Raw genomic sequence first — 57,671 nt, 5'->3', positions numbered from 1 at the left:
CCGGCCGGGGCGGTTGCCGCCACCGCATCCAGCGGGATCACCCGCGTTTCCGGTGGGTAGCAGAACCCCGCTTCCGCGCAGCCCTGGTAGGTAATGCTCAGGCTGGCGTGCTCGGCGGCCTGCTGCAACGGGATCGCCAGTTGCAGCTTCTGCTGGTAAATTTGCACCTCGCCGAAGAACTCATCTTTGTGCGGCTGCCCGGCGGGCAACGCAAACGGCCCCAGCACCGCTTGCTGCGGCACCCATTTAATCTGCTGGCGGTAGAGATAATAACCGGGGCGGATTTGCCAGTTCAGCATTAGCTGGCTGCCCTGTTGTTTAAAATCGAAGGCAAAGGCCTGATCGACAGGCACAAACTGGCTGCCGCTGGTTTGCCCAAACAGCGAAGCCTGAGCCGCCTGCGGCAAAAACAGCAGGCTGCAAAGCAGCAAAATCAATTTAATGAGGCGTTGATCCATAACAGGTAGTCTTTCTCTCCAGCCATCACCGGTACCACCAAGAGCTCCGGGGTTTGGTAGGGGTGATGTGTTTTCAGGCACTCAAGCAGAGCCTGCTGATGGTGACGATCGCTTTTCAGCAGCATCTGCACCTCTTGCGCCTGCTCCAATTGGCCTTCCCAGTAATACAGCGAACGCGCACCCGGCAACAGCGTGGCGCAGGCCGCCAGTTTCTCATTTATCACGCGCTCCGCCAACGCCTGGGCGCAGGCCTCGTCGGGTGCGGTACAAAGTATGATCACGGCATCGCAGTCAGGCATGGTCTCCCCCTTTTAAACCGCTTCCGATAAGGCACTATACCCCGAGGAAGGGCGGACCAGAAGGCGCGTATGCCGCCACAGGCGAGCGGGCGGGAAAAACTGCGGCGCCGGGCATAAGATCACAGCATGACGCTGCCCAATAAAAACCCGAACAACACCGCCAGCACCACACCGATGGTGCCGGGTATAAAAAACGGGTGGTTAAACACAAAACGGCCAATGCGTGTGGTGCCGGTATCGTCCATCTGCACCGCGGCCACCAACGTTGGGTAAGTGGGCAAAATAAACAGGCCGGAAACAGCAGCAAACGAGGCAATCGCCGTCAACGGGCTGACGTTCAGCGCCAACGCCATCGGCATCAGCGCCTTGGCCGTCGCCGCCTGGGAATATAACAGCGCCGAGCAGAAAAAGAAGATCACCGCCAGCAGCCATGGGTGCGCTTGCACCACGCTGCCCGCCGTCGCTTTAATCCAGCCGATATTGTCCTGCACAAAGGTGTCGCCCAACCAGGCTACCCCCAGAATACAGATACTGGCACTCATACCGGCCTTAAACGTGCTGGATGCCAAAATCGCGTCGGTATCCACCCGGCACAGCAGGGTAATGAAGGTCGCCACACTCAGCATGATAACCAATATCGCACTGGTGGTGCTCATCAACGGCGTCTCCACCAGGCCAACGCTCGGGCTGTTGACGATCGCATAGGCCACCACGCTCAGCACGCCAAGCAAAAACAGCAACACAGAAATTTTGGCGCCGGGCTTCACGCTCTTCAGGGCGTTGCCGCGCAAAGCGATCACCCCCTCTTCAAAACGTTTCTGGTAGACCGGATCGTTAGACAAACGCGCATCAAACAGCCAGCTCACCAGCAGCGCCATCAACAGAACGGCGCAGAAGGTAGAAGGAATAACCACCCCCAGCATGCTCAGATAGCTCACCCCGCGCCCTTCCATAACCGAAGTCATATAAACAACGGCGGCAGAAATCGGCGAAGCGGTAATGGCGATCTGGGCGGATACCACGGCGGTAGATAGCGGCCGCGAGGGTTTGATGCCCTGCTCTTTCGCCACCTCGGCGATCACCGGCAGCGCAGACAGGGAAATATTGCCCGTACCGGCAAACAGCGTCAGGATGTAAGTGACGACAGGCGCCAACACGGTAATATGCCTGGGGTTTTTACGCAGTAGCTTTTCCGTCTGCTGCACCAAAAAATCCATACCGCCGGCAACCTGCATGGTTGAAATGGCGGCGATCACCGCCATCACAATCGAGATCACATCAAAAGGAATACTGCCCGGCTTAACGCCCAGCAATGCCAGCACCAATACGCCCAGGCCGCCGGCAAAGCCGATGCCGATACCGCCCAGCCTGGCGCCCAGAAAGATCGCCAGCAGGACGATAATCAATTCCACCGCTAACATCATGTTTACTCCAGCTCATCACGCATCAGAAAGATAAAAAGTGAAAATTTTGCATAGAAAATAAAAAGGCACGCGATCGCGGGATGCACGTGCCTAACGCATTAGCAAAGGTGTGTGTTATTGGCCATTTTCATCGGTATAGCGCTTGGCTTTGTAGGCCGGGTGCATCAGGTTATCGACCGAGAAGATGTCATCCAGCTCCGCTTCCGTCAGCAGCCCGCGCTCCAGCACCACTTCACGCACGCTCTTGCCGGTTTCCGCGCAGATTTTGCCCACGATGTCGCCGTTGTGGTGGCCGATAAACGGGTTCAGATAGGTGACGATGCCGATGGAGTTGAACACATAGTGCTCGCACACCGCTTTGTTGGCGGTGATGCCGTTGACGCATTTTTCCAGCAGGTTGTAGCAGGCGTTGGTGAGGATATGAATGGATTCGAACATCGCCTGGCCGATCACCGGCTCCATCACGTTCAACTGTAGCTGGCCGGCTTCGGCCGCCATGGTCACGCAGCTGTCGTTGCCGATCACCTTAAAACACACCTGGTTCACCACTTCCGGCACCACCGGGTTGACCTTGGCTGGCATGATCGACGAGCCCGCCTGCAGCTGCGGCAGGTTGATTTCGTTCAGCCCGGCACGCGGGCCGGAAGACAGCAGCCGCAGATCGTTACAGATTTTCGATAGCTTCACCGCCAGCCGCTTGAGCGCGCTGTGCACCATCACGTAGGCCCCGCAGTCCGAANTTCCGCCAGCTTTTGCACCGCCAGGTGCTGGTAGCCTTCCGGGGTGTTCAGCGCCGTGCCGATCGCCGTCGCCCCCAGGTTCACTTCCAGCAGCAGTTCTGCGGTGCGCTGCAGGTTGCGCACCTCTTCATTCAGCAGCACGGCAAAGGCCTTGAACTCCTGGCCCAGCGTCATCGGCACCGCATCCTGCAACTGGGTGCGCCCCATCTTCAGAATGGTGGCGAATTCCTGCGCCTTGCGCGCAAAGCCTTCACGCAGTTCATTGATGGCGTCCATCAGTTTAAGGATCGAGGCGTAGACCGCGATACGAAAGCCGGTGGGGTACGCATCGTTGGTGGATTGGCTCTGGTTGATATGATCGTTGGGGTTCAGGTATTGGTACTCCCCCTTCTGGTGCCCCATCAGCTCCAGGCCGATATTCGCCAGCACTTCATTGGTGTTCATGTTGAGCGAAGTGCCCGCCCCGCCCTGGAACACATCCACCGGGAACTGATCCATGCATTTGCCGTTATCCAGCACTTCATCGCAGGCGCGGATGATGATATCGGCGATATTACGCGGGATGGCTTTTAGCTCTTTGTTCGCTAGGGCGGCGGCTTTTTTCACCATCACCATGCCGCGCACAAACTCCGGGACATCGCTGATTTTGCTGTTGCTGATATAAAAGTTTTCAATCGCACGCAGGGTATGAATGCCGTAATAGGCCTCTGCGGGGACTTCACGGGTGCCGAGCAGATCTTCTTCGATACGAATGTTGTTTGACATGAGGGCCTTCTCTATGTGGATGACGTGCATATTTGTATAACTAATTATATTGCCAGAGGCGATAAACACCGGAGTATTGTTTTAACAGCTTTCGACAATCAAGATCATATGCTGCTTTGGAACAAATTAGTGAATCCAGATCACTATCTGGCGCTCCAACCGGTGCCCTCTTTACATTCTGTGAGCTGTTTCACGCCCGGCAGACCCAATCTGTTGAAAAAAGGCGCCATAACCGGATATTGTCTATGGTTAATGGCGTGAGCTGCCGCAGCGGCGACATATCCCCCCACGCAGCAATAAAAACGGCCACTTGGTTGAAATGCCTGCACGGGATCCCCACTCTAATAAAATCGGCCTTTGCAACGGCCCCACTTTTTCGCGTATACGCCGCCGCGCGGGTGCGCAGATTCCATATAAATAGGAGAGCACTGTGCGCTGGTTACCCTTTTTGCTGATATTTCTGTTGGTTTACATAGAAATATCCTTATTTATCAAAGTCGCCACAGTCCTTGGCGTTGCAGTCACCCTGCTGCTGGTAATTTTCACCTCCTGCGTCGGCGTTTCGCTGGTGCGCAACCAGGGCGTCAAAACCTTTGTGCAGATGCAGCAGAAGCTGGCCGCGGGCGAAAGCCCGGCGGCAGAGATGGTGAAAAGCGTGTCGCTGGTGTTGGCCGGCTTCCTGCTGTTGGTGCCCGGTTTCTTTACCGATTTCCTCGGCCTGCTGTTGTTGCTACCGCCGGTTCAGAAATCCCTGACGCTGAAGCTGATGCCGCATCTGTCCGTTTACCGCCCCGGCGGCTGGGGCGGTGGCGCCGCCAACGGCAACACCTTCGACGGTGAATTTCAGCGCAAAGATCACGATGGCCACCTGCTTGAGCACCAACCGGACGAGCACGATAAACGTAACGACGATCGCTAATCCCCCACGGCCATCATCCCCGCGCCAGCGGGGATCCTCCCGCCCTGGCGGCCCCCACCGGCCCGCGAACCGTTTCTTTTATGGCCGTAGCGCCGAATGTCGCTCAAAAGCAAAATTTTTTTGATCTCCCCCCTTGAAGCCGGTTGGAATGCCCCCATTTCAAATCTCAACAACGCCGGTAACACACAATCGGCACATTAACCTAAAACCTGATACAGACCTTCTTACAGGAGAGCGTTCAATGAGTATTCGTCCATTGCATGACCGCGTTATCGTCAAGCGTAAAGAAGTTGAATCAAAATCTGCTGGCGGCATCGTACTAACGGGCTCTGCAGCGGGTAAATCTACTCGTGGTGAAGTGGTCGCCGTTGGCAAAGGGCGCGTTCTTGAAAACGGCAGCACCCAACCACTGGATGTTAAAGTCGGCGATATCGTGATTTTCAACGACGGTTACGGCGTTAAAGCAGAGAAGATCGACAATGAAGAAGTGTTGATCATGTCCGAAAGCGACATTCTGGCAATTGTTGAAGCGTAATCGCGCTTTTATCTTTGACTCTGAACGAATTTAAGGGAAATACCAATGGCAGCTAAAGACGTAAAATTCGGTAACGACGCCCGCGTAAAAATGCAGCGTGGCGTGAATGTTCTCGCTGATGCAGTAAAAGTCACCCTGGGCCCGAAAGGCCGTAACGTTGTTCTGGACAAATCTTTCGGCGCGCCAACCATCACCAAAGACGGCGTTTCCGTTGCACGTGAAATCGAACTGGAAGACAAGTTCGAAAACATGGGCGCACAGATGGTGAAAGAAGTTGCTTCCAAAGCGAACGACGCTGCGGGCGACGGTACCACCACGGCAACCGTACTGGCTCAGTCCATCATCAACGAAGGCCTGAAAGCCGTTGCTGCAGGCATGAACCCAATGGACCTGAAACGCGGTATCGATAAAGCCGTTATCGCCGCTGTGGAAGAGCTGAAAAAACTTTCCGTGCCTTGCTCCGATTCCAAAGCTATCGCTCAGGTAGGCACCATCTCTGCCAACTCCGACGAAACCGTGGGTAAACTGATCGCAGAAGCGATGGATAAAGTCGGTAAAGAAGGCGTTATCACCGTTGAAGAAGGTTCTGGCCTGCAAGACGAGCTGGACGTTGTAGAAGGTATGCAGTTCGATCGCGGCTACCTGTCCCCTTACTTCATCAACAAACCAGAAACCGGTGCCGTTGAGCTGGAAAGCCCGTTCATCCTGTTGGTTGACAAGAAAATCTCCAACATCCGCGAACTCCTGCCAGTTCTGGAAGCCGTTGCCAAAGCCGGTAAGCCACTGCTGATCATCGCAGAAGACGTTGAAGGTGAAGCGCTGGCTACCCTGGTAGTCAACACCATGCGCGGCATCGTGAAAGTGGCTGCGGTTAAAGCACCTGGCTTCGGCGATCGTCGTAAAGCCATGCTGCAAGATATCGCAACCCTGACCGCAGGTACCGTTATCTCTGAAGAGATCGGCCTGGAGCTGGAAAAAGCCACCCTGGAAGACCTTGGCCAGGCAAAACGCGTTGTGATCAACAAAGACACCACCATCATCATCGATGGCGTGGGCGAAGAAGCCGCAATTCAGGGCCGTGTCAGCCAGATCCGTAAGCAGATCGAAGAAGCAACCTCTGATTACGATCGTGAAAAACTGCAAGAACGCGTGGCTAAACTGGCCGGCGGCGTTGCCGTTATCAAAGTTGGCGCAGCAACCGAAGTTGAAATGAAAGAGAAGAAAGCACGCGTTGAAGATGCCCTGCACGCAACCCGTGCTGCGGTTGAAGAAGGCGTGGTTGCCGGCGGCGGCGTAGCGCTGATCCGCGTCGCAGGCAAAATTGTTAACCTGAAAGGCGACAACGAAGACCAGAACGTGGGGATCAAAGTTGCCCTGCGCGCGATGGAAGCTCCGCTGCGCCAGATCGTTATCAACGCCGGTGAAGAAGCTTCTGTTATCGCCAACAACGTGAAAGCGGGCGAAGGCAGCTACGGCTACAACGCATTCTCCGAAGAATACGGCGATATGATCGCAATGGGTATTCTGGATCCAACCAAAGTAACCCGTTCTGCTCTGCAGTATGCAGCTTCTGTTGCCGGCCTGATGATCACCACCGAATGTATGGTGACCGACCTGCCGAAAGAAGAAAAAGCCGATCTGGGCGCTGCCGGCGGTATGGGCGGCATGGGTGGCATGGGCGGCATGATGTAATCAGCCCCCACACCCTGGTGTGAGATCGAATGCCAGTCAGCAAATGCTGACTGGCATTTTTTTATGCGCCGCGCCTCCCCACCTTGCCGCTATACGCTTGCGGCGGCGCTGGGCAGTTTTTTCATGTTGCGTGCGCTACCACTCGGCATTTGATGATATTTTTACCGGCAGGGCGGATTTAGCGTGTAAACTGATACACCATCGGCCGTCACTCAAGACGTTTGGCCAAGTAATACGGCAACACATGCTTAAGGGATAGAACTTTGCTTAATTCTCAATGTGATATGGGGAAGAAGATGCGGATTAAAGCCTTACTGGGTCTTTCGGCAGCCATGCTGCTGGCAGGTTGCACCACCACCAATACGCTGACGGCAGCGGGTCAGCAGGTTAAATTTACCGATACCAAACCGGCGGCAGAGTGCCGGTTGGTTGGCGAAGTCACCGGTACACAGAGCAACTGGCTGTCTGGCAGCGATGCTGAAAGCACCGGCCTGCGCGGCGCGGCGAACGATCTGCGCAACAAAGCCGCAGAGCTGGGTGGTAACGTCATCTATGGCGCCAATAGCCCAAGCCAAAACCTGCTGTCGAGCTTTGCCCCGCTGGACAGCAAAATGGTCGGCCAGGTCTACAAGTGCCCATAGCCTGCCGTTAACCGCCACAAAAACGCCCCTTTGCTGATAACAGCAAAGGGGCGTTTGCTTTTGGCCTGGCGGCAGGTTAATGCGCGCTGCTTTGGGAGATCCCCAGCCCAGTTTGTGAACGCACAAACTGCGAGCGGAAGCGCACCCGTTCTTGCTGCCCCGCCAGCGAACCATCCGTCACCGAGAAGAACCAGGTGCCGATAAACGCCACCAGCATAGAAAACAGCGCCGGATACTCATACGGGTAGATCGGTTTTTCATGGCCCAGGATCTGCACCCAAATGGTCGGCCCCAGAATCATCAGGATCACCGCCGTCAGCAGCCCCAGCCAGCCGCCAATCATCGCACCCCGCGTCGTCAGCCGCGACCAATACATCGAAAGAATGATAATCGGGAAGTTACAGCTGGCGGCGATCGAAAACGCCAGGCCCACCATAAAGGCGATATTCTGCTTCTCGAACAAGATCCCCAGCGCGATCGCGACGATCCCCAACACCAGCACCGTGATCTTCGATACCTTCAGTTCATCACGTTCCGTCGCTTTACCATCTTTGATCACACTGGCGTACAGATCGTGAGAAACCGCCGACGCACCGGCCAGCGTCAAGCCGGCCACCACCGCCAGAATCGTGGCAAACGCCACCGCCGAGATAAAGCCCAGGAAGAAGTTACCGCCCACTGCGTTGGCCAGGTGCACCGCCGCCATATTGGTGCCGCCCAACAGCGCGCCGGTGGCATCCTGGAAGGCCGGGTTACCGCTCACCAGCAGAATGGCACCGAAGCCGATAATAAAGGTGAGAATATAGAAGTAGCCAATAAAACCGGTGGCATAGAACACACTTTTGCGCGCTTCCTTGGCATCGTTAACGGTGAAAAAGCGCATCAGGATATGCGGCAGCCCTGCCGTGCCGAACATCAATGCCAACCCCAGCGACAGCGCCGAGATCGGATCGGAAACCAAGCCGCCAGGGCTCATGATGGCACTGCCCTTCGGGTGCACCTTCACCGCTTCGGCGAACAGCGCATTGAAGTCAAAGTTCACCGACTTCATCACCATCAGCGCCATAAAACTGGCCCCAGCCAGCAGCAACACAGCCTTGATGATCTGCACCCAAGTGGTGGCCAGCATGCCGCCGAACAACACGTACAGCACCATCAGAATGCCCACCATGATCACCGCCACATGGTAATTCAAGCCAAACAATAATTCGATCAGCTTACCGGCACCCACCATCTGCGCGATCAAATACAGCGCCACCACCACCAGCGAGCCGCAGGCGGATAACGAGCGGATCGGTTTTTGTTGCAACCGGTAGGAAGCCACATCGGCAAAGGTATAGCGCCCCAGGTTGCGCAGGCGTTCAGCAATCAGAAACAGGATTATCGGCCAGCCGATCAAAAAGCCGATGGAATAGATCAGGCCGTCGTAGCCCGAGGTATAGACCAGGGCGGAAATCCCCAGGAACGATGCCGCCGACATAAAGTCGCCGGCAATCGCCAGGCCATTTTGAAAGCCGGTAATGCGGCCGCCAGCGGTGTAGTAATCCTGGCGCGACCGCGTGCGTTTGGAAGCCCAATAGGTGATGTACAGCGTGGCGCCGACAAACAACAGGAACATCACAATCGCCTGGATGTTCAGCGGCTGGCGCTGCACCGCACCGCTAATGGCATCCGCACAGGCAGCACCCGGCAGGCCCACCAATACGGCGGCAGGGAACAGGCGCTTCATGGCTTCACCTCACGCAAAATGTCGGCCGTCAGGCGATCGAATTCGCCGTTGGCGCGGAACACGTACACACCGGTGAGGACAAAGGAAATAACAATCAACCCAACGCCGATTGGAATGCCGCGGGTAATGGTGGAACCGGCGGCGATCGGCGTGCCAAGCCACTGCGGGTTGAAGGCGATCAACAAGATGAAGCCAACGTACAAGGCCAGCGTAATCAACGAAAGCAGCCAGGCAAAGCGGCCGCGTTTGCGCACCAGCGCCTGAAAGCGCGGGTTTGCCTCAATGCCTTGATAAATGCCGTCATTCATCAGAATTTCTCCAGTCGGTATTGATAAGCACAGCGCGCTTCACGCCCGCTCAACAACCACACCGGCTTGCTGAACGGCCATAGGCGGCAAAAGTTATGATGGAACTTTCATTGATTGTTTTTCTTCCAGCAGCTTGTCGACCACCGCAGGATCCGCCAGCGTAGAGGTATCCCCCAGGTTGCTGGTGTCGCCGGCAGCGATTTTGCGCAGGATGCGGCGCATGATCTTGCCAGAGCGGGTTTTGGGCAGTGAATCTGTCCAGTGGAGAACGTCCGGCGTGGCGATGGGGCCGATCTCTTCCCGCACCCAGTTGCGCACTTCGGCATACAGTTCCGGCGAGGGCTCCTCGCCGTGGTTGAGCGTAATGTAGGCGTAAATCGCCTGGCCCTTAATGCTATGTGGAATGCCCACCACCGCGGCCTCGGCGATTTTGGGGTGAGCAACCAGCGCGGATTCGATTTCCGCCGTGCCGAGCCGGTGGCCGGAGACGTTGAGCACGTCATCCACCCGCCCGGTGATCCAGTAATAACCGTCTTCATCACGGCGGGCGCCGTCACCGCTGAAGTACATGCCCTTGAAGGTAGAGAAATAGGTCTGTTCAAAGCGATCGTGGTCGCCAAACAGGCTGCGGGCCTGGCCGGGCCAGGAATCGGTGATCACCAGGTTGCCCTCGCACGCCCCTTCCTGCGGCGTGCCGCTATTATCGACCAGCGCCGGTTGCACGCCAAAGAACGGCCGCGTAGCTGAACCGGCTTTTAATTCCGTCGCCCCCGGTAGCGGAGTGATCATGAAGCCGCCGGTTTCCGTTTGCCACCAGGTATCGACAATCGGACATTTGCCGTTGCCGATCTTCTCGTAGTACCACTCCCAGGCTTCCGGGTTAATCGGCTCGCCCACCGAGCCTATGATGCGCAGCGAATCGCGCGTGGTGCCTTCAATGGCCTTGTCACCCTCCGCCATCAGAGCACGGATCGCCGTCGGCGCGGTATAGAGAATATTCACCCGGTGCTTGTCGACGATTTGCGCCAGGCGGTTAACGCCCGGATAATTTGGCACGCCTTCGAACATCAGCGAGATCGCGCCGCAGGCCAGGGGGCCATAGAGCAGGTAGCTATGGCCGGTCACCCAGCCCACGTCGGCGGTGCACCAGTAAATATCGCCGTCATGGTAATCAAACACATACTTGAAGGTCATGGCGGCATACACCAGATAGCCGCCGGTGGTGTGCAGCACCCCTTTTGGCTTGCCGGTCGAGCCGGAGGTATACAGGATGAACAACGGATCTTCCGCATTCATCTCTTCCGCCGGGCAATCGGTGGATACGCCCTGCACCAGCTCGTGCCACCACAGATCGCGCCCTTGTTGCCAGTAGCCCGGCTTCGCGGTGCGCTGGAATACCACCACATTACTGACGCTGGTCACACCCGGTTTTTTCAGGGCGTCGTCGACGTTCTTTTTCAGCGGCACCGCACGCCCGGCGCGCAGCCCTTCATCGGCGGTGATCACCAGCCTGGCGTTGGAATCGATAATACGGCCGGCCACCGCTTCAGGTGAAAAGCCGCCGAAGATCACGGAGTGCACCGCGCCGATACGTGCGCAGGCCAGCATCGCCACCGCCGCTTCCGGCACCATCGGCATATAAATGGCAACCACATCGCCCTTTTTCACCCCCAGCTTTTTCAGCACGTTGGCGAACTGGCAGACATCGTGGTGCAGCTGTCGATAAGTGACTTTTTTTGACTGCGCCGGATCGTCGCCTTCCCAGATAATCGCCGTTTGGTCACCGCGGGTTGCCAGATGGCGATCCAGACAGTTGGCCGCCAGGTTCAGCGTGCCGTCCTCAAACCAACGGATGCTGATATGCCCCGGATCAAACGACGTATTCTTTACCTTGGTATAAGGCTTAATCCAATCAAGGATCTTGCCGTGTTCGCGCCAAAAAGCCGCCGGATCTTGCACAGACTGTTGATAATACTGTTGATATTGCTCTGGGTTGAGCAAAGTGCGCGCCGCAATGGCTGAGGGGATAGCGTGTTTATGCAATTGGCTCATAGCTTTTCTCCTTGAAGTTGTTAATGATATGTCAACTTAAGGTTAATGGTAGTTTGCTATGTGCCTTTGTTTCTTTTTTGAGCGGTAGATCACGCAACGAATATGCTGATTTTCAACACGCTACCGTGCGCTGTGGCCGCTGGCAAGATAACCGTCTCAACGCCTTGCACCTTGCAGCGGCATACGCCAAGGCTATTCTGGCTACAGAATATACGGCTAAATAATCGCCGGTAGGATATTTAACCCGAAAGTGTGCCGAATATTAAAATGCACCGTGCCGGTTTTATGAACACGGCTATTTATTAATCCCCGCCCGCAAGCAGGTTATTAAAGCATCCCACCGGTAAGTTGGTTAAATAATAAACCAAGGTAATTTGACAAGGATAAAAAACAACCAGAACAGATCTTCGTGTAAGGAGAAAAAGGCTAACCGTGCGCTATAACAAAACAAAAAATTAACAATAAACAAACAACCCGCTGAGACTAAATATGCATTTTAACCGCCGAATAACGCAAATTTATTTCGCTCACAAAACAAACAAAACGGTCGCTTTGATATTCATTAATTATAAAGTTATGTTTTTAATAACAGATAGTTATGTAGAGCGCGGTTTTTCTGCGGTAAATTTACCACGTTGCCACGCCGTGGCCACGAATAAAACAAGTCTTGCAGAAACCGCCGTTCAGATGGTAAAGATTTATACTGCGCCACACGAAGGGCAGGTGAGCGCGGAGTTCGAATTAACATAAGCCTGTATCAAATGATTAAGTATTCCATCCGGAATGCGGCGCCCGCTGCATATTCTGGATGGGGTCATTGAGGACTTTTTTGGGTATGAAAAATGTAAAAATTAGCCTGGCTTGGCAAATTCTTATCGCACTGATATTAGGTGTTATCGTTGGAGCAGTGCTGCATAATCAGGCCGAATCCCGGGAGTGGCTGATCAGCAATGTCCTTAGCCCTGCTGGGGATATTTTTATTCGGCTGATTAAAATGATTGTTGTGCCAATCGTTATTTCCACGCTGATTGTGGGTATTGCCGGCGTTGGCGACACCAAGAAACTTGGCCGCATCGGGTTGAAAACCATTCTTTATTTCGAAGTGATCACCACCTTCGCCATTGTGGTGGGGCTGACACTGGCCAATGTTTTTCAACCCGGTCACGGTATCGATATGTCGACGTTGAGCACCGTCGATATCTCACAATATGAAAAGACCACCGAGCAGGTGCAAAGCGGCTCGCACAGCCTGGTGGTGACCATTCTTTCGCTGATCCCGTCGAACGTGTTCGCCTCCATTGCGAAAGGCGACATGCTGCCGATCATTTTCTTCTCGGTGCTGTTTGGCCTGGGGCTGTCATCCTTGCCAAAACAAACCAAAGAGCCGCTGCTGAACGTGTTCAAAGCGGTTTCTGAGAGCATGTTCAAAGTCACCCACATGATCATGCGCTATGCGCCGATCGGGGTGTTTGGCCTGATCTCGGTGACGGTAGCCAACTTCGGCTTTGCTTCGCTGCTGCCGCTGGCAAAACTGGTGTTGCTGGTTTATGTGGCCATCGCCTTCTTCGCCCTGGTGGTGTTGGGCATCGTGGCGCGGCTGTGCAAACTGCGCGTCTGGACGCTCATCCGCATTCTGAAAGACGAACTGATCCTGGCCTACTCCACCGCCAGCTCTGAAACGGTGCTGCCGCGCATCATCGAGAAGATGGAAGCCTACGGCGCCCCAAAAGCGATCACCAGCTTTGTGGTGCCGACCGGGTATTCATTCAACCTGGATGGTTCTACGCTATACCAAAGTATCGCAGCGATCTTCATCGCCCAGCTGTACGGCATCGAGCTGTCGCTGGGGCAAGAGATTGTCCTGGTGTTGACGTTAATGGTCACCTCGAAAGGGATTGCCGGCGTGCCGGGCGTGTCCTTCGTGGTGCTGCTCGCTACGCTGGGCAGCGTAGGCATTCCACTGGAAGGCCTGGCGTTCATCGCCGGCGTCGATCGTATTATGGATATGGCACGTACCGCCCTGAACGTGATCGGTAACGCGCTCGCCGTGCTGGTCATCGCCAAGTGGGAAGGCCAGTTCGACAGCGAAAAAGCGCTCGCTTACGAGAGATCGTTTTTATCCGGTGAAGCCAAACCGGTAAACCAAGCTTAACCGGCCCCGGAAGATAAAACCCGCCTCTCAGCACGGCGGGTTTTTTTATGCGCCGGCCCGGCCCCGGCTTCAGCGGAAAAGCGGTAGGTGCCCGGTCATACTGGTGATTTTCTTTTTTGGCCCAATCAGGCCAATGGCAACCAACGCGATATCTTTATAGCCGGCTGCCGAGAGCCGCTCGCCGTACTCGGTATAGGTTCTGCAAGATTGCGCCAGCGCGCTAAACGGCATGCTGTGGATATCCCCTTCCTCCTGAGCGCGGAGCTGTAATTGGCGCAGATAATCGCCTTCAGCCAACAGTACCGGCAAAGGCGCATAGATCACGCCGGGATACACCACGCCGTCCTGGCTGGCCTTATCCGGCCCCACCAGGTTCCCAACCGTTTTGCCAAAGCTAATGCCAATCACGCTGGCGGCGTTGATCGCAAGGCCGGTGCTGAGCGCGTTATCAATCACGATCGTGCATTTATGCTGGTTCACATCAAACTTCATCGTTGATCCTTGATTATCCAAATTAAAAAAACGCTGCGGCAAGAGAGCGTATTCATCGGGAATAGTATGTGGGATCTCGCTGGGTAAAAGTGACCTTTTAGCGTGTTCGTACCAGCCAATAAGGGTAGTATTTACCCTTAAATCGCGAATAACAGGAACGTTATGCCAAACAGAAAGCTAAATCAGACAGACATTAAAATTCTCTCCCTGCTGCAGCAGGATGCGCGCATCACCAATCAGGCACTGGCCGAAACCATTGGTATGTCAGCATCCCCCTGCTGGCGTAAGGTGCGGCAACTGGAAGACGATGAAGTGATCCAGAGCTACCGAGCCGTGCTCGAGCGCCGCAAAATCGGCCTGGGCGTCATGGTGTTTGTTCGGGTCAGCATTGACAGCCATAGCGAAGCGGAAGCCAAACGCTTTGAGCAAGATGTGACCGATCTGGACGATGTGGTGGCCTGTTACAGCATCGGCGGCGATGCCGACTTTCTGCTGCAGGTGGTGGCACGGGATTTGGATTCCTACGCCGAATTTGCCATGGCCGTGATCCGGCGCCTGCCCGGCATCAAAGAGATGCAAAGCATGTTCGTGCTCAAAGAGATCAAGCCCTTCGCCGAGTTCCCGATTAAAAAACCGTTGTAACGTGCTGCGCTGTCGGAAAGCGGCGCTGTGCTCTGGCCCACGCCAGAGCTGCACCAAGCCAGTGTAAGCAACGTATTTACTCTGCGGCTTGAATTAATTTGAGTATATAATAATCCGCCACATGTTTATTCTACTGCCCTCTACGCCACGCCCGGCGAAAAAATAAATGTTAAATGCCATATCATTAATTTAAATTAAGCATGCATCTTGTTTTCAACTTTATTACCAAAACAAAAACAACGGTAACCATTTTTCTTTTAAATAAAACAAAAAAAAGTGTAGTGACAAAAAAACGGCAAAATTCGCCAGCAAAAAAGCCACAAGACTGGATATTGAGGGAAATTACCTCTATAACTAGGGATAATTATATTTGGAGATAGTGGGTACCGTGTTCCAATACAACGCAACTGTTTTAGCCAAGAACAGACAGCCCAGCGCTTGCAACTAAAGCGGCGGTGTACTGGTGCGGGAAACTGCTTAAAAATACCTTATGACCAAAAATCTTTTAACCATCCGTTATATGAAACAATTCTCTTCACCGCGCACTATTCGCGCTCACAGTCATCATGTTGGGCGCATTAACTCACCGTGACTATTTATTCCGCAACCCCATCATCATGAAGCAATTAGCCGGTATTAAACCATCGCCTATTGCTTTACATGAAGACGGCATAGTGGAATTAAATAGTTAGCCAGAGAATAACTTCGGTAATTTATTATTGCCGAATAATGACGGCGTGCAGTGTGATGATGCAATACTCCTTGCGGAATACGCGGTGCCGTGATTAAACCAGAATCGACTGTTTAATTTTAGCAGCCGATAGCCGCGCTGTGGGCTCTATACCCTTCATACTTCAAGTTGCAGGTGTGTTGGCTTTCCTCGCTCACCCCAGTCACTTACTTATGTAAGCTCCTGGGGATTCGCTGCGTTGCCGCCTGCCTGCAACTCGAATTATTTTGGGTATTTTCCTGAATACGTTCAGGATCCTTCCTGTGCGCTCTTCTCCGGCTCTTAATTCCATTTAACCTGGCATGGCTCCAGGCTATGTTTCATTGCGCCGCAAGGCGGATATTCGCGTACCCGCTCCTGTGGAATAAGGCGTTATTTGGCGACAATGGCCGACTTATTTTTAATGCTGATTATTGGCTGCCACCAACAATATCCATCAGAAACGCGGCCAGCAATCCAGCGCGGTAATGCATTCAATAATCATTACCGAAAATATTTCGCGCCCGGCCACTGCCGCCAAAAAGGCCACCCATTTCGTCTCTGCCTGCTTTGCCAGGCAGGGAAATAAGAATTTTTAAGCTCATAAATACTTAGAGGCAACGATGAAAACACACGTAAATAAACTCAAGGCAGAAAGGCAACCTTCAGCGCAGGGCGAGACGCGGCATTCGCTGTCACGGCGCAAATTCCTGATGTATGGCGGTTGCGTGGCCGGTTCAATGGCGCTGGTCGGCGGGCAGAAAGCGCTGGCGAACGGCGCCGCCGGCAAAGCCGCCCCGGCCCAATGCCCACCGGGCGTGATTAGCGCCGCGTGCCCTGCGGCAAACAACCCAGGCGATCCTGCCGCCAACCCGGCGGCCCCCGCAACCGTGACCAAAACACCGGGCGCCGGGGAGAATATCGTCTCGGAATACCCGTTTAATGGGGAGCAGATTCATGGGGTGATGGTCAGCAACCTGCATGAATTCAACACCACCGGCCTGTTTGCCCATCAGGCCAACGCCGACGTGATCTTGACCAACCTGGGGCCACAGGCCGTTTTCGTGGCCGCCACCGAACAGGTGAATAATAACCTGCTGCACGATAGCCCACTGCGCCGTGCCATCCCGCCGCTTCAAAGCGTAATTATCCGGGCCGGCGCCGTTATCACCACGGCGGATGCCTCCGCCAACGGCCTGATCTCGCTGATCCAGGTTCGCAGCACCCGCAATGTGGAATCGGGGATCTTTGGCAATAAAACCCAATGGGCCAAATATGCCTATCCGGCCGGGATGCCCGATCTGCCGCTGTGGATCTCAAACCAGCTCCATCTGGCCCACAAAATCCAGGTGAACCCCTGGCAGTTGGTCGGCCTGCCTGCGCCGGCGGGCAGCAAGGCGCTGCCTTACGAACTGTATGTCAACCTGTGGTGGCTGCCGGCCGGATCGGACGCCGGGATCCATGCGGCGCATGGCAGCAATCTGCTGGAAGTCCATACCCAACTGATCGGCTTTGGCCGCATGCAGAAATTTACCGATATGGCCAAGGCGCGTGCTGCCGTCACCAATAACCGCGCCGTTCAGCCCGAAGGCGGCATGTTCTCGCCGTTTGATACCGGCAAAGCCTTCCCTGAAATGTACGAAGAATTCCGGCTGGCGCCCGGCAATACTCACCTGCCGATGCCGCTGGTGACCGACTATGACGCCTGGAAAGGGGAATCCGACATTGCTAAAAACGCCAGCATGGACGATCCCTGCTTCTTCTACCCGCCCCATCAGTACTATGCCGACACCGACAGCATTTGGGTCGCCTTTGAATTTCACCGTTCAACGGACAACAACTGATCGCCAACAAGGACAGCATAGTAATGAAAAATAGAGAACTTCCCGCATCATGGCGCCCCTATAACACCTATGATTATGTGCCGGTCGAAGACTGGTCCGTGGGTAACGATATTGAACTGTATACGGTTTATTGGGACGGCAAACCCCACTCGCCCAACGGCTTCAATAACGACTGGACGCTCTACATCAACGCCAGGGCCAAAGCCAAGAACGGTGCGGAAAATAGCGAGCGCGATGTGTGCCTGGTGCTACAGGTGACGTCCTGCCAGAAAGATGCGTTCAGAGTGCGCTTCAACCCTGGTGCCGCCTCGTTCGCCGATTACCCGAACAAGGTGTACGGCCCAGTGGAGGTAGAACGGCTCATGCACATCCGTCAGCATGAGCAAGCGGCGGGCTATCAACCGATCCTGCGCTGGAACCGGCATGGCGCCAGCATCCAGTTGCACACGATCCAGGTCCAGTTTGTCCGGGCCGACGACGGGCTGCTTTCGATACAGGTTAAACGCCTGGCCGACGGCGCCGTCACCGATATCTCTTCCGGCCCGCTGTGCCACGCCAGCCCGGAAGTCGGCACCGTGGTGAACATGAAACGCAAAGCGGAACATGCCACCCATTACTTCGGCTTGGGCGAGATCCTCAGCTACAACCTGACGGGCAGACACAACCCCGCCACCGGCAGCACCCAACAGGACTGCTATGGTTACAAGGGCTGTGCGCGGCTCGATCACAGCGGCTCGCAGGTCACCTGCTACAACTACGACAACCTGTGGTACAACCAGCCGGAAGTTTTCCCACAGAGCGTGCCTTATAAAGACGCGTTCAAGGCGACCTCCTGCGTGCCGATGTACCTCAACGCGCCGTTTTACATCGAAAAATCCACGCTCAACGGCAGCAAACAGTTTCTCGGCGTGTTCCTGGACAACACCGGGCAGAGCTATTTCTCGCTCAAAAGCGCGCTGCGCGACGCCGCGGCGGTGGAAGCCGGCGTGCAGCACGGTGAGTTCGATGGCCACTATATGTTCGCCGCCCAGGCGGCCAACGTGCTGGATGCCTTTACCTATCTGATGGGGCAAGGGGATCTGGCGGCAGGCAAACACCAACTGAACGATCGCTCCGTCATGCCGCCGAAGTACATCTTCGGTTACTTCCAGGCCAAATACGGCAGCCTTGGCCTGCTGCGCCCGCAGAACGAAAAAGATCCGAATAAAGTCTACATTGAGGATCTTGTGAAAGGCCACCGCGACGCAGAGATCCCGATCGAGGGTCTGGGTGTGGACATCGACGTGCAGGAAGACAAAAAAGTCTTCACCATCAAAGACAGCTTCTGGTCGAGCGGTAAGGTCGATCAGGGGATCTCGGTGTTTGACTGGATCACCCAATTTGATCTGCAGTGCCAGACCAATATCACGCCGTTTATCCGCGCCGATAAAGTGGCCTACGATCCGACCAACAGCGGTAAAAAACAGTACGGCACCGCCGAGGGCCTGATCCGCAACGGCTACTGCGTGCAGAACGAAGGTGAAGCCAACCTGCGCAAATTCCGCGGCCCCCGGCGTGAAAGCGACTATCCCGGCTTGAGCTACAGCCGGATCGGCGAAACCAACTACCCGGATCAAAACCTGCTGGTGCTGGATTACGGGATCAACGTGCAAACCGGCGAACGCGACATGATCGGCTCGGTCGTGACCGATTACGGTAACCCGGCGGCCGCCCGCTTCTGGGGCGATCAGTACGCCTATCTGTTTAAAAACGGGTTGGGCTTCGTCTGGCAGGATATGACGGTGCCGGATGCCATGCCGCACGTCGAAGACGGCAAAAACTTCGCCGACACCGAATCGCCGCGCAACCAGTTTGGCTGGTCGCTGACCGGGGAAGCGCCGAGCGACGACCGCCGCCGCACCAACACCTTCAACTGGCGCAGCTATCACGGCCAGCTGCACCTGACCGATCCGCGCTTTGGCGACGGCCGCAAAACCCCGTTTGTCGAGCTGCGCAACTTCCATGCCTACATGTTGGCGCGTGCGTCCTACGAGCACGGCCTGATAGCGCATGAAGAGACATTAAAGGGCTATAAACGCAGCTATATCATCTGCCGCAGCGGCTATCCCGGCCTGCAGCATTATGCCGGCCACTGGATCGGCGATAACGCCTCCACCTGGCACCACCTGCAGGCCACCGTCCCGCTGGTGCTTAACCTGGGTATGTCCGGCCTGCCGATCGCCGGGGCGGACGTCGGCGGCTTTGCGCCCGGCGAAGCGCCGGCCGATCCGGCCAGCACCTTCTACGGCGACAAAAACTACCGCAACCATAACCCGATGGTTTATGACCGCCTGGTATTAGGGCCGGAGGATGTGGATATCGGCGCCATTTGCGAGCCGGAGCTGATGACGCGTTGGGTGCAGGCCGCCTGTCTCCAGCCCTGGATGCGCAACCACTATGACGCGATGAAAGCCTATCAGGAGATTTATCATTACACGTCCGCAGCCACGGCGAACGGTGAAACCTTCAGCAGCATCATGACGGCCTTTATCCGCTTCCGCGTGCGCTGGCACCATCTGCTGTACGATGCGATGTATCAAAACACGCAGACCGGCGCTCCGCTAATCAAAGCCATGTGTCTGTGGCAGGGCGACGATGCGATCTTCAGCGATGCCCAACGCGATATTCTGGCGACCCAGTTCTTTATCGACAGCACGGTGCTGGTCGCGCCGATCATGACCAGCAGCCCGGCCGGCGAGGAAAAACACTATACGGCGGAAAAAGCGGTTTATTTCCCGCATGGCGAACAGGGGCAGGTAATCAACTGGTACCGCTACAACGTGATGGAAGACCGCGTGGATATCGCCCACCCGATCGCCAGCGGGCAACGGCTGAAAATCACCGCCGACATCACCAGCCTGCCGGTGTTTATCCGCGAAGGCGCCATCATTCCTGAACGGCATACGCAGGCAAATTTGCAGGCCGCCTTCAAGAATATTCAGGTGCTGGATAAGTATAAGCAGCCGTTGGTGCTCTCGGTATATCCGCTGGGCAATGCAACCGAAAGCCGCTACCAGCTCTATTGGGATGACGGTGGCGTAACCCGCAACGCAGAACGCGACGGGGCGTTCTCGGTGATTGATGTCCGTCAGGCCGCCACGGGGGAAGGCTCGCGCACCCTCACCATTGCGCCGCAGAAGTATGACTATCCGCTGTACGACTTTATCTATTTCCGCATTCGTGCAAATGATAGCGCCGTGCGTAACATCAGCGTGGGGAAATCCAGGATCGCCCTCCATATGGCTTCGGTTGAAGCGCTGTTCCAGCATCAGGGCGAAGCGATGCATATCGACGCAAGCGGCAGCATCTGGCTAAAAGCCCGTACCGCAAAACTGGCGTTGGATACGCCTTTGGTGGTGAAAATCAACGCCTAAGCGCCGGCCGTTAGCCCTATTACGGCAAGCAAAAAGCACAATGCCGGCCAGGTTTCCCTGGCCGGCATTTTTTATCAGCGTGAATGCTATGCGCGTACGGCGCAGGCGCTCGCTTAAGCGAGCGCCATACCGGCATCAAAACCTTCGCGCGCCGCAATCAGTGCATTACTGGTTTTCACCGCGCCGCCGATCACAATCGGCGCATCAACCACATCGCGCAGTTCTTCCGCCAACGTATTCACCGGCCGATAACCCAACGCAACCACCACGGTATCGGCAGCCAGCGTGAACTGCCCGTCGGCATTTTCCAACACCACCTGACCTTCTTCGATCTCGCAGAGCTTGGTATTGACGAACTGCTTCACATTATATTCGTTCAGCAGCGCCATCAGGTGCAGCTTACTGACGCCGTCCAGTTCCTGCAGCAGCCGATCGCGCATTTCCACCACGGCAACTTCTTTCTGTTGCATCGCCAGGTGCGCTGCGGTTTCGCCCCCCACTTCACCGCCGCCGGCAATCACGACACGTTTACCGGTGGTGACATTCCCCAACAACACGTCTTCGGCCAACACCACGTGAGATTGTTTGATGCCCTTAATCGGCGGCACCGAAGGCTCGCCGCCGGTCGCGACGATCACCGAATCCGGCTGGTTTTGCACCACGATCTCTTTAGTCAGTGGGGTGTTGAAGCGGATCTCAACATTCAGTTTTTCCAGTTCACGCGCCAACCAGGCGGTGTAGGTCGCCAATTCGCCCTTGCCCGGCGGGAATGCGGCGGAGCGGAACTGCCCGCCCAGATGGCCGGTTTTTTCAAACAGCGTCACCTTGTGGCCACGCATCGCGGCAACGCGTGCGGTTTCCAGCCCGGCAGGGCCGGCGCCGGCGATAAATACACGTTTCGGCTGCGCCACTTTGCTGTAATCCAGCGAGCCTTCGCGCGCCAGCGAAGGGTTCACCAGGCAGGTGAACGGCACGCCGAGCGGCAAACTGGCCAAGCAACCCTGCATGCAGCCAATGCAATAGCGGATCGACGCCAGATCGCCGGCTTTGGCTTTGTTCGGCAGGTGTGGATCGGCCAGTGAACCCCGCCCCATGGCGATGAAATCAGCTTTGCCCAACGCCAGCACGTTGTCGGCCATGCGCGGATCGTTAATGCGGTTGACGGTAATCACCGGCATCTTGATGGTTTTCTTCAGCTCTTCGGCAAACGAGACGGCCCAGGCGTGGCCGACATACATCGGCGGCACGGTGCAGGATTTGTTGTGCTCGCCGTACACCCCCATGGTGACGTGCAGCGCATCAACGCCCCAGTCATCAAAGATTTGCGCCAGCACGCGGGATTCCGAGATATCGCGCCCGCCGACAAAACCTTCATCCGCAGAAAGGCGAATGGTGACCGGATAATCGTCGCCTACTTCGCGGCGCACCGTTTGATAAATTTCCTGCAGGAAGCGAATGCGGCCATCCAGACTACCGCCATATTTATCGGTTCGTTTATTGGCGTAAGGGGATAAAAATTCCGCAATCAAATAACCATGCCCGGCGTGAATTTCCACCCCGTCAAAGCCGGCTTGTTTTACCCGGCGAGCGCAATCGCCAAACTCTTTGACGATTTGCTGAATTTCCTCAATGTTTAATTCTCGTGGCATTTCTTGCAATGCCGGGCAGGGAATAGCCGAAGGCGCCACCGGTTGAACACCGCCATTCAACTGGCTGGATGTTTGCCGACCGGCATGATAAATCTGCGCAAATATTTTACTGTCATATTTATGGATGGTGTCTGTTAATTTTTTATGGCTGGGAATTTGCTCATCGCGCCAAAGACCGCCAATATATTTACATCCCATCGCATTTTCATTAACAGCGTAGTTCTCTGTAATAATTAACCCCCAACCCCCTTTTGCTTTTTCTTCATGGTAAGCGATATAGCGGTCCGTAGCAGTACCATCACTGTTGCAGAGGTCGGTTACCATGGCCGGGACAACCAGTCTGTTAGGAATAACACATTGGTTAATTTTCTCGGGTTGAAACAATTTTTTAAACATATTTTTATATGTCCTGCTAATAAAAAACAAAAGAGATTATTCGAATAGCATAGGAATGGCGTTCGAATATATCACTCGCGGATTTAATTATAGTAATTAATATCATCATTGGCTAACTCCTGCATGTGAAATCGCAGAGTAAATAGTCGTAAGCAGGAAAGTTACACACTGGCAGCGTGATTATCACAGGAAATTAATAATATATCCCGTCGGGGATCTAAATAATACCCATTTATACCCTTCATACTTCAAGTCGCAGGTGCGTTGGCTTTCCTCGTTCACCCCAGTCACTTACTCAAGTAAGCTCCTGGGGATTCACTGCGTTGCCGCCTTCCTGCAACTCGAATTATTTTGGGTATACCTGATTTATTTGTTGGTGGTCACCCCACACGCCGCCGGTGATTTATGGAAATACGATATCTAGCCAAATGAAAATACGGGAACGTTTCCAGGCGGGAAATAATCGCCTTGCGGCGGTAAAAATAAGCGGCACTATTCGGGTTGAAATAAAACGCCGCGCGCGCCTTTATTTGGCAAGCGCGGCGGCGTTTTTATGGCGTTAAGCAGCACTCAGACCACTGCGCTCTCCACCACCCCCATAAACTGGCGAATACGCTGCAACGCCGGCTCGGCTTCGCCGCTGCGGATCGCCGCCGGGGAAGCATCCGCCTGGATGATACCCTGCTCCATCAGCACCACCCGATCGGAAATCGCCAGCGCGAAGTCCATTTCATGGGTAACGATCAGCATGGTCATGCCTTCACGGGCCAGATCGCCGATGACCTTCAGCACCTCGCCCACCAGCTCCGGATCCAGCGCCGAGGTTGGCTCATCGAACAACATGATATCCGGTGACAACGCTAACGCCCGGGCGATAGCCACCCGCTGCTGTTGGCCGCCGGAGAGCTGATGGGGATACTTTTCGGCGTGAGCCAGCAGCCCGACCTTATCCAGCAGGTACAGCGCCTGCGCACGCCGTTCCGCCTCATCCGCCGGCTGGCGATGATAGCGGGTGGCCAGCATCACATTCTGCAAAATAGTGCGGTGTGGGAACAGGTTAAAGCTCTGGAACACCATGCCAATACGGCGAATGCCGCTGCGCATCGCCGCGCTTTCCCGCTGGGCACCGGCGGCGATGTAGCTTTCGCCAAACAGGATGATCTCGCCCTGATCCAGTGTCTCCAGGCCGTTGACGGTGCGGATCAACGACGTTTTGCCGGATCCTGACGGGCCGATAATACTGATCACTTCACCCGGCGCCACGGCCAGTTGGATCCCTTTCAGCACATGGTGCGCACCATACGCTTTGTGGATATTTTTCATCAACAATGCCGACGGTTCGCCGGGGCGCTGAGCCGGCGGCCGCAGCGGCAACGGTTGGGCCGCCTCACGCAGCACCGCCAGCGCCGGCTCGGCCAGCGTCTGCGGCCGGCGCGCCTGCACATTGACATGGCGCTCAATCTGCTGGAACAGCACGCTAAACACCGACACGATCAGCACGTAATACACCGCGACAGCCGCCAGCGTTTCCATCACCAAGAAGTTCTGGGCATACAGGCGCTGGCCGGTCATCAACAGTTCCGGCAGGGAGATCACCGAGATCAACGAGGTTTGTTTAACGATGGTGATAAATTCATTCACCAGCGCCGGCAGCGCAATGCGCAGCGCCTGCGGGATGATCACCAGCCGCTGCACGCCGAGAAAACGTATCCCCAACGCATGGCCCGCCTCATGTTGGCCCTTGGCCACGGAAAGCAAGCCGCCGCGGTGAATCTCCGCCATGTAGGCCGTTTCCGCCAGCACGGTCGCCACCAGCCCGGCGATAAAGGCGTTGCCCAGCAAGCCGCCGGCGGCCGGGAACATCTGCGGCAGGTTATAGATAAACACCACCAGCACCAGTAACGGCACGCTGCGAAACAGCCAGATATACACCTGGCTGGCACCGCGCAGCCAGGCCGGCCTGGCCTGGCGGGCGCTGGCAACGATAAACCCCAGCACCAGGCTAATCAGCCAGCTCAGCACGCTCAGCTCCACCACAGTGGCGCTGGCCTGCCAGAAGGCGCTCAGAGAAAACAAAGAAACGAAATAGGCCCAGTCAAACATCATCACAATATCCACACTCACTTTCGCAGCCGAACACCATCTGGCGGCGCATTACCGCGTCGCGGTATCGGTAATCCCATAGGGCTGATATTTGGCTAGCAACGCAGCGTATTCGCCGTTGTCACGAATAGTCTGCAGCGCCGTTTTCAACCCGCCCAGCAGGGCCTGATTGCCCTTTTTGACGTAAATGCCCAGCGTCTGTGGATAGATAATCGCAGGCGAACTGATGGCTGCCCGCCCACGGCTACGCTCCACGAACATGCGCGCGGCGCCGGCCATATCCACCTGTGCCTGGATGTGGCCGGCCAACAGCGCCTGCAGCGTTTCCGGTGCGGTGGGGTACTCTTTCACGGCGATCGCCGCTTTGCCGTTGGCCAGGCAATAATCACTGGAAAGATCCTGCAGTTGCTTCACCCATGCCGTGCCCTGTTGCAAGCCAACGGTCAGGCCGCACAGCGCTTTTTCGTCTTTCGGCTTCGCGGCGCTATCGCTGCGCACCAGAATATAGGCGCCGGTATCAGCATACGGGATGGCATCGGCCTGGGCGGTGCGTTCCGCCGTCACGTACAGGGCAGAGATCACCGCGTCATGGCGGGCGGCATTCAGCCCCAAGATCAGGCCGGAAAACTGCGTATCGGCCAGCGCCAGGCGGGTGCCCAGATGCTTGCTCAACAACGCCGCCAGCTCGGCATCAAAGCCCACCACTTTGTCATCCTGCCAGGATTCAAACGGCGGATAGGCCACTTCAATGCCCACCTTCAGCACGCCCGGCGTCAGCGTCGGGACCGTTTCGGCGGCCAGCGCCGGCTGTGCGCTCAGGCTGCCCAGCAGCAAGGAAAGTAATGCGGTGCCACGCAGGCTGCGCCGTGCGGTAATGGGTAATTTCATGGTGTTACTCCTGCAAAACGGAAGAGGAAATACGCCGGTGGTAAGCGCCGGCAAGCTGGCAAAGCAGTTCGAACATCATGGTGGCGCCGGTCAGGCTGGTCAGGTTGCCCTGATCGAACGGCGGCGAAACCTCCACCACATCCGCGCCGATCAGGTTCAGGCCGGCCAGGTGGCGCAGGCATTGCTGCCCTTGCAGCGACGTCAGGCCGCCGATTTCCGGCGTGCCGGTACCGGGGGCAAAGGCCGGATCAAGCACGTCGATATCAAAACTGACGTAGGTCGGCGCACTACCGACGATCTGCCGCGCACGCGCCATCACCGCGTCAATCCCCTCATGAGCAACCTGCTCCATCGGGATCACGGTGATACCGCTTTCAGCCGCAAAAGCGCCGTCGTCCGCAGCGTACAGCGAACCACGAATGCCGATCTGCACCGTGCGTGCAGGATCCAAAACCCCTTCTTCGATCGCCCGGCGGAACGGCGTGCCATGGGTGAAACGCTGCCCGCCAAAGTAGCTATCGTTGGTATCGGAATGGGCATCGAAATGGATCATGCCCACGGGCTGGGCGCGCCCCAATGCGCGCAGGATCGGCAAGCTGGTGAGATGATCGCCACCGGCGGTGAGCGGTAGAGTTTGTTGTGCCACCAGCTCCTGATAAAAGGCGTCGATACGCGCCAGGCTATCCATCACGTCGATCGGGTTCACCGGCACATCGCCGATGTCGCCGATACGCGCCAGATCGTAGGGAGAAAGCAGGCTGACCGGGTGAACGCGGCGTATCAGGCTGGAAGCGTTACGCAGCTCGCGCGGCCCGTGGCGGGTGCCAGCACGGTTGGTGGTGCCGCCATCCCAGGGCACGCCCACCAGCGCGATATCCAAGGTATCCGCCTTGGCGCCTACCGGCAGGCGGAAAAATGTTGGCAGCCCGGCATAGCGCGGTATCTCATCCGCGCTTTGCGGCTGCGGATTCTCCTCGCCGCGCCGGGGGTGGTAATCACGTGTCGCCATTGCAAAACTCTCCCATCTGCGCCATCGCCAGGCGGGAATAGGCCCGGCGTACATAGGGAAATAGTGCAGTAGACGGCGCGTGGGGAAAAATAGCAGAATAGAAAAAATCAGTTCAGTTATTCCTGAAGTAAATTTTTCTTATACGAATAAAAAGGCACTGATGTTTATGGGAAAAATACCTAACCTAAGATTGCTGTATATTTTCGCCACCGTGGCCAAACATCAGGGTTACGCCCGCGCCCAGCAAGAGCTGAACCTGACGGCTTCCGCCATCAGTAATTACATGAGCGAGCTGGAGGAAAAGCTGGGCTTTGTGCTGTGCACGCGTGGCCGCGGCGGCTTCGCTCTCACCCCGAAAGGGGATGCCTTTTTGCAGCAAAGCCTGAACCTGCTGCACAACCTGGAAGACTTTGAACGCTATACGGATTCCCTCAAGGGGGAACAGGGCGGTATTCTGCGCTTGGGCGTGATCGATTCCACCGTCACCGATCCGATGTTGCCGATCGCCGGCGCCATCGCCAGCTTCAGCGATCGCTTCCCGCTGGTGCACATCAACCTGCAGATAAAAAGCCCGCACGCGCTGCTGCAAGGCATTTTAGACAATGAACTGGATGTGGCGGTGGGCACTTTCCCGCTGCAAAGCAACAGCGTGATTAACCACCCGCTGTACCGTGAACAGCATTGGCTGTACTGCAGCGATCAGCATGAACTGTTTGATATTCGCCACCCGAAAGTGGCGCATATTGCCCAGATGAAAATGGTGACGCGCAGCTACTGGAGCCCTTCCGATCTTGGCCGGCGCGGCTTCAAGCAAAGCACCGCAACAGTAGAGAGTATGGAAGCACAGCTGCTGCTGATCCTGTCCGGGAAATATATCGGCTACCTGCCGGAGCACTATGCGCTGCCCTGGGTGGAAAAGCGACGGCTGCGCGCCATGTTGCCCACCGATTACGGTTACCAGGCGCCGTTTTCGCTGATTTTCCGCCGCGGGCGCAGCAAAGAGATCCTAATCCGCACCATCCGCGATCTGTTGCGCACTGCGTCGAAAAACCGCAAGGCGTATAGGCTACCCACGCCAAAACGGCGCAAGGAGAAATCTTAAGCCACCTTCCCCGGCGGAATATCCATTTCGCCCGGCATTAGCAATTGCTCTTTGCAATAGTCGGCAAAAAGCTGCGCCGGTTTGGTCATCGGATTGTGGCGCAGCGCTGCCAGCACCAATTGCGAGCCAGTAATTTCTCCCTGCACTTCGACCATCGCCACTTGCTTGCCATCATAGGTGATGGGGGTAAAAGGCCGGGTGACCAGCAAAGAAAAACCAAAGCCCTGCCCGACCATACAGCGCACCATTTCAATCGACGGCGAGCTGTAGGCAATCTTCGGCATCAGCCCCTTCTCGCGGAAAATATTCACGAAATAGTCGCGGCTGGGCACCACGTCCAGCAGGATCATCGGTTCACGGCTCAGTTCATCAAGCGTGACCGAACTGCGTTGCGCCAATGGGTGGCCAATGGGCAGCAGCGCATAAGGCTTGGACGGTGCGTTCAGCATCTCGGTGGCGATGCCGTCGTCCAGATCGTGGCGGTAGAGGATCGCCAGATCAAAACGCCCGCTGTGCAACCCCTGAACCAGCTCATTTTGTTCACCATCATGGATCTGCACCTCGATGCCCGGATGGCGCCGCTGGAAACCGCGCATCATTTGCGGCAGAAATACCGGCGCCGCGGTTTCAAAGCAGCCAACGGAAATTTTACCCGCGACGACGTCGTTATCGGCCATTGCGTTTTGCTCAAACGCCCACGACTGGCGCAGCAGTTCGCGGGCTTTGTAATAGAAACGCTTGCCGCTGGACGTCAGGGAAACCCCCTGGGCATGGTGGCGGATAAACAGCTGAATACCGAAGCTGTCCTCCAGATTTTTAACCGCAGTGGAGATGGATGGCTGGGCGATGTGCAGCTGGCGCGAAGCCTCGGCGATACTTTTGGTTTCCACCACGGTCGTGAAATACTTTAATTGACGCAGAGTGAAATGAGCCATGTCTTACTACCTCGATAAAAAAACACGTCTTTTTATTGTTCTAAATACAAAAAAGCGATGGTGCAGAACTTAAGCAACTCCCATGCCAGCAAACCGAGGGCTGTCTGGGCATCTCCCGCCGCAACGGCCGGAATTGAAGGAATAACAATGGCATTTCATGCTGCAAAATAGTAAAGGGATTTAGCTTGTGGTTATTTATTTACGTTGATTGTTAAGAAATATCGCACCGATATGAGGCAAAACAACCTTTTCAATATAACCAATTGAAAATTAATCATTAATAAGGCCAGCATCGCGTTGGCTGCCGCCCAGAGAGAGGCCTATGCCCATCAGCTTTGGCGCGCCTTGGTGCCACCATCAGCGCTAATACCCTGTTATTTATCTGATTTATCCACCCAAGAAAAAAAAGATAAACCAGGCAGCAAAAAACTGGCCTTGCACCATTACCCCGCTGGCGATGGCCCGTGGTGCGTGCACTGCTTTTTATTATCCAGTGGCGATATTTTTCATTATTTCGCCCCAGAGAGCGCTGATGCATATTTTTTCCCACATTCTATCGATCGCTGTGGGAGTAAAAATGCCTGACGATACCACCAGCACCTGGTGCCAACGCGCCACCGATTTGGCTCTGCCCACCGGCGCTTTTATTAACGGTGAATTTTCTGCTGCGGCCGAAGGCAACACGCTGCCCTGTATCAACCCGGCCACCGGACAACTGCTGGCGCACGTTGCCGCCTGCGATGCGACGGACGTCGATCGGGCAGTGCACGTCGCCCGCCAGCGCGTGGCCGAAGGGGTATGGGCGCAGCGCTCCCCCAAGGCACGCAAGGCCGTATTGTTAAAACTCTCAGCGCTGATACTCCAGCACCAAAACGAATTGGCGCTGATGGAATCACTCAGCATGGGTAAACCGATCGGTGATGCGCTGCATGCTGATGTCCTTGGTGCAGCCAACGTCTTTGCCTGGTATGCCGAAACGTTGGACAAACATTATGACCAAATTGCCCCAACCGACAGTTGCGCACTGGCGACCATCACGCGCGAACCGCTGGGTGTGGTAGCCGCGGTAGTACCCTGGAATTTCCCCTTGGATATTGCCGCTTGGAAAACCGCACCCGCGCTGGCGATGGGCAACAGCGTGATCTTAAAACCGGCAGAGCAAACCCCGTTCAGCGCCCTGTTGTTAGCCAGGCTAGCCGTTGAAGCCGGGATCCCGCCGGGCGTATTCAACGTACTACCCGGGCGTGGCGAGATAACCGGTAAGGCTCTGGGGCTGCACCCTGACATTGACGCGCTGGCTTTTACCGGTTCGACAGAAGTGGGCAAATACTTCATGAGCTACTCCGCCCAGTCAAACCTGAAGCCGGTGTGGTTAGAATGCGGCGGCAAAAGCGCCAACCTGGTGTTCGCCGACTGCGCCAACCTGCCGTTAGCGGCGGAAAAAGCCGCCCAGGGCGTCTTCTACAACCAAGGGGAAGTTTGTTCCGCCAACTCGCGCCTGTTGGTGCAAAGCAGCATCTATGAAACCTTCCTCACCGAACTGCAGGCATGCGTCAGCCGCTGGCAGCCGGGCGATCCACTCGATCCCGCCAGTAGCAACGGCGCGATGGTCGATCGCCAGCACGGCGATCGGGTAATGGCGGCAATTGAAGCCGCACGCGCAGAGGGCGCGCATTGCCTGTTAGGCGGCGGCCGCGTCACCATTAACGGCTGCGACAACTTTATCCAACCCACCATTTTTACCCACGTCACCCCCGCCATGGCGATCGCCCGTGAAGAGATTTTCGGCCCAGTGCTGACGGTACAGGCCTTTGACGATGAGGCACAGGCGATAGCGCTGGCCAATGATTCGTGCTACGGGCTGGCCGCTTCGGTTTGGACCGGCGATTTCACTCGCGCCCGTCGCGTGGCGGCACAGCTTAATGCCGGAACGGTATCAGTTAATACCGTCGATGCCCTGGACGTAACGTTGCCCTTTGGCGGCAACAAGCAATCCGGCTTTGGCCGCGATCTGTCGCTCTATGCCTTGCAGCAGTACAGCAAATTAAAAACAACCTGGTACCAGTTCGACTAACCCGGTTATAACGGAGACAATTATGCAACCTGCACCTTCGCAAACGGCGACTACGGTGGAATTCAATACCATCCAGCCCATTAGCAGCAGTGAACGCCACGGCAAAGTCAGCGATCTGTTCACCATCTGGTTTGGCTCCAATATTATGTTACTGACGGTGATCACCGGTTCACTGGCCGTCACCATTTTCCAGCTTTCATTTTTGGGTGCCGCCGCTGCCATCGTCGTAGGCAACCTGATCGGGGCGGTGTTTATGGCCCTGCACTCCGCGCAGGGGCCGCAACTGGGCGTGCCACAAATGGTACAAACCCGCGGTCAGTTCGGTTCCTGGGGCGCGTTGCTGGTAGTCGCATTGGTGGTGGTGATGTATCTGGGGTTTTTCGCCTCCAACCTGGTACTCGGTGGGCAGGCGCTGCACACCGTTTGGCAACCGATCAGCACCAACCAAGGCATTTGGCTGGTCGGGGTGCTCAGCGTATTGGCAACCGCATTCGGCTACCGTTTGATCCACGCCTATGCGCGCGTTATGTCCTGGATTTCCGGCATAATGATGCTGTTGGCTTTTGGCTGGATCCTGTTCGTACACGGCCTGCCGGCAGATTTCCTGACGCGTAACCACAGTACGCTGCCCGGCTTCCTCGGCACTATGTCAATCGCCGCGCTATGGCAACTGGCCTATGCACCTTATGTCTCTGATTACTCGCGCTATATGCCGGTGGGCGTTAACCACCGCCAGGTGTTCTGGGCCAGCTACTGGGGCTGCACGCTGGGATCGATCTTCCCGATGCTCCTCGGTGTGATAGTGGCCCTTGCCGTTGGCCACAGCGATACAATCATTGGCATCGCCACCATGACCGGCAGTTCCAGCAGCGCAATCATCATCAGTTTCTCTCTGGGGATTGCCGCCACTAATGCCATGAATCTGTATTGCGGCACACTGTCCGTGTTGACCATCGGTCAAACGTTGCTGCCCAAGTGGTCGCCGCGCGCCAGCGCCCGGGTGATCACGGCATTGGTAATGTTCCTTATCTCGCTGTTGCTGGCGCTGTTTGGCCAGGAAAACTTCTTGACCAACTACACCAACTTCATCCTGCTGCTGCTCTATGTGCTTATCCCCTGGACCGCCATCAATCTGGTGGATTACTACCTGATAGCCCACGGCAGCTATGACATTCCTTCTTTCTTCCGGCGTGATGGCGGTATCTACGGTTACTTCAACCAACGGGCGATAACGTGCTACCTGCTGGGCATTGTGGTGCAGATCCCGTTTATTTCGACCGATCTGTACACCGGTTACTTCGCCAGCGCGATGGGGGGTGCCGATATCGCCTGGATTATCGGGTTGTTGGTCGTGTGCCCGGTCTATTACCTGATCAGTCCGAAAAAACCGGCACCGAGCCTGGCTTAAGCGATAAGGAAAATACAGCAATGTTTAGCGCAAACTATGACTACATCATTATCGGCGCAGGCTCTTCCGGTTCAGTGCTGGCCGCACGGCTAAGTGAAGACGGCGTCACTACCGTGTGCCTTATCGAAGCCGGCAGCCACGATAATTCACCACGAATCAAAACGCCGGCCGGCACGATCACTCTGTATAAAAGCCGCAAATACAGCTGGAATTACTACTCGGCCCCACAGGCCCGGTTGAGTAACCGTCGCCTGCATATTCCGCGCGGCAAGGCGCTTGGCGGCTCATCTTCCATGAACAGTATGATTTATATTCGCGGGGTGCCGAGTGATTACGATCGCTGGGCGCAAGCGGGTTGTGCCGGCTGGGGTTGGCAGGATGTACTGCCTTATTTTAAAAAGTCGGAGCGTAACCAACTCGGGTTGGATGCCGCATGGCACGGCTTTGATGGGGAATTATGCGTAAACCGCCCGCGCGATCCCAACCCGGTTTCCCAGCGTTTTGTCCAGGCCGCCAACGCCATCGGCCTGCCCGAAAATGAAGATTTCAACGGCCCGCATCAGGAAGGTGTAGGGATTTACCACGTGACACAGAAAGACGGCCGGCGGCTTTCCAGCTACCGCGCCTTTGTGCACCCCCAGCGCCAGCGACCCAACCTCACCGTGATTACCGATTGCGAAGTAGAGCGCCTGCTGCTGGAAGGAAAGCGCACCGTCGGCGTGCTGCTACAGCAAAACGGCGTAGAGCAACGGTTGGGTTGCCGCCAGGAAGTGATCCTCTGCGCCGGCGCGATCGGTTCGCCGCATATTCTGATGAAATCCGGTATTGGCCCACAGGATCAACTGGCCGCCGCCGGGATCCCGCTGATCCACGCATTGCCGGGGGTTGGCCAAAACTTGCAGGATCATTTGGATGGGTTGGTCACCGTTCGCTCCGCCAGCCCGCTGACGCTGGGGTTTTCCCTGGCGGCGTGGCGTTCACTGCTCAGCGCCCCGTTCAATTACCTGCTGCGCGGCAAAGGCTGGATGACCACCAACTATGTGGAAGCCGGCGGCTTTGCGCGCACCCCGCTCGCCGGCGAACAGCCCGATATACAGTTCCACTTTGTGCCCGGCTACCGTAGCCATCGCGGCAGGCTGTTCGAGTGGGGGCACGGCTACGCCATCCATACCTGCGTACTGCAACCGCGCAGCATTGGCTCGCTATCTATCGATCCACAAAAGCAACTGGTGGTCGATTACAACTTTCTGGCCGACGAGCGCGATTCAGCGGTGCTGGTAGAGGGAATTAAACTGGCGCGAAAAATTCTGGCGCAGGCGCCTTTCAACGCGCTTCGCGGTAAAGAAATGCTGCCCGGGGACACAGTACAAACCGACGCCCAGTTGCTCCAATATGTGCGTGATTACGGCGCTACCGTGTTCCATCCTGTCGGCACTTGCAAAATGGGGGTGGATTCGATGAGCGTGGTTTCCCCCTCGTCGTTGCAGGTTTATGGGATTGACGGGCTACGGGTGGCGGACGCTTCCATCATGCCGCGGTTAGTGAGCGGCAATACGAACGCGCCCTGCATCATGATTGGCGAAAAGGCCGCTGACCTAATCCGGCAGCACCATCAGCAAGCCAGCGCGGCGTAAATCTTAGAAGTGCCGCTTTATCCACTATGATGCGGCTGGTAGAGTGAATTTCAGGCAAATCCGACATCATGGGTAAAGGGGCATTAGATGGCTAAAACATGGCTGAGTGGCTTGTTCCTGGCGGGCGCACTCCTGGGCGCGGCGCCGGGGTTTGCCGCATCGTATGGCGAGCAGTTAGAAGGGTTCCAATATCCCTACCCGTTGCAGCGCTTCAACTTCACCTCGCAGCAACAAAGCCTCAGCATGGGGTATATGGATATTAAACCCACCGCGCAGGCCAATGGCAAGGTGGTGGTGCTGATGCATGGGAAAAATTTCTGCGGCGCCACGTGGGAACAAACTATCAAGGCGCTGGCCGCGCAGGGCTACCGCGTAGTTGCCCCCGATCAGATCGGCTTTTGCACTTCCAGCAAGCCCGAAAATTATCAATACACCTTCCAGCAATTGGCAACCAACACCCGGCAACTGTTGCAGAGCATCAACGTGGATAAAGCCATTATTATTGGCCATTCAACGGGGGGCATGCTGGCGACGCGCTATGCCCTGATGTACCCACAACAAACGGAAAAACTGGTGCTGGTGAACCCGATAGGCCTGGAAGACTGGAAGGCCAAGGGCGCGCCCTACCGCACTGTCGATCAGTGGTACCAGCGGGAGCTGAAGCTCTCGGCGCAAAGCGTTAAAAAGTACGAGTTAACAACCTATTATGTTGGCCGCTGGAAACCTGAATACGATAAATGGGTGGATATGCTGGCCGGCCTGAACAGCGGGCCAGGCCATGAGAAAGTGGCATGGAACTCGGCGCTGATCTACGACATGATCTTCACCCAGCCCGTCTATTATGAACTGCCGGATCTGCGCGTGCCCACCACCCTGATCATCGGCACCGCCGATACCACAGCGATAGGCAACGATATTGCGCCGCCAGAGGTTAAAGCGCGCTTGGGCCTCTATCAGGTATTGGGCAAAGAGGCGGCAAAACGCATCCCCGGCGCGAAGTTGATCGAATTCCCCGGCCTGGGCCATGCACCGCAGATGGAAGAACCAGACAGGTTCCATCAGGCGCTACTGGATAATCTGAAAGAGTGATGGCAGGCCGGGGATTCAGCCCCCGGTTTGCGCAGCGGGGCCACCGCCCAGCACCCCGAACTCAGCGGCGACCTTAACATAGAAAAGATTCACCTGCTCTTGCGCCAACACCTGCATAAAGCGCTGGGCCTCATCTTCGGAAACCACCAGCGTGACCTGCACGGGCTGATCGGACAGATCGAACAGGTTGACCGCATGCATGGCGCCGTCATGCCCTAACCCGCCGAGCGCGCCGCTTAGCGTCGCCCCGCGCAGGCCCTGGCGTTTGGCCTCTTCAATCAGCCACTGGGCAAGCGGCAGCCGCCCGTGCATGCGGTCTTGCTGGGTAAAGAAAGTCATTTGATAGCCGCGCATATTTCACCTTTGCAGAAAAGTAAGTTGACCGCCGCCGGCGGTTACGCTTCTTACATCATCACACAGATTTTGCGCCGGCGCCTGCGACATGCACGGTCGGTGTGACCGACATCCCCACCCGCAGTTGCTGCGCCGCTGGCTGCCCGCCTTCTAAGCGGATACGGATCGGCAGGCGCTGAACAATCTTGGTGAAATTGCCCGTGGCGTTATGCGGCGGCACCAGCGAAAAGCTCGCGCCGCTGGCTGGCCCCAGGCTTGCCACGTGCCCTTTCAGCCGCACGCCGGGCAGTGCATCCACCGTAATGTCCACCGGTTGGCCAACCTGCATGCGCGCGAGTTGGGTTTCGCGGAAGTTGGCTTCGATATAGATATTATCCAGCGGCACCAGCGTGAGCTGAGGTTCGCCGGAGTGCACATAGCTGCCCACGCGCACATGGCGTTGGGCTACGATGCCGGCGACCGGTGCGGCCACGCTGGCATAGGAGAGCTTCAAATCGGCATCGGCTTTCGCCGCCCGCGCCTTTTCCCATTCGGCCTGTAGCACCGCCACCTGCTGTTCGGCGGCGCGCAACCCGGCCTGATCGCGCTCATAGGCAGCGCGCTGCACGGCCCATTCCGCCTCGGCCTGCTGCTGCGCTTGCACCGTGCCGGAACCATCACGGGCCAGGTTGGCGAAACGCTGGCGGTTACGTTCAGCCAGTTTGAGATTGGCGCCCGATGCGCCGACCGCGGCACGCGCCTGGGCGATAACGCTTTGCTGGCGCTCCAACTGCGCCTGGAGGCTCGCGACGGCGGCCTGCGCATTGCTTACCGCAACCGCCAGCTCACGATCGTCAATGTGAAACAGCGGTGCGCCGGCCGGCACCTGCTGGTTGTCGTCAACGGCGACCGTGGTGATCACGCCCGAAACTTGCGGGGCGATCACCGTTAAATCGGCCTGCACATAGGCGTCGTCGGTGCTTTGCGCATCGGCGCTGGCCTCCGGACGGTTCAGCAGCCAAAACGCGGCGGCCACCACGGCGACGGCAACGATAGCGATGATGATTTGCAGATGATATTTCTTGGTCATTTTCTCTTTTCTTTAAGCTAATCAGGAAGCCGTACCGGCCTGGGTTTTCGGCGGCGCGGAGGGCGCCATTCGCGGCACCACGGGCGCGGGGATATATTGGAACTTCAGCACCAGCGGGATCATCAACAGCACCATCAGGCCGATAACCCGATAAACATCCGCCACCGCCAACACGCTGCTCTGCCGGGCGATCTGCTCGGCCAATGCGGCGGGCGAGGTAGCAAAACCGCCCCAATGGGCCATCAGATTGCCGGCCTGATCGCGCAGCGCCTCATAATGGAAGCGGGTGCGCAGCAGGTTCAATTGACCGATGAAGGCACCGGCCAGAATGGTGCTTATCACACGCACGATATTCACCAGGCCGGCAAGGAACGGCCCTTCCATCGGCTGCACCACGCTGACGATCAGAAACAGCATCGCCACCATTGCCAACGGCTGGCCAATGGTATGCAGCAGCGTGGCGCACAGCAGTTGGCGCACCATCCATTCATCGGTAATCCCTGAAGCCAACCAACAGGCCGCCGCCATGCAGGCCAGGCCGGCGGCAAAAACGTAGCGCGCATCCACCCAACGTTGATACAGCAGCACCGCCACGCACGACCCCAGCACCAGTTGCGGTAGCCCGACGATCAGCCCCAGCGGCGCGGTCTGTGCCAGGCGAAAACCGTGCAGACCGGCCAGCGCGTTGGCCGGTAGCCCGACGCCGGCAAACATCGCCACCAGCAAGCCGAGCAGCGCGATAAAACCCAGCCAGATATTGCGGCGCTTGAGCAGATCCAACCGGACGAACGGCGCCGGATGGGACCACTCGCACACCAGGAACAGCGCCGTGAAAACCGCGCCAACGCTGAGCGAGGCAACGATCACCGGCGAGTTAAACCAGTCCAGACGAATGCCCTGATCGATACCGACCACCAACAGCATCAGGCCCGGCAAGCCAAGCGCCATACCAAACCAGTCCGCCTGTTTCAGCCGCGGCAGCGCCGGCGGCATTTTGGGGATACCCCAGCCGACCATCGCCATGGCGATCAGCCCGAGCGGGATCACATGCCAATAGGCCCAACGCCAATTTTCCAGATGATCGACGCAAAAGGCGGCCAGCCAGAGCGCCACATTGGGCGACAGCGTGGCGGTCATGGCGAACAGCGCCAGGCCGTGCAGCCGGATCGGCGCGGGCAGGAAACGCAGGGCCGCCATCATCAAGATCGGCACCAGCGAGCCTGCGCACAGGCCATGCAGCACACGCAGCGCCAGCAGCAAGTGCAGATCGCGCACCCAGGGCAGTACGGCGGCGAGCACCATCGCCGCCGTCAGCATCGTTAAATGGAAGCGGCGCATTGAAAACGTAATCGCGAACCAGGCGGCAAACGGCATCGCCGCCAGTTCGCCGGCCGAATAGGCGGTGGAAAGCCAGGAGAAATCGTCTTTCGCGAAGCCCAGCCCGCCTTGCATATCCACCAGCACCAACGCAGGCACCCGGCTGCTCAGGCCCGCCACCATTGCGGCCAGCAGCACCCCCAACAACCCGACGGCCAGCCGGACGCCAAACACCGGCTGCGATGACGCGGCGGCAGGCGCAGACACAGCCGCACTCATGACGGCGCCCTGGCCGTTTCAGCCTGCAGCGCCGGCGACCAGCCGCCGCCCAGCGCGCGATACAGCGCGACTACCGCCAGCGCCGAAGTGGTGGCGCAGTCGCTCAGTTCTGCCTGGCTCGCCAGCAGCGTGCGGCGGGCAATCAACACAGTGGTGAAATCCGCAGTGCCTTCCTGATAAGAACGCTGCGCGACAGTCAGCGCTATCTGGTTATTTTCCAGCGCCGTTTGCAGTTGTTCGTGCCGTTTTAGTTCGCTGGCGTAGGCGCCCAGTGCATCGTCCACCTCATGCCAGGCGCGCAGTACCGTTTGCTGATAGGCGATACCCGCCAGCGTATGGCGCGTTTCACTCAGTTCCAGTTGGCGGCGCAGCCGCCCGCCTTCGAAGATCGGCAGATACAGAGTTGGCCCGAACGAATAGCGGCGGGAATCCCAACTGCCGAGATCCGTCAGATCAAACGCCTGCACGCCAAGCGAACCGGTCAGGCTGATACGCGGATAGAAATCGGCCTGGGCGGCGCCGATGTCTGCCACGGCGGCACGCAGTTTCGCTTCCGCCTGCAGGATATCCGGCCGCTGCCGGGCCAGCTCGGAAGGCACGCCAATCGGCAGTTGCGCCGGCATCGCCGGCAGCTTCGCCGCCGCCAGGCGTGTATCAAGCTCACGCGGCGGTTTGCCCAACAGCAGCGCTAAGGCATTCATCAAGCCATCGCGCTGGTGGTTCAACTGCGTTAAGCGCGCCGACAGTTCGGCGGCATCCGCACGCGCCGATGCCGCATCGAAGCGGTTGGCAATGCCGTTGCGCTCGCGGCTCTCCGCCATGCGCACCAGATCGTGGGCGATACGCTGGTTCGCTTCCACCAGTTCCGCCTGCGCCTGTATGCCACGCAACAGCAGATAGGTGCGGGCGATCTCCGCCGTAACGGAAACCTCCGCCGCCGCTTTGCCATAGGAAGCCGCTTCCAGGTTCGCCTGGGCGGATTCGCCGACATGGCGCAAATGGCCCCAAAAATCGAGCTCCCATGCGGCCTGTAGCCCCATCGACCAGGTGTCGTAACCACGTGTGGGGGCGCCGAGGCGGTGGGTTGGCGAGTTCTCGCTGATGGCCGAACGCGCATAGCCCGCATCGGCCGCCAGGGTGGGTTGGCGGGCTGCATCGGCGATCCCTAACTGTGCGCGGCTCTCTTCAATCCGCAGCGCTGCCGCCTGAAGATCCAGGTTGGCGCCCGCCTCCGATTCCAGCGACAGCAGCGTGGCATCATTGAACAGTGTCCACCAGCGCGCCGGTGCCGGCGCATCACTTAGCGCGGGTTGGTTGCTGACTGCCGCTTCACGCGCCTGCAACGCCGCCGTTGCCGGGCCAATCGATGGCGCCTGCACCGCGGGGGCGGTGCTACAGCCAGCCAATAACAGAAGAAGTACTAACGCAGGGGGGCCTTGATACAACAATCCGCATCGGGCAGAACGGTTCATTTATTTCCTCAAACCGAGAACAGTACTGGCTGGTCTCTTTACTTAACCATCAAAAACAAAGGGGCATGGCGAACTGGCTGCACCAATGGATACCGATCGGTATCCTATAGATCAATCCGTAACACGTCAATTACCAAACATTCACAATATGAATAGGTTTTCCGATTGGAAACCGATAGGTATACTGCCGGCAGTATTTGGCCTTCACTGCAACCCTGGAGCCCCCGTGAGCGAAACTGCTGATCCCCATGATGAAAAAACGGCCGTTGTCCTGAATGCCGCCGCGGCGGTGTTCCTGACGCACGGCTTTAGCGCAGCGACGACGGACATGATCCAACGGGAGGCCGGGGTTTCGAAAAAGACGCTGTACGCGTGCTTTCCCAGTAAAGAAGCTATGTTTACCGCAGTGATTGAGCGCCAGTGCGCGGTAATGGCCGCCACCGTTAAGGCGATCCAACCGGCGCCGGGCAACCTGGCCAAAACGCTGACGGACATCGGCAGGGCCTATCTGGATATTGTGCTGTCTGATACCGGCGTGGCGTTGTTCCGCGTGGTGGTCGCCGAGGCGCCGCGTTTTCCGCAGGCCGGTCGGCTCTTCTACCTGGCCGGCCCTAAAATGGTGACGGCGATGGTGGCCGAGCGGTTGAGCGATGCCTCGCGGGCGGGTGATATCGATATCCACACCATCGGCGCAGAGACTGCGGCTTCGCTTTTCATCAGCATGGTGCGCACCGAAGGCCAGTTGGAAGGGTTGTTGCACCCCGGCTCACGGCCCTCGGTCGAGCAGTTGGACCGCTGGGTGCGGCTGGCCGTGGAGACGTTTATCGGGCGGTTCGCGGTGCGGCACGCATGAGAGCGGCGTGGCGGGCAATCCAGACGGCATCGCAGAAATGGACGATGCCGCTGTATTATCAAGTTCGGTGATCGTCTGGCCGATCAGTTGTGAGAAAAAGCAGGTATACACATCGTCAGATGCGGCCTGTGCCAGCGCCGGAATATCTTCCTTATGTCCCCCAACATCGCGCAGGTGTAACGGAAAGTGTGCAAAATACGGGAATATTCTTTTAAAAAAAGGGTAACGCCTTAATCTCATGCTGGCGCCATGGCTATCACCATGAAAATACTGAACTATGGCATATGGCTCGCCGTGGTTTTTATATTATTTTTTGATGATTTTCTAATATACGCGGCCCATGCATGTGGGACGACCCCTGTCCCGAACCATGATGGGCCATAGCAGGCGAAGAAAACGGCGCTTACGCCAACGTCAGCGAGTACGTCCGAGATCTGATCCACCGGGACAAAGAGCGGATAGAGGCGGAAGCATTCGCACGACTTAAGGCCGAACTGACTAATGCCTTTGCTGCACCAGAGTCTCCATACGTCCCCCTTATTCCGCAGATATCATCGCACGCAACAAGGCCTGACCGTATGGCTAATGTTCGCATACAGGAAGCCACCTCTTATCGTCTTGACGAGATCTACCGATACACGCGCGAGCGATGGGGTACAGAGCAAGCAGATCGCTATACTATCATTATTTTTCAGTAAATTACCAAGATAGAACCCCATGAAGTCGTACCGCGGAAGATACCCGCTGAACTTGGGGTAGACGGTTTCTTCTTTCGCTACAGAGACATGTTATCTCCTGGCGCAGACTATCAAACGGCGACATCGGTATCGTGACGGTTCTGTACGAGCAGATGCATCAGATCGATCGGTTTCGAGAGGACTTTGGCATTTGATGGTGCTTAGGAGTGGTTATTAATAAATGAGTTAAGGTGCGTTGATTCGTACTTAATCTGACATATTACTACTCTGGTTCTATCAGAACTGACTGTCGGCTCAGTGCCAAGAACGGACATTTATAATATGTTCGTGGGTTATATCTTTGATTGTTTTAGATGATACTATATACAAAATAGCTAGACTTAAACTGGCATGCTGTTTATTTTTTATTACAGATAGTGCCACATAAATTTAAAACTAATTGAGAGATTATATGAATACTTTTCATAATATTTTATTTGAGCACATAGAGAGTCTTTTTAATGAGAAGCCTGATTTGGCTGGCGATGTTGACATCGAAAAGGTGATAAATAATCTAATTCCCGAAATGGCAGCCACCGTTAAAAAAACTCTTATTGGCTCGACTAATACAATGCTTAGAGAACATCGTTCTCTTTCAGATGAGTTTGTTGCGAGAAATATTTCAAGATGGGCAGAAGCTTTTGATTTGTTCGAAACACTCATAGTGATATGCACGGAGTCCGGTGAAGAATTCAATAGCTCTTATAGACCACAAGCTGCCTCTGGAGATGATTTAGTTTTTGATTTAGTCGTTCGACATCATGCCAGAGCTTGCCATATCGCCAACGAAATATTGTGTCTCCTAAAAAATGGATTCGCAGATGCTGCTCATGCGAGATGGCGAGCACTTCATGAGGTAGCGGCTACAGCTATGTTTATAGCAAAGCATGGAAAAGAGTGTGCTGAGCGCTTTTACCACCACGAAGTGGTTGACTCATACAATGGAATGGTGGAGTACAAAAAGTACGAGCACCGGTTACAAGCAAAAGGTCCAACTGTTGAAGAAGTAGCTGAGTGTAAGGTTCAATTTGATCTATTAATAAAAAAATATGGTAAAAAATATGCAGATAATTATGGATGGGCATCTTATCTTTTCCCTAACCATAATAAAGTAGGATTTGGAGCCATTGAGAAAGATGTTCAGTTAGAACATATGCGTCCTTATTATAAGTGGGCGAGTCAGAATATACACACTGGCTCTAAGGCAATGAGAAATAGGCTTGGTCTCTGTGAAACTGATGAGGATATATTACTGGTCGGTCAAAGTAATTCAGGAATGACTGATCCAGCCCACGCGACTGCTATTAGTTTGATGCAGATTACTACGGCACTTTTATTTTTAGAACCAACTCTTGACCACCTCGTAATTTCAAAAATAATACAAGATTATTCAGGTGAGATTGGAGGTACTTTTCTTAAAATTGATAAGAGTAATTAAAACAGGAAAATTGATTGTATGATCTTAACTTTTTCACCAATAATTAAATATTTTATAACTTTACTTATTCATTCGTATCTAACGTCCGTTTCTCGCTCTTAGCCGACTGTCAGATTTAGCCGCATCTTGCCACTGTTTATTCAATCTGCGTTGCATCAATTTCTTTCCATCCATCTGCCACAAAAGAGGTTTTATTGCGTTTTTCAGGCAATCCCCTCAGCCCAGCTTTCCAGCAGGAAACAAGGCGGATACCTCAATCTGAGGCAACAGACGCTCTGAGCGTCTGGCCCCTGCCCTTCGGGGATCTTGTCGCAGTGAATGCGGCGAGTTGGCAATTACACTAACCCGATATCCTCTCGGAACAAGTGAATTAACTGTAGCAAAAAGACCGACAAAGAGGAGGCTGATTTGGATGATCTGACATGGACGCTGAACCAGCTTTGCCGACGCAACCGGGACGTCAGCCATACCACGTAGGCTGATAGAAAACGGTCTCTGACGCTGATGGCCCGCCTGTTACGTGAGGGAGGTTTCCACCAGATGCGCGCTACTTCGCTTAAAGGTAAGCATATCAACACCCTGCTGACGCGCTGGCAACCAGAGGATTTGTCCGCCGGCACACTAAAGAACCGGCTGGCTGGCCCCCGCCGCCGGTGGCCCAGGCGATATGGCCAATTGAAGCCGGATCAACAAGCCATCGACCGTAAGGCGAGGCAAATCATTAGTCGGGAACTGGGACATGAAAGACGACAAATCGTGTTGCTCTATCTTGGACGATAAAAAGGGGTTTCTGGATCAAAAAGGCAGGAAATGGCCGAAGGGAATAGATATCAAGGGTCTGTGGCCTCCCAGAAAAAGGCTCTCTGCCCTATTTCACAGTATCCCAGATATGGTCGCCAGCAGATGACGCCACAAACAACCATCATGCCCCTTCAGGTTTTCAATCCTGCTCCCCTTCCCCACCCTGCCCACGCTCGCTCCCCTGATAGCGGGAAGGCCAGATCTCTTCCGGACGTTTGTTCAACGCTTCGGCAATTAAGCGCTCGCCCTTCGGCCAGTGCCGTGTCAGCGCATTTGCCAGCGTGGACGAGGCCAGCCCCGCCTCTCTGGAAACCGCAGCCAGCGTTGTTCCCTGTTTTCTCAAAGATGCAATGATATCAGCAGGATGCCAGTCTTTCTTATCCATTTTTTTACCCCTCTCCATAACAAACTTCGTTAATTATCCCGTTTTGGGATAATTAAATAAATGGCTGATATTCGATTTTGGGATATCAGTCAAGGTTAGCGAGATGGCATCAATTTATTCAGAAGAATATCAAAGCGTTATAAAAACGCTTCGGGCAGCCAGAATCAGGAAAGGCATCAGCCAGCAAAGTCTGGCCGAATCGTTAGGCCGACCACAGTCGTTTATCGCCAAAGTCGAAAATGGTGAACGCAGGCTGGATGTTGTAGAATTTGCCTGTATCGCGCATCTGCTATCCATCGATATCGCCACTGTCTTACAGAAAATAATTAATAAAAAACAGTTAAGTAGACATAAATCCTGATCAACCGCCAATGCTGTTAATCCTATTTTGGGATAAATCAATCCGTCATTGATAGTCAATCCGGTCTTTCTAACGGATTTGATAAGATGGCTTCCATTTACTCCGATGAATATCAACGCGTTATCAAGGCGCTGCGCGAGGCGCGCATAGCGAAAGGGGTCACGCAGGAAAGTCTAGCTCAGGCGCTGGATCGCCCTCAGTCGTTTATCGCCAAGGTCGAGAATGGAGAGCGCCGGTTAGACATCGTAGAATTTGTTCACCTTGCCCGTTTGCTCTCGATCGATCCCATCAGCATCATTGACAACATCCCGGCGAAACATAAGCCGCTTAGCACAAAATAAGATAGGTGCGCGCCAACACCACCAGCCAGTTACGCACTTCATCGTGCTGTCGGCTCGTTTGTTTAGGCAGAATCCAGGATAGAAACCGGAGGCAATGCGCCGTTGCTTACTCTGCAACGAACAACACAAAGGAAGCACCCAACCAACAATCCGTTCGAGTACTGATTGATGTACGACTTCGGCGTGGTTGACGGAGATTTTAAGAGGTGTGCTTTGGAAACAAAAAAAAGGACCCGAAGGTCCTTTTTTTGTTGGCCTGCGGAGTTATCCACAAGCCCGTAATTTGGAGCGGGAAACGAGGCTCGAACTCGCGACCTCAACCTTGGCAAGGTTGCGCTCTACCAACTGAGCTATTCCCGCAATACCAACGCAATGAAGTATTTAACTCTTTAATTAATAAAGGCTTTAATACTTGAAAGCGTTTGGAATGCGCGAATTATGGCCCTGAAGGCCGGGCATGGCAAGTGCTTTTTTCACGCCAGCGGTTCGATTGGTTACAACAACGCCAAAGCGGGCAACTTTCGGCCAACAACCGCGCCTGCTGCCCAAAAATCGCCACGCCATTGCCATAGTGGCGTGCTTAACAGCCGAGTTTGGCGCCACCAAAGCCCGCAGCCACCAGAATGCTCTGCGCCGCGGGCGAAAGCAGGAAATCGGCCAGCGGCTTTGCCTGCACCGTACATTGGGCCAGCGCGTAGCAGGCGGCAACGTTGTAATCATCAGGGATCGGCAATACCGCGAGGTCGAGCTGCCGGCGCAATTTTTCAGCGTAGCTGGCATAGCCAATGAACATTTCGGCCTGCCCGCTGCGGATCAGCCAGCTTGCCGCCAGCTCCCCAGATGGTACCGCTGGGCTATGTGGGCCACCGACCAACGGCAACGCCCGCTGGCGTAGCGTAGCGCCCAGACCGGGATGGCGCTGGTCCAGGGTATCGAACAGTTGCCAGGTATAATCGCCGGAGGGATCGCTCACCGGGGTGGAAGTCGCCAGGCGCAGCGCCGGGTTCATCAGCAGGCTCAACCAATTCTCCCCGGCAGTCAGGCAGTTGCTCGCCACGGTTAAACACAACCTGTTGGCGGCAAACGGCAACGTTGCCAATGCCAGCCCCTGTCGGCACAGCGCGGCCGGGTGAGCCTGGTTGGCAGAGGCGAACAGATCGCAGTCTTCGCCCTGTTCAATGCGTTGGCGCAGCAACCCCGCCGGGCCAAACTGGCTGCTGACGTTGATGCCGCTGCGCGCGCTAAAACACGCCATCAGCGGCTCCCACACGCTGCGCAGGCTGCCCGCCGCCAGCACACGCAGCATTATTCGGCGCCCTGGTAGTGGGTGCGGTAAAAACGCTGATACCAGCGGTCGGCCTGCTGTTGCATATCAATATCGCGGAATTTTTCCGGGTAGAGCTTTTTCGCCATCCAGAGTTCGCCAAGCGCCATTGCCTCTGGCATCGGGTAGCCCCACGCCTTGGCATACTCCGGCATCAGATAAACCCGGTGGTGCCGTACCGCATCGATCACCTGCCATTCGGCACCGGTATTGATCGCATCCACCACCTGCGGGTAACGGTCCTGAACAAAAATCACCTGTGGGTTCCAGGCGACAATCTGCTCCATAGAAACCTGCTTATAACCTTTGACGGTAGCGGCTGCCACGTTCAGTGCGCCGGCGTGCGCCATCATTAACCCGGTATATTTGCCAGAGCCATAGGTGGTCAGTTCGGGATTGGCCATATAAGCACGAACGCGCTCAGCCGTCGGCAGGTTTTTCAGGCGTTCGCTCACCAGCTTGCGGGTGGCAAACGTGGCATCGATCAGCGCTTTGGCCTCTTGCTGTTTATTCACCACCTCGCCGATCAGTTGGATCCCTTCGCGCACGCCCAGGTTATAAGCCTGTTCTTCATCCGCCATGCTGGGGTTAAGGCGCGCCTGCTGGCCCGGATCGTCATGGCGCAATGAAATGGCGATCACCGGTATACCCAGGCGGCTGATGCTTTCGATCATCTCTTGCGGCGCATAGTTGGTGACGAACACCACCTGCGGATGCAGCGCCACCAGCGATTCTGCGTTCACATGGGTGAGATCCCCCACCAGCGCCATGCTGGCCAAACGTGGGGCCAGGCGAAGATAGTGTTCGCCCAGTTGCTGTTTCCAATCGGCCTGTACGCCCACAATCTTGTCTGTCGCATTGAGCTGCACCAGCAGGTTAAGGGTCTGGTGCTGAAGCACCGCCACGCGATCAACCCGATCCGGTATCGTCACCTGCCGCCCTAATTGATCGGTCACCACGCGGTCTGCCCAGCTAAATAGCGGCAGCAGCAATAGACATACCGCTATAACGCCACGGCGCACACCATATCTCATTTTATGACTCCACATTATCGTTATATAACTGGCGATATAATGATAAAGGGGCGCACCTAACCGGTAAAGCAACAACGCCGGGTTAAGCCACACCCGATTAAAAGGCGATAGACGCCGGGGTTAAAAACAGGCTGCCGCCGCTGGCACTGACTAACCGCCGGAAAACGGCGTAAAAAAATCCGGGAATAGACACATTCCCGGATTTTTATCTGGCCACAGGCCGGTTCAGCCGCCCTTACTTATCAGGAAGCGCATAAGCAATCACGTAGTCACCGCGGTTTTTGTTGGTGCCTGTACGGGTCGCACCGCCATCAACAAAAACAATATACTGCTTACCGTCTTTGCCGATATACGTCATTGGCGCACCTTGCCCACCAACCGGCAGGCGTGCACGCCACAGCTCTTTGCCGGTATCGTTATCCAGCGCACGCGCATAGTAGTCCAGGGTGCCGTGGAAGAACGTCAGGCCGCTTTTCGTCACCAGCGGGCCGCCCATGGTCGGCATCCCCAGTGGGATCCGCACACCCGAGACGAAGCCGTGTATCGGCGCATCTTCAATGGTGCCCATCGGTACCTGCCATTTGGTTTTGCCCGTTGCCAGATCAATCGCCGACATGGTGCCAAAAGGTGGTTTGAAGCATGGGATCCCCAGCGGTGAAACAAACATGGAACGCTCCACGCCCCACGGGGTGCCTTTCTGTTCAGAGTATTCGCCTTCCGTGCTCGGTTTCAGGCCAATGCGTTTCGCCTCATCCTGTTTGATGAAGATCCCCCACTGCGCCATGCGAATATCATTGACGATTAGCGTACCCGTAGAGGCATCCAGCGCGCCGCCGCCCCAGTTCATGCCGCCGTAGTAGCCGGGGTAAATCAGGGTCCGTTGTTTGTCTGATAACGGCGTCCATTCCCCCTGCCAGCGCATCTGTTTAAACTGAATGCGGCAGTACAACTGATCGAAAATCGATCCGCCCCACATATCCGTTTCTTTCAGCGGCGCGGTGCCCACGGAAATTGCGGAGTATGGCTGGGTATCCGCCACTTTCATGCCAGGCATGGCGTCGGTGGGCACCTTACGATACTCAACGGGCACGACCGGTTTGCCATCACGGCGATCCAACACAAAGACTTGCCCGCGTTTCGTCAGTTGAACAACCACTGGGGTTGTCGTGCCGTCTTTATTTTTCAGATCGTATAGAATGGGTTGCGAAGAGACGTCGTAATCATACTGGTCGGTATTCGCGGTTCGGAAGTGCCAACGCAGTTTGCCGGTTTTTATCTCCACAGCGATGATTGAATCGTTAAATTCATCGGAGTAGGAGTGGCGGTTACCGGTCCAGAAATCCGGCGTCTGGTTGCCGGTTGGGAAATATGCCAGCCCCAGTTTAGGATCATAGGCGGCGGTTCCCCAGAAGTTCGGTGATTCCGGCGCATAATTCTGGCCGGCCGGCAGCGGTGTGCTGTCGTGAGGGCGCGCAGGATCAAAGGCCCAGATCACTTTCCCCGTGCGTGCATCATAACCACGCACCACACCGGAAGGCTCGCCCACTGACATGTTGTCATTGATCTTACCGCCGACCATAATCACGCCGTCGGCAACCAGCGGAGCTGAAGTCAGGTAATAAGAGCCATCTTCCGGGCTGGAACCGATGCCTTCTTTCAGATTCACAAAACCATTGGTGCCGAAATCTTCACACGGCTTGCCGGTTTCCGCATCCACTTCGAACAACCGCCCATCGTTGGTGGTGCTCACAATGCGTTTACGGCAAACCGCCGCGGCATCCGGCGCCGCCGCATTTGCCGTGGCCGTGGCCGGCTCAATCTCGGTATAACCTACACCGCGGCAGCGTTTCCATTCTTTGTTGCTGTCGGTGATCTGCATTTTAGGATCGAAGCGCCAGCGCTCTTTCCCCGTAGTGGCATCCAATGCAATCACTTTATTCAGCGGCGTACACAGGTAGACGGTGTCATCAATCTTGATCGGCGTAACCTGATACTCCGCGCCATCAATGGCCAGATCGCCCGTGCGGTAGGTCCAGGCAACCTTCAGATCCTTAACATTCTGTTTGTTCACCTGTTCAAACTGGGCAAAGCGCTCGCCAGACACACTGCGCCCCCAGGCCGGCCAGTCGTTGCCGCTTTCCTTTCCTGCATCCGGCGAGACCACGACTGCAGGCGTTGCGTTCTCTGCAACCACCGTAGGGTGAGGGAAAAACATCCCGGTGAAGAAGGCAACAATACCGATCCCAAGCAGCGCCGACAGGATTGCCGCAGATTTCCCCTTCAACGCAGAAGTCGTATCCGAGCGCAGCAACCATGGCGAAGCCACCGCCGCGATCAGCGCTACAACCAGGAAAGCGATAATACGTGGCACCGATTGCCAGAAATCAAACCCGACTTCCCATAAAGACCATAGAACACTCACCACCAACAGAATTAATGCAAGCCACAATGCCCATGCCCGGCGTTTTACCAGGCCAACACCGGTGGCGGCCATTGCCAGGCCGGCAAGCAAATAAAACCATGATCCACCTAGCGTAATAAGCCATAAGCCCCCAGCGGCAAGCCCTACACCCAAAACACACAATATCCCGCCAATCACCGCGAGAGGTATTCGATTTCTCATAATGGTGTCTCGTATTTTTCTTATTTCACCGGGAAAAACCGGTAAATATCCATTCCCAAACACGTAGCTGCCCTACGACAACTGCGCAGCCACAACCTTATTCATCCGGCTGTTCCACACCGCAAAAGCATGAAAACAGCAGGCAATCAGGCAATAAAGTTGTTGGTGAAATTATTAGCACCAATAGATTTAAACAACCATCTAAATTTAAACATTTTAATAACAAATATGAGACATCTATCACACAAAAAAAAGATATGCACTCACATCGCTATATATCTCTATTTTTGTGGGGTTTTATGCCTATAAAGTTGGTGTTATCGGCGTGCGAAGAGCAAGGCCGTCAGGGCCGATAGGGAGAGAAGAGGCAGGAAAATATAGCGCTCGTTTCGCTCGAATGTTAATAAACTTAACGGTGCCGGATTGCGGTAGTTTCTGCGACGCACGGAAGACGTGCGGAAACAAAAAAAGGGCCCGAAGGCCCTTTTTTCGCTAGCCTGCGGAGTAATCCACAGGCCTGTAATTTGGAGCGGGAAACGAGGCTCGAACTCGCGACCTCAACCTTGGCAAGGTTGCGCTCTACCAACTGAGCTATTCCCGCAGCGTATCAGCAACAAACTTTTTGCAAAATTCTTCACCGGTACGGGGTGCGCATTATACGAGAAATTCGCTTCGCCGCAAGCCCCTTATAGCAAAAAAATGCATTTTAGCGCCGATTGCTGATTAAATCGGCAATCGGGCGAGTTTTCCACCGCTGGCGCCCGGTATCATTCAAAGCTGAATAAAATGCTCACGGTAATACGCCAGTTCCGCCACCGATTCACGGATATCATCCAGCGCCTGGTGGGTACCCTGCTTTTTAAAACCGGCCAGAATTTCCGGCTTCCAACGGCGCGCCAGCTCTTTCAGCGTGCTGACGTCCAGGTAGCGATAGTGGAAGTAAGCTTCCAACTGCGGCATATAGCGGAAAAGGAAGCGACGATCCTGCCCCACGCTGTTGCCGCAGATAGGCGATTTCCCCGCTGGCACCCATTGTTCCAGAAAGGCGATGGTCGCCAACTCGGCGGCATGATCATCGTATTGGCTGGCTTTTACCCGCTCCACCAGGCCGCTGGCGGTATGGGTACGCACGTTCCAGTCATCCATCAGCGCCAACTGCTCGGCAGACTGGTGCACGGCAATCACCGGCCCTTCCGCCAGGATATTCAGATTGGCGTCGGTGACCAGGGTCGCGATCTCAATAACGCGATCTCGTTCAGGATCCAACCCGGTCATCTCCAGATCGATCCAAATCAGGTTGTTTTCATTTCCTGTCATGATATTTCCTGCATAAAAGCCGAAAGGTAAACCAAGCCTTGGGCAGCCGGGCGTGCTGTGCCGTTCGCCCACGGGGTTCAGTACGCGCCGCCTGGCGGTGAACAACGGTTATTTAATATAAAATAGTGTGTATCATAGTCTTTTTAGTCGCCACCGGCGACAAAGCCGAGCATGTGAGGTGCAGTGAGCAAGAACAAACTGTCCAAAGGTCAACAACGCCGCGTTCAGGCGAATGTCCAACGCCGTCTGAAACGCACAGACAATAAGCCTGAGCCGGATGATTCCCAACTGGGTGAACCGCAGGAGGGCATCGTCATCAGCCGTTTTGGCATGCACGCCGACGTTGAAGCAGCGGATGGTAGCCAGCACCGCTGTAACATTCGCCGTACGCTGCGATCGCTGGTGACCGGCGATCGCGTGGTTTGGCGGCCCGGCGTTGGCAGCCATGCCGGGGTGAAGGGCATCGTTGAAGCCGTGCACGAGCGCAAATCGGTCCTGACGCGCCCCGATTTCTATGACGGCGTTAAACCGATCGCCGCCAATATCGATCAGATCGTCATCGTTTCCGCCATTTTGCCGGAGCTTTCGCTGAATATTATCGATCGCTATCTGGTCGCGTGCGAAACGCTGGAAGTCGAACCGCTGATCGTACTGAACAAAATCGATTTGTTAGATGAGCAGGCCCGCACCAAGGTTGACGGGATGATGGCTATCTATCGCAATATCGGCTACCGCGTGCTGGAGGTTTCCAGCCGTACCCGCGAAGGTATGGAAGCCTTTGAACAGGCGTTAGCCGGGCGTATCAGTATTTTTGCCGGCCAATCCGGCGTGGGCAAATCCAGCCTGCTCAATGCCCTGCTGCCCCCTTCCGAAGAGCAAATTCTGGTAAATGACGTTTCCGATGTCTCTGGCCTGGGGCAACATACCACCACGGCCGCACGGCTTTATCACTTCCAGCATGGCGGCGATGTGATCGATTCGCCAGGCGTGCGTGAATTTGGCCTGTGGCACCTGGAGCCGGAACAAATTACCCAGGGTTTTGTCGAATTCCGTGATTATTTAGGCGGTTGTAAATTCCGTGATTGCAGCCATGACAACGATCCCGGCTGCGCGCTGCGTGCAGCGGTCGAACGCGGTGAAATCGCACAGGTGCGCTTTAGCAACTACCACAGCATCCTGGAAAGCATGGCGCAGGTGAAAGTCCGTAAAAACTTCCCGGAAGCCGAAGGCTAAACCCCAAACCGGGCGCGCGTTGACAGTGGCGGCCATGCCGCTACAATGCGCGCCCTTTACCCAAATTTAAGAGGTTTACGTGCTGGATAGCATCAAGATTAACTTACAGTATTGGTTGCCAAAGCAGGCGTTGACTCGCCTGGCCGGTTGGGGCGCAGAAAAAAAAGGCGGCTGGCTGACCCAGTTGGCGATTAAAGCTTTCGCCCGCGTTTACAAGGTCAAGATGCAAGAAGCGCAAAACCCGGCGTTGGCTTCCTACGCTACCTTCAACGACTTCTTCGTTCGCCCGCTGCGCGACGGCGTGCGCCCGATTGCCGGCACCGATAACGTGCTGGTGCTGCCCGCAGATGGCGCCATCAGCCAGTTGGGGCCGATTCAAGACGATCAGATCTTCCAGGCCAAGGGACACAATTACAGCCTGGAAGCGCTGCTGGCAGGCAATTACCTGCTGGCGGATAAGTTCCGCAATGGCCTGTTCGCCACCACCTATCTGGCCCCCAGTGATTACCACCGCGTGCATATGCCTTGCAACGGCGTACTGCGCGAGATGTTCTACGTGCCGGGCGATCTGTTCTCGGTCAATCCGTTAACCGCCGCCAACGTCCCCAACCTGTTTGCCCGCAACGAGCGTGTGATCTGCGTGTTTGATACCGCCGTGGGGCCAATGGTGCAAATTTTGGTGGGCGCTACCATCGTCGGCAGCATCGAAACCGTCTGGGCCGGTAGCGTAACCCCGCCGCGCGAGGGCATTATCAAACGCTGGACCTACCCGGCAGCAGGCGAGGAAGGGGCCATCCGCCTGGCCAAGGGGGAAGAAATGGGCCGCTTCAAGCTTGGCTCCACAGTGATCAACCTGTTTACCGCCGGCAGTGTGCATTTTGAGCCACGGCTGAATAACGGCACCGTCACCCGGATGGGTGAAGCCTTTGCTGAAATCGCCGCGGCGCCGGCCGCAGCTGACTCTACACACGTTTAAAAGGGGCCGATGCTGTGCGCCTGATTGTCATGTTATTACTCAGTTGGTCGCTGGCATTTCCAGCGCTGGCAGCATCCATTCCTACTGAAGCGCAGCTCCGGCAGGAGCTGAAACAAGCGGAAAGCAACAAAAGCGCGCCCGGCCAGGCCGAAGCGGTTGTGGCGCTGCAAAGCGCGATTAACTGGCTAGCGGAGCGTAAAGAATCCGTCACTAACGCCGAGCAGTACCAGCGAGTGATCGACGACTTTCCGAAAATGACGCAGGAACTGCGCCGCCAGCAGGCCATCGAAGAAGCCAAAACGCTTCCCGCCGGGGATAACCTGCCGGCCAGTGAGCTGGAACAGCAGATCCTGCAAACCAGCAGCCAACTGCTGGAACAAGCACGTTTGCTGCAACAAGAGCAGGATCGCACGCGGGAAATAAGCGATTCGCTCAGCCAACTGCCGCAGCAGCAAAGCGAGGCCCGGCGGGCGCTAACGGAAGTACAACGCCGCCTGCAAGCCCAGCCGGCCAACCCCACCACGCCGCTGGCCCAGGCACAGCTTTTTCTGCTGCAGGCCGAAGCCGCCGCGCGTAAAAGCAAGGTTGATGAGCTGGATCTGGCGCAGCTTTCCGCCAATAACCGGCAAGAATTGGCGCGTATGCGTGCCGATATCTTCAAAAAGCGCCATGAGAAAATCGACGCCCAATTACAGGCGCTGCGCAATAACCTGAATGCCCAGCGCCAGCGTGAAGCCGAACTGGCGCTGGAAAAAACCGAACAGTTGGCGGAGCAGAACGGTGATCTGCCGGCCAGCATCAATCAACAGTTGCAAATCAACCGCGAACTCTCCACCGCGCTTAACCAGCAGGCGCAGCGTATGGATCTGATCGCTTCCCAGCAGCGCCAGGCCGCGGCGCAAACGCTGCAGGTGCGCCAGGCGCTGAGCACCATCATTGAGCAATCCCAATGGCTGGGATCATCGCCGGTGCTGGGGGAAACCCTGCGGGCGCAGGTGGCAACGCTGCCGGATATGCCAAGGCCGCAACAACTTGATAGCGATATGGTGCAACTGCGCGTACAACGCCTGCAGTTCGAAAGCCAGTTAGAAAAGCTGCCGCAGCGCGCACGGGCGCTGAAACAGGACGACGGCACCGCGCTGACCGAAGCGCAACAGCGCATTGTCGATGCGCAGATCCGCACCCAACGGGAACTGCTGAATTCGCTGCTTTCCGGCTGCGACACCCAGATCCTGGAATTGACCAAGCTGAAGGTCGCCAATACCCAGTTGGCCGACGCATTAAATGAAATCCGCGATGCGGCGCACCGCTATCTGTTCTGGGTGCCGGATGTCAGCCCGATCACCCTCTCCTACCCGCTTAACGTCGCGCACGATCTAACGCGCCTGTTGTCGCTGGATACGCTGGCGCAGCTTAGCGGCGCCTTTATGATGATGGTGACCAGCAGGGCCACGGTGATCCCGCTGTTAGGCGCGGTGTTGCTGGTGATTTTCAGCATCAACTCCCGCAAGCACTATCACGCCTTCCTTGCCCGCGCCAGCAGCCGGGTGGGCAAAGTCACTCAGGATGAATTCTTCCTGACGATGCGCACGGTATTTTGGTCAATACTGGTAGCGATCCCGCTGCCGGTGCTATGGGCAGCGTTAGGGTATGGCCTGCAAAACGCCTGGCCATACCCGGTGGCGGTGGCGATTGGCGATGGCGTGACGGCCACGCTGCCGATCCTGTGGCTGTGCATGATCAGCGCCGCCTTCGCCCATCCGCAGGGGCTGTTCATTGTTCACTTCCGTTGGCCGGTGCGGCAAGTCTCGCGCGCCATGCGCTATTACAAGATGTCCATCTGGCTGATTGTGCCGCTGATTATGGCGCTGATCACCTTCGATAATCTTAACGACCGTGAGTTTTCCAATACGCTGGGGCGGCTGTGCTTCATTCTTTTGTGCCTGGCGTTGAGCCTGGTCACCAACAGCCTGAAACGCGCCGGGATCCCGCTGTATCTGGATAAGAAAGGCTCCGGCGAGAACATGTTCAACAGCGCGCTCTGGGGGCTGTTGCAATCGGCGCCGCTAGTTGCGGCGCTTGCCGCCGCCATCGGCTACCTGACAACGGCGCAGGCGCTACTGGCGCGCCTGGAAACCTCGGTGGCCATCTGGTTCCTGCTGTTGGTGATTTACCATATCATCCGCCGCTGGATGCTGATCCAACGGCGCCGTATCGCCTTCGATCGCGCCAAACAGCGGCGCGCCGATATTTTGGCTCAGCGCGCCCGCGGCGAGGAAGAAACATCGCACCCGCAAAACAGCACCGAAGGCGCTATCGACGTGGATGACGCCGAGATCGATCTGGATACCATCAGCGCTCAGTCGCTGCGCCTGGTGCGCTCTCTGCTGACCCTGACCGCACTGGTGTCAATGATCGTGCTGTGGTCGGAACTCCATTCCGCCTTCAGTTTCCTGGAGAACATCACGCTGTGGGACGTCACCTCGACAGTCAACGGGGTGGAGAGTATCCAACCTATCACCGTGGGCGCGGTGATGATTGCCATCGTGGTGTTGATCATTACCATGCTGCTGGTGCGCAACCTGCCGGCGCTGCTGGAACTGGCGGTGCTGCAGCATTTGGATCTGACGCCGGGCACCGGCTATGCCATCACCACCATTACCAAATACCTGCTGCTGCTGTTTGGCGCGATCTCCAGCTTTGCCTGGATTGGTATCGAATGGTCGAAGCTGCAGTGGGTGGTCACCGCGCTCAGCGTGGGGCTGGGCTTTGGCATGCAGGAGATCTTCTCGAACTTTATTTCCGGCCTGATTATTCTGTTCGAGAAGCCGATCCGCATTGGCGATACGGTGACGATCCGCAACCTGACGGGCACCATCACCAAGATCAATACCCGCGCCACGACGATTTCAGACTGGGACCGCAAAGAGATTATCGTGCCGAACAAGGCGTTTATCACAGAGCAGTTTGTTAACTGGTCGCTGTCAGACGCCATTACCCGTGTGGTGTTGACGGTGCCGGCGCCAGCAGAAGCCAACAGCGAAGAGGTCACCCGCATTCTGCATAACGCGGCCGAGCGCTGCTCGCTGGTGCTGGATAACCCGCCGCCGGAGGTGTATCTGGTCGATTTGCAGCAGGGTATTCAAATCTTCGAACTGCGAATGTATGCCGCCGAGATGGGCCACCGTATGCCGCTGCGCCACGAAATACATCAGTTGATCCTGGCCGGCTATCAGCAGCACGGTATTGCGTTGCCTTATCCGCCGTTCCAGGTGCGTACGGAAACGCTATCGCGGATGACCAACAACGGCCGCACGGCACCTTCAACCCCAACGCCCAGCACTAAACGCGAGTCTGGCGGGCTGTAGGCGATAACACGCCGGGTAATCCGGGGCAGAAAAGCCGGTAGCGCATTGCGTTGCCGGCTTTTTTTATATCCGCGTGCCAGCCAGCTCTCGCTGATGCTGGTAACCTGTAGCCACGGGATGTTTGATAGAGTGATAGCAATAACTGCGCTACGGAGGCGGCATATGCGCCAGAGGATTATCGTCTGCCCACTGATTGAAAATAACGGGGCATACCTATTGTGTAAAATGGCGGCCGATCGGGGCGTCTTCCCCGACCAGTGGGCGCTACCCGGTGGCGGGATGGAACCGGGGGAAACCATGGAAACGGCGCTAAGAAGGGAGATCAGGGAAGAACTGGGTGATGCGCTGCAAATAAGCCAGATCACGCCATGGACGTTCAGAGATGATATTCGGGTGAAGACCTATCCGGGGGGAAAACAAGAAGAAATCTATATGGTGTATCTTATCTTTGACTGCGTCAGCACCAACCGCCAGGTCACGTTCAATGAGGAGTTTCAGGAAGTTGCCTGGGTGAGCCCGCATCAACTAGGGCAGTTGGATCTGAACGAGGCCACGCGCATCACCCTGGCGCACAAAGGGCTGCTGTAGAGCCATCCGCAGGGGGGAATGTGGTGCCGGTGTACACCCGCGTTCCCGGCCAGGCATAAGGATAAACACCGCTGCCGTAGATTAACGAATGGCACAAAGCAAAAAGCCCCGCGCTGATGCACGGGGCTTTCTACTTTAATTGATTCCTGGCAGTTCCCTACTCTCGCATGGGGAGACCCCACACTACCATCGGCGCTACGGCGTTTCACTTCTGAGTTCGGCATGGGGTCAGGTGGGACCACCGCGCTATCGCCGCCAGGAAAATTCTTTTGTGCCGAACTACTAACCCACTCACTATAAGTGGTGCTGATACCCAGAGTCGAACTGGGGACCTCACCCTTACCAAGGGTGCGCTCTACCAACTGAGCCATATCAGCACGCAAATTTGATGCCTGGCAGTGTCCTACTCTCGCATGGGGAGACCCCACACTACCATCGGCGCTACGGCGTTTCACTTCTGAGTTCGGCATGGGGTCAGGTGGGACCACCGCGCTATTGCCGCCAGGCAAATTCTGGTTCATTCCGGCCGTTGTGTGCTTCACACAACCACCAAAACCAATCTGCAAACAAGCCAAAAATCTCTATCAAGTCTCTAAAACACCTTCGGTGTTGTAAGGTTAAGCCTCACGGTTCATTAGTACTGGTTAGCTCAATGCATCGCTGCACTTACACACCCAGCCTATCAACGTCTTCGTCTTAA

The 57,671-nt window shown here is 56.0% G+C and carries 42 protein-coding genes, 3 tRNA genes, 3 rRNA genes and 3 pseudogenes (1 of these 51 running past the window's edge); 22 read left to right on the top strand and 29 right to left on the bottom strand.

Annotated elements, in window-relative coordinates; translation table 11 throughout:
• The 4 genes and pseudogenes from AC559G_RS10150 to aspA all read right to left on the bottom strand — a co-directional run.
• Positions 1–458, bottom strand: the beginning of a protein-coding gene (locus AC559G_RS10150) for a protein-disulfide reductase DsbD (protein ID WP_498912467.1). It extends 1,249 nt beyond the left edge of the window; 458 of the gene's 1,707 nt are visible here — the first part of the coding sequence; it begins with the start codon at positions 456–458; its stop codon lies beyond the left edge, outside the window.
• Complete coding sequence (gene cutA / locus AC559G_RS10145; protein ID WP_498912466.1) at positions 434–757, bottom strand: divalent cation tolerance protein CutA; 324 nt, start codon at positions 755–757, stop codon at positions 434–436. The genes AC559G_RS10150 and cutA overlap by 25 nt, the downstream gene beginning before the upstream one ends.
• A 119-nt stretch (positions 758–876) precedes the next feature.
• Positions 877–2,178, bottom strand: coding sequence for an anaerobic C4-dicarboxylate transporter (locus AC559G_RS10140; protein WP_498912505.1), 1,302 nt, complete (start codon positions 2,176–2,178; stop codon positions 877–879).
• A gap of 117 nt (positions 2,179–2,295) precedes the next feature.
• Positions 2,296–3,686: pseudogene (gene aspA, locus AC559G_RS10135) on the bottom strand (aspartate ammonia-lyase).
• Positions 3,687–4,116: 430 nt separating this feature from the next.
• On the opposite strand from aspA, the gene AC559G_RS10130 reads away from it, so the two are divergent.
• The 4 genes from AC559G_RS10130 (at position 4,117) to AC559G_RS10115 (ending at position 7,473) form a co-directional block, all read left to right on the top strand.
• Positions 4,117–4,605, top strand: a complete 489-nt coding sequence (locus AC559G_RS10130) for an FxsA family protein (protein ID WP_498912465.1) — start codon at positions 4,117–4,119, stop codon at positions 4,603–4,605.
• A gap of 241 nt (positions 4,606–4,846) precedes the next feature.
• Positions 4,847–5,140: a co-chaperone GroES gene (locus AC559G_RS10125; RefSeq protein ID WP_095846202.1), complete on the top strand. Its 294-nt coding sequence runs from the start codon at positions 4,847–4,849 to the stop codon at positions 5,138–5,140.
• A gap of 45 nt (positions 5,141–5,185) precedes the next feature.
• Positions 5,186–6,832 (top strand): chaperonin GroEL, encoded by a 1,647-nt coding sequence (gene groL, locus AC559G_RS10120; protein WP_498912464.1) that lies wholly within the window; start codon positions 5,186–5,188, stop codon positions 6,830–6,832.
• 296 nt (positions 6,833–7,128) lie between these two features.
• A complete protein-coding gene (locus AC559G_RS10115) occupies positions 7,129–7,473 on the top strand; it encodes a DUF4156 domain-containing protein (protein WP_438598584.1) in 345 nt (114 codons plus the stop codon).
• Between the two features lie 76 nt (positions 7,474–7,549).
• On the opposite strand, the gene actP is transcribed toward AC559G_RS10115, so the two are convergent.
• The 3 genes from actP to acs all read right to left on the bottom strand — a co-directional run bounded on the left by actP (position 7,550) and on the right by acs (position 11,562).
• A complete protein-coding gene (gene actP / locus AC559G_RS10110; RefSeq protein WP_498912463.1) occupies positions 7,550–9,202 on the bottom strand; it encodes a cation acetate symporter in 1,653 nt (550 codons plus the stop codon).
• Positions 9,199–9,510 carry a DUF485 domain-containing protein gene (locus tag AC559G_RS10105; RefSeq protein ID WP_498912462.1) on the bottom strand — a complete coding sequence of 104 codons (312 nt, stop codon included), beginning with the start codon at positions 9,508–9,510 and terminating at the stop codon, positions 9,199–9,201. Before AC559G_RS10105 ends, actP begins: the two co-directional genes overlap by 4 nt.
• A 93-nt stretch (positions 9,511–9,603) precedes the next feature.
• A complete protein-coding gene (acs, locus tag AC559G_RS10100; protein WP_498912461.1) occupies positions 9,604–11,562 on the bottom strand; it encodes an acetate--CoA ligase in 1,959 nt (652 codons plus the stop codon).
• A gap of 835 nt (positions 11,563–12,397) precedes the next feature.
• Between acs and gltP the strand changes: the two genes are divergently transcribed.
• Entirely contained in the window at positions 12,398–13,714 is a 1,317-nt protein-coding gene (gene gltP, locus AC559G_RS10095) for a proton/glutamate symporter (RefSeq protein WP_498912460.1), read from the top strand.
• Between the two features lie 69 nt (positions 13,715–13,783).
• Here the strand turns inward: gltP and AC559G_RS10090 are convergent, their stop codons facing one another.
• Positions 13,784–14,206 carry a DUF2000 domain-containing protein gene (locus AC559G_RS10090; protein WP_498912459.1) on the bottom strand — a complete coding sequence of 141 codons (423 nt, stop codon included), beginning with the start codon at positions 14,204–14,206 and terminating at the stop codon, positions 13,784–13,786.
• 162 nt (positions 14,207–14,368) lie between these two features.
• Here AC559G_RS10090 and AC559G_RS10085 point away from each other — a divergent pair, with 162 nt between their 5' ends.
• The 3 genes from AC559G_RS10085 to AC559G_RS10075 all read left to right on the top strand — a co-directional run bounded on the left by AC559G_RS10085 (position 14,369) and on the right by AC559G_RS10075 (position 20,814).
• Positions 14,369–14,848, top strand: a complete 480-nt coding sequence (locus AC559G_RS10085) for an Lrp/AsnC family transcriptional regulator (protein ID WP_498912458.1) — start codon at positions 14,369–14,371, stop codon at positions 14,846–14,848.
• A gap of 1,332 nt (positions 14,849–16,180) precedes the next feature.
• Positions 16,181–17,401 (top strand): hypothetical protein, encoded by a 1,221-nt coding sequence (locus AC559G_RS10080; protein WP_498912457.1) that lies wholly within the window; start codon positions 16,181–16,183, stop codon positions 17,399–17,401.
• A gap of 23 nt (positions 17,402–17,424) precedes the next feature.
• On the top strand, positions 17,425–20,814 hold the full coding sequence (locus tag AC559G_RS10075; RefSeq protein WP_498912456.1) for a TIM-barrel domain-containing protein: 3,390 nt from the start codon (positions 17,425–17,427) through the stop codon (positions 20,812–20,814).
• A gap of 113 nt (positions 20,815–20,927) precedes the next feature.
• On the opposite strand, the gene AC559G_RS10070 is transcribed toward AC559G_RS10075, so the two are convergent.
• From AC559G_RS10070 to speB, 4 genes are all read right to left on the bottom strand, one after another.
• The gene (locus tag AC559G_RS10070; protein WP_498912455.1) at positions 20,928–22,859 is read right to left on the bottom strand and encodes an oxidoreductase; all 1,932 of its coding nucleotides are present in this window, start codon (positions 22,857–22,859) and stop codon (positions 20,928–20,930) included.
• Between the two features lie 570 nt (positions 22,860–23,429).
• Positions 23,430–24,965 (bottom strand): amino acid ABC transporter permease/ATP-binding protein, encoded by a 1,536-nt coding sequence (locus AC559G_RS10065; protein ID WP_498912454.1) that lies wholly within the window; start codon positions 24,963–24,965, stop codon positions 23,430–23,432.
• Between the two features lie 48 nt (positions 24,966–25,013).
• Positions 25,014–25,850, bottom strand: a complete 837-nt coding sequence (locus tag AC559G_RS10060) for a type 2 periplasmic-binding domain-containing protein (protein WP_498912453.1) — start codon at positions 25,848–25,850, stop codon at positions 25,014–25,016.
• A 4-nt stretch (positions 25,851–25,854) separates the two neighbouring features.
• Positions 25,855–26,859, bottom strand: coding sequence for an agmatinase (gene speB / locus AC559G_RS10055; protein ID WP_498912452.1), 1,005 nt, complete (start codon positions 26,857–26,859; stop codon positions 25,855–25,857).
• A gap of 160 nt (positions 26,860–27,019) precedes the next feature.
• On the opposite strand from speB, the gene AC559G_RS10050 reads away from it, so the two are divergent.
• Positions 27,020–27,961 (top strand): LysR family transcriptional regulator, encoded by a 942-nt coding sequence (locus AC559G_RS10050; RefSeq protein WP_462614970.1) that lies wholly within the window; start codon positions 27,020–27,022, stop codon positions 27,959–27,961.
• On the opposite strand, the gene AC559G_RS10045 is transcribed toward AC559G_RS10050, so the two are convergent.
• On the bottom strand, positions 27,958–28,896 hold the full coding sequence (locus tag AC559G_RS10045; protein WP_462614969.1) for a LysR family transcriptional regulator: 939 nt from the start codon (positions 28,894–28,896) through the stop codon (positions 27,958–27,960). The genes AC559G_RS10050 and AC559G_RS10045 overlap by 4 nt on opposite strands.
• 577 nt (positions 28,897–29,473) lie before the next feature.
• Between AC559G_RS10045 and AC559G_RS10040 the strand changes: the two genes are divergently transcribed.
• The 4 genes from AC559G_RS10040 to AC559G_RS10025 all read left to right on the top strand — a co-directional run bounded on the left by AC559G_RS10040 (position 29,474) and on the right by AC559G_RS10025 (position 35,101).
• Positions 29,474–30,970 carry an aldehyde dehydrogenase gene (locus AC559G_RS10040; RefSeq protein ID WP_498912451.1) on the top strand — a complete coding sequence of 499 codons (1,497 nt, stop codon included), beginning with the start codon at positions 29,474–29,476 and terminating at the stop codon, positions 30,968–30,970.
• Between the two features lie 22 nt (positions 30,971–30,992).
• Complete coding sequence (locus AC559G_RS10035; RefSeq protein ID WP_498912450.1) at positions 30,993–32,378, top strand: purine-cytosine permease family protein; 1,386 nt, start codon at positions 30,993–30,995, stop codon at positions 32,376–32,378.
• A 20-nt stretch (positions 32,379–32,398) separates the two neighbouring features.
• A complete protein-coding gene (locus AC559G_RS10030) occupies positions 32,399–34,012 on the top strand; it encodes a GMC family oxidoreductase (RefSeq protein WP_498912449.1) in 1,614 nt (537 codons plus the stop codon).
• Between the two features lie 87 nt (positions 34,013–34,099).
• Positions 34,100–35,101 (top strand): alpha/beta fold hydrolase, encoded by a 1,002-nt coding sequence (locus AC559G_RS10025; RefSeq protein ID WP_498912448.1) that lies wholly within the window; start codon positions 34,100–34,102, stop codon positions 35,099–35,101.
• A gap of 15 nt (positions 35,102–35,116) precedes the next feature.
• On the opposite strand, the gene AC559G_RS10020 is transcribed toward AC559G_RS10025, so the two are convergent.
• From AC559G_RS10020 to AC559G_RS10005, 4 genes are read right to left on the bottom strand one after another with little or no spacing between them, the layout of a single operon-like run.
• On the bottom strand, positions 35,117–35,455 hold the full coding sequence (locus AC559G_RS10020; protein WP_498912447.1) for a DUF190 domain-containing protein: 339 nt from the start codon (positions 35,453–35,455) through the stop codon (positions 35,117–35,119).
• Positions 35,456–35,513: 58 nt separating this feature from the next.
• Complete coding sequence (locus AC559G_RS10015) at positions 35,514–36,524, bottom strand: HlyD family secretion protein (RefSeq protein ID WP_498912446.1); 1,011 nt, start codon at positions 36,522–36,524, stop codon at positions 35,514–35,516.
• Between the two features lie 21 nt (positions 36,525–36,545).
• Positions 36,546–38,120, bottom strand: a complete 1,575-nt coding sequence (locus AC559G_RS10010) for an MFS transporter (protein WP_498912445.1) — start codon at positions 38,118–38,120, stop codon at positions 36,546–36,548.
• The gene (locus tag AC559G_RS10005) at positions 38,117–39,592 is read right to left on the bottom strand and encodes an efflux transporter outer membrane subunit (RefSeq protein ID WP_498912443.1); all 1,476 of its coding nucleotides are present in this window, start codon (positions 39,590–39,592) and stop codon (positions 38,117–38,119) included. Before AC559G_RS10005 ends, AC559G_RS10010 begins: the two co-directional genes overlap by 4 nt.
• A gap of 226 nt (positions 39,593–39,818) precedes the next feature.
• Between AC559G_RS10005 and AC559G_RS10000 the strand changes: the two genes are divergently transcribed.
• The gene (locus AC559G_RS10000) at positions 39,819–40,445 is read left to right on the top strand and encodes a TetR/AcrR family transcriptional regulator (protein ID WP_498912442.1); all 627 of its coding nucleotides are present in this window, start codon (positions 39,819–39,821) and stop codon (positions 40,443–40,445) included.
• 102 nt (positions 40,446–40,547) lie between these two features.
• On the opposite strand, the pseudogene AC559G_RS09995 reads toward AC559G_RS10000, so the two are convergent.
• Positions 40,548–40,628 (bottom strand): annotated as a pseudogene (locus tag AC559G_RS09995) (hypothetical protein); the annotation flags it as partial.
• 966 nt (positions 40,629–41,594) lie between these two features.
• Here AC559G_RS09995 and AC559G_RS09990 point away from each other — a divergent pair.
• Positions 41,595–42,620: a DUF5677 domain-containing protein gene (locus AC559G_RS09990; protein ID WP_498912441.1), complete on the top strand. Its 1,026-nt coding sequence runs from the start codon at positions 41,595–41,597 to the stop codon at positions 42,618–42,620.
• 492 nt (positions 42,621–43,112) lie between these two features.
• Positions 43,113–43,400 (top strand): annotated as a pseudogene (locus AC559G_RS09985) (phage integrase N-terminal domain-containing protein); the annotation flags it as partial.
• Positions 43,401–43,560: 160 nt separating this feature from the next.
• Here AC559G_RS09985 and AC559G_RS09980 read toward each other — a convergent pair.
• Positions 43,561–43,806, bottom strand: coding sequence for a helix-turn-helix domain-containing protein (locus tag AC559G_RS09980; protein ID WP_498912440.1), 246 nt, complete (start codon positions 43,804–43,806; stop codon positions 43,561–43,563).
• A gap of 103 nt (positions 43,807–43,909) precedes the next feature.
• Between AC559G_RS09980 and AC559G_RS09975 the strand changes: the two genes are divergently transcribed.
• Together AC559G_RS09975 and AC559G_RS09970 are read left to right on the top strand one after the other, a co-directional pair.
• The gene (locus AC559G_RS09975) at positions 43,910–44,167 is read left to right on the top strand and encodes a helix-turn-helix domain-containing protein (RefSeq protein WP_498912439.1); all 258 of its coding nucleotides are present in this window, start codon (positions 43,910–43,912) and stop codon (positions 44,165–44,167) included.
• A gap of 86 nt (positions 44,168–44,253) precedes the next feature.
• The gene (locus AC559G_RS09970; protein WP_498912438.1) at positions 44,254–44,508 is read left to right on the top strand and encodes a helix-turn-helix domain-containing protein; all 255 of its coding nucleotides are present in this window, start codon (positions 44,254–44,256) and stop codon (positions 44,506–44,508) included.
• A gap of 284 nt (positions 44,509–44,792) precedes the next feature.
• Here AC559G_RS09970 and AC559G_RS09965 read toward each other — a convergent pair.
• From AC559G_RS09965 to orn, 6 genes are all read right to left on the bottom strand, one after another.
• Positions 44,793–44,868, bottom strand: a tRNA-Gly gene (locus AC559G_RS09965).
• A 220-nt stretch (positions 44,869–45,088) separates the two neighbouring features.
• Positions 45,089–45,814 carry a type 2 periplasmic-binding domain-containing protein gene (locus AC559G_RS09960; RefSeq protein WP_498912437.1) on the bottom strand — a complete coding sequence of 242 codons (726 nt, stop codon included), beginning with the start codon at positions 45,812–45,814 and terminating at the stop codon, positions 45,089–45,091.
• The gene (locus tag AC559G_RS09955; protein WP_498912436.1) at positions 45,814–46,866 is read right to left on the bottom strand and encodes an ABC transporter substrate-binding protein; all 1,053 of its coding nucleotides are present in this window, start codon (positions 46,864–46,866) and stop codon (positions 45,814–45,816) included. The genes AC559G_RS09960 and AC559G_RS09955 overlap by 1 nt, the downstream gene beginning before the upstream one ends.
• A gap of 235 nt (positions 46,867–47,101) precedes the next feature.
• Positions 47,102–49,489, bottom strand: a complete 2,388-nt coding sequence (locus AC559G_RS09950) for a membrane-bound PQQ-dependent dehydrogenase, glucose/quinate/shikimate family (protein ID WP_498912435.1) — start codon at positions 49,487–49,489, stop codon at positions 47,102–47,104.
• A 525-nt stretch (positions 49,490–50,014) separates the two neighbouring features.
• Positions 50,015–50,090: transfer RNA gene (locus AC559G_RS09945), tRNA-Gly, on the bottom strand.
• A 170-nt stretch (positions 50,091–50,260) separates the two neighbouring features.
• Positions 50,261–50,806 (bottom strand): oligoribonuclease, encoded by a 546-nt coding sequence (gene orn / locus AC559G_RS09940; RefSeq protein ID WP_095846246.1) that lies wholly within the window; start codon positions 50,804–50,806, stop codon positions 50,261–50,263.
• A gap of 183 nt (positions 50,807–50,989) precedes the next feature.
• Here orn and rsgA point away from each other — a divergent pair, with 183 nt between their 5' ends.
• From rsgA to nudI, 4 genes are all read left to right on the top strand, one after another.
• Positions 50,990–52,039: a small ribosomal subunit biogenesis GTPase RsgA gene (rsgA, locus tag AC559G_RS09935; protein ID WP_095846247.1), complete on the top strand. Its 1,050-nt coding sequence runs from the start codon at positions 50,990–50,992 to the stop codon at positions 52,037–52,039.
• A 79-nt stretch (positions 52,040–52,118) separates the two neighbouring features.
• On the top strand, positions 52,119–53,015 hold the full coding sequence (gene asd, locus AC559G_RS09930; protein ID WP_498912434.1) for a phosphatidylserine decarboxylase: 897 nt from the start codon (positions 52,119–52,121) through the stop codon (positions 53,013–53,015).
• A gap of 14 nt (positions 53,016–53,029) precedes the next feature.
• Complete coding sequence (mscM, locus tag AC559G_RS09925) at positions 53,030–56,383, top strand: miniconductance mechanosensitive channel MscM (RefSeq protein WP_498912433.1); 3,354 nt, start codon at positions 53,030–53,032, stop codon at positions 56,381–56,383.
• 162 nt (positions 56,384–56,545) lie between these two features.
• Positions 56,546–56,971 (top strand): nucleoside triphosphatase NudI, encoded by a 426-nt coding sequence (gene nudI, locus AC559G_RS09920; RefSeq protein WP_498912432.1) that lies wholly within the window; start codon positions 56,546–56,548, stop codon positions 56,969–56,971.
• 144 nt (positions 56,972–57,115) lie between these two features.
• On the opposite strand, the gene rrf (AC559G_RS09915) is transcribed toward nudI, so the two are convergent.
• The 4 genes from rrf (AC559G_RS09915) to AC559G_RS09900 all read right to left on the bottom strand — a co-directional run.
• Positions 57,116–57,231 (bottom strand): 5S ribosomal RNA (gene rrf, locus AC559G_RS09915).
• A 41-nt stretch (positions 57,232–57,272) separates the two neighbouring features.
• Positions 57,273–57,348: transfer RNA gene (locus AC559G_RS09910), tRNA-Thr, on the bottom strand.
• Positions 57,349–57,361: 13 nt separating this feature from the next.
• Positions 57,362–57,477: ribosomal RNA gene (gene rrf, locus AC559G_RS09905) — 5S ribosomal RNA — on the bottom strand.
• A 107-nt stretch (positions 57,478–57,584) separates the two neighbouring features.
• Positions 57,585–57,671, bottom strand: a 23S ribosomal RNA gene (locus tag AC559G_RS09900); the annotation flags it as partial.

This window comes from Gibbsiella greigii (assembly GCF_039540155.1).
Taxonomy (GTDB): Bacteria; Pseudomonadota; Gammaproteobacteria; order Enterobacterales; family Enterobacteriaceae; genus Gibbsiella; species Gibbsiella quercinecans.
The sequence above is the reverse complement of the archived record's forward strand: the minus strand, read 5'-3'. Positions and strand labels throughout refer to the sequence as shown.

What these genes read in the sequence shown, in the direction of transcription:
- AC559G_RS10005 (WP_498912443.1), bottom strand. Translation starts at nt 39,592, where the DNA reads ATGAACCGTTCTGCCCGATGCGGATTGTTGTATCAAGGCCCCCCTGCG.
- cutA (WP_498912466.1), bottom strand. Translation starts at nt 757, where the DNA reads ATGCCTGACTGCGATGCCGTGATCATACTTTGTACCGCACCCGACGAG.
- AC559G_RS09960 (WP_498912437.1), bottom strand. Translation starts at nt 45,814, where the DNA reads ATGCTGCGTGTGCTGGCGGCGGGCAGCCTGCGCAGCGTGTGGGAGCCG.
- AC559G_RS10020 (WP_498912447.1), bottom strand. Translation starts at nt 35,455, where the DNA reads ATGCGCGGCTATCAAATGACTTTCTTTACCCAGCAAGACCGCATGCAC.
- AC559G_RS10060 (WP_498912453.1), bottom strand. Translation starts at nt 25,850, where the DNA reads ATGAAATTACCCATTACCGCACGGCGCAGCCTGCGTGGCACCGCATTA.
- AC559G_RS10010 (WP_498912445.1), bottom strand. Translation starts at nt 38,120, where the DNA reads ATGAGTGCGGCTGTGTCTGCGCCTGCCGCCGCGTCATCGCAGCCGGTG.
- AC559G_RS09950 (WP_498912435.1), bottom strand. Translation starts at nt 49,489, where the DNA reads ATGAGAAATCGAATACCTCTCGCGGTGATTGGCGGGATATTGTGTGTT.
- AC559G_RS10080 (WP_498912457.1), top strand. Translation starts at nt 16,181, where the DNA reads ATGAAAACACACGTAAATAAACTCAAGGCAGAAAGGCAACCTTCAGCG.
- acs (WP_498912461.1), bottom strand. Translation starts at nt 11,562, where the DNA reads ATGAGCCAATTGCATAAACACGCTATCCCCTCAGCCATTGCGGCGCGC.
- gltP (WP_498912460.1), top strand. Translation starts at nt 12,398, where the DNA reads ATGAAAAATGTAAAAATTAGCCTGGCTTGGCAAATTCTTATCGCACTG.
- AC559G_RS10140 (WP_498912505.1), bottom strand. Translation starts at nt 2,178, where the DNA reads ATGTTAGCGGTGGAATTGATTATCGTCCTGCTGGCGATCTTTCTGGGC.
- AC559G_RS09975 (WP_498912439.1), top strand. Translation starts at nt 43,910, where the DNA reads ATGGCATCAATTTATTCAGAAGAATATCAAAGCGTTATAAAAACGCTT.
- actP (WP_498912463.1), bottom strand. Translation starts at nt 9,202, where the DNA reads ATGAAGCGCCTGTTCCCTGCCGCCGTATTGGTGGGCCTGCCGGGTGCT.
- AC559G_RS10015 (WP_498912446.1), bottom strand. Translation starts at nt 36,524, where the DNA reads ATGACCAAGAAATATCATCTGCAAATCATCATCGCTATCGTTGCCGTC.
- AC559G_RS10050 (WP_462614970.1), top strand. Translation starts at nt 27,020, where the DNA reads ATGTTTATGGGAAAAATACCTAACCTAAGATTGCTGTATATTTTCGCC.
- AC559G_RS10085 (WP_498912458.1), top strand. Translation starts at nt 14,369, where the DNA reads ATGCCAAACAGAAAGCTAAATCAGACAGACATTAAAATTCTCTCCCTG.
- AC559G_RS10090 (WP_498912459.1), bottom strand. Translation starts at nt 14,206, where the DNA reads ATGAAGTTTGATGTGAACCAGCATAAATGCACGATCGTGATTGATAAC.
- AC559G_RS10025 (WP_498912448.1), top strand. Translation starts at nt 34,100, where the DNA reads ATGGCTAAAACATGGCTGAGTGGCTTGTTCCTGGCGGGCGCACTCCTG.
- nudI (WP_498912432.1), top strand. Translation starts at nt 56,546, where the DNA reads ATGCGCCAGAGGATTATCGTCTGCCCACTGATTGAAAATAACGGGGCA.
- groL (WP_498912464.1), top strand. Translation starts at nt 5,186, where the DNA reads ATGGCAGCTAAAGACGTAAAATTCGGTAACGACGCCCGCGTAAAAATG.
- AC559G_RS10125 (WP_095846202.1), top strand. Translation starts at nt 4,847, where the DNA reads ATGAGTATTCGTCCATTGCATGACCGCGTTATCGTCAAGCGTAAAGAA.
- AC559G_RS10030 (WP_498912449.1), top strand. Translation starts at nt 32,399, where the DNA reads ATGTTTAGCGCAAACTATGACTACATCATTATCGGCGCAGGCTCTTCC.
- AC559G_RS10040 (WP_498912451.1), top strand. Translation starts at nt 29,474, where the DNA reads ATGCCTGACGATACCACCAGCACCTGGTGCCAACGCGCCACCGATTTG.
- AC559G_RS09980 (WP_498912440.1), bottom strand. Translation starts at nt 43,806, where the DNA reads ATGGATAAGAAAGACTGGCATCCTGCTGATATCATTGCATCTTTGAGA.
- AC559G_RS09990 (WP_498912441.1), top strand. Translation starts at nt 41,595, where the DNA reads ATGAATACTTTTCATAATATTTTATTTGAGCACATAGAGAGTCTTTTT.
- AC559G_RS10075 (WP_498912456.1), top strand. Translation starts at nt 17,425, where the DNA reads ATGAAAAATAGAGAACTTCCCGCATCATGGCGCCCCTATAACACCTAT.
- AC559G_RS09970 (WP_498912438.1), top strand. Translation starts at nt 44,254, where the DNA reads ATGGCTTCCATTTACTCCGATGAATATCAACGCGTTATCAAGGCGCTG.
- AC559G_RS10105 (WP_498912462.1), bottom strand. Translation starts at nt 9,510, where the DNA reads ATGAATGACGGCATTTATCAAGGCATTGAGGCAAACCCGCGCTTTCAG.
- AC559G_RS10045 (WP_462614969.1), bottom strand. Translation starts at nt 28,896, where the DNA reads ATGGCTCATTTCACTCTGCGTCAATTAAAGTATTTCACGACCGTGGTG.
- AC559G_RS10115 (WP_438598584.1), top strand. Translation starts at nt 7,129, where the DNA reads ATGCGGATTAAAGCCTTACTGGGTCTTTCGGCAGCCATGCTGCTGGCA.
- AC559G_RS10065 (WP_498912454.1), bottom strand. Translation starts at nt 24,965, where the DNA reads ATGATGTTTGACTGGGCCTATTTCGTTTCTTTGTTTTCTCTGAGCGCC.
- orn (WP_095846246.1), bottom strand. Translation starts at nt 50,806, where the DNA reads ATGACAGGAAATGAAAACAACCTGATTTGGATCGATCTGGAGATGACC.
- AC559G_RS10035 (WP_498912450.1), top strand. Translation starts at nt 30,993, where the DNA reads ATGCAACCTGCACCTTCGCAAACGGCGACTACGGTGGAATTCAATACC.
- AC559G_RS10070 (WP_498912455.1), bottom strand. Translation starts at nt 22,859, where the DNA reads ATGTTTAAAAAATTGTTTCAACCCGAGAAAATTAACCAATGTGTTATT.
- AC559G_RS09955 (WP_498912436.1), bottom strand. Translation starts at nt 46,866, where the DNA reads ATGAGATATGGTGTGCGCCGTGGCGTTATAGCGGTATGTCTATTGCTG.
- speB (WP_498912452.1), bottom strand. Translation starts at nt 26,859, where the DNA reads ATGGCGACACGTGATTACCACCCCCGGCGCGGCGAGGAGAATCCGCAG.